46 protein-coding genes and 1 pseudogene (1 of these 47 running past the window's edge) are annotated in these 57,671 nt (G+C 42.0%); 31 read left to right on the forward strand and 16 right to left on the reverse strand.

The genetic code is table 11. The annotated features are described in order from the left end of the window. The 7 genes from CQA49_RS10265 to CQA49_RS03620 all read left to right on the forward strand — a co-directional run. A partial coding sequence (locus CQA49_RS10265) for a hypothetical protein (RefSeq protein WP_220271721.1) occupies positions 1–181 on the forward strand: 181 nt, incomplete at its 5' end. Then, positions 178–729, forward strand: coding sequence for a DUF507 family protein (locus CQA49_RS03595; RefSeq protein WP_115574604.1), 552 nt, complete (start codon positions 178–180; stop codon positions 727–729). The genes CQA49_RS10265 and CQA49_RS03595, both read left to right, overlap by 4 nt. Next, a complete protein-coding gene (carA, locus tag CQA49_RS03600) occupies positions 729–1,925 on the forward strand; it encodes a glutamine-hydrolyzing carbamoyl-phosphate synthase small subunit (RefSeq protein ID WP_115574605.1) in 1,197 nt (398 codons plus the stop codon). The genes CQA49_RS03595 and carA overlap by 1 nt, the downstream gene beginning before the upstream one ends. Before the next feature lie 148 nt (positions 1,926–2,073). Continuing rightward, positions 2,074–2,844, forward strand: coding sequence for a flagellar motor stator protein MotA (gene motA, locus CQA49_RS03605; RefSeq protein WP_115574606.1), 771 nt, complete (start codon positions 2,074–2,076; stop codon positions 2,842–2,844). Between the two features lie 9 nt (positions 2,845–2,853). Continuing rightward, positions 2,854–3,603 carry a flagellar motor protein MotB gene (motB, locus tag CQA49_RS03610; protein ID WP_115574607.1) on the forward strand — a complete coding sequence of 250 codons (750 nt, stop codon included), beginning with the start codon at positions 2,854–2,856 and terminating at the stop codon, positions 3,601–3,603. A 177-nt stretch (positions 3,604–3,780) separates the two neighbouring features. Continuing rightward, on the forward strand, positions 3,781–5,172 hold the full coding sequence (gene ccoG, locus CQA49_RS03615) for a cytochrome c oxidase accessory protein CcoG (protein ID WP_115574608.1): 1,392 nt from the start codon (positions 3,781–3,783) through the stop codon (positions 5,170–5,172). Then, the gene (locus CQA49_RS03620) at positions 5,156–6,199 is read left to right on the forward strand and encodes a glycosyltransferase family 10 domain-containing protein (RefSeq protein ID WP_115574609.1); all 1,044 of its coding nucleotides are present in this window, start codon (positions 5,156–5,158) and stop codon (positions 6,197–6,199) included. The genes ccoG and CQA49_RS03620 overlap by 17 nt, the downstream gene beginning before the upstream one ends. Before the next feature lie 54 nt (positions 6,200–6,253). On the opposite strand, the gene CQA49_RS03625 is transcribed toward CQA49_RS03620, so the two are convergent. Continuing rightward, positions 6,254–9,520 (reverse strand): DNA translocase FtsK 4TM domain-containing protein, encoded by a 3,267-nt coding sequence (locus tag CQA49_RS03625; protein WP_408938906.1) that lies wholly within the window; start codon positions 9,518–9,520, stop codon positions 6,254–6,256. 254 nt (positions 9,521–9,774) lie between these two features. Here CQA49_RS03625 and CQA49_RS03630 point away from each other — a divergent pair, with 254 nt between their 5' ends. From CQA49_RS03630 to CQA49_RS03670, 9 genes are all read left to right on the forward strand, one after another. After that, positions 9,775–11,250 carry a hypothetical protein gene (locus CQA49_RS03630; protein ID WP_115574610.1) on the forward strand — a complete coding sequence of 492 codons (1,476 nt, stop codon included), beginning with the start codon at positions 9,775–9,777 and terminating at the stop codon, positions 11,248–11,250. 44 nt (positions 11,251–11,294) lie between these two features. After that, positions 11,295–13,466: a ribosomal protection-like ABC-F family protein gene (gene abc-f / locus CQA49_RS03635; protein ID WP_115574611.1), complete on the forward strand. Its 2,172-nt coding sequence runs from the start codon at positions 11,295–11,297 to the stop codon at positions 13,464–13,466. Positions 13,467–13,484: 18 nt separating this feature from the next. After that, positions 13,485–13,739: a hypothetical protein gene (locus CQA49_RS03640; protein ID WP_115574612.1), complete on the forward strand. Its 255-nt coding sequence runs from the start codon at positions 13,485–13,487 to the stop codon at positions 13,737–13,739. A gap of 90 nt (positions 13,740–13,829) precedes the next feature. Next, on the forward strand, positions 13,830–16,046 hold the full coding sequence (locus tag CQA49_RS03645) for an NADP-dependent isocitrate dehydrogenase (protein ID WP_115574613.1): 2,217 nt from the start codon (positions 13,830–13,832) through the stop codon (positions 16,044–16,046). Between the two features lie 18 nt (positions 16,047–16,064). Beyond that, the gene (locus CQA49_RS03650) at positions 16,065–17,414 is read left to right on the forward strand and encodes a glycosyltransferase family 9 protein (RefSeq protein ID WP_115574614.1); all 1,350 of its coding nucleotides are present in this window, start codon (positions 16,065–16,067) and stop codon (positions 17,412–17,414) included. Positions 17,415–17,646: 232 nt separating this feature from the next. Next, entirely contained in the window at positions 17,647–17,970 is a 324-nt protein-coding gene (gene trxA / locus CQA49_RS03655) for a thioredoxin (RefSeq protein ID WP_115574615.1), read from the forward strand. 239 nt (positions 17,971–18,209) lie between these two features. Then, on the forward strand, positions 18,210–19,691 hold the full coding sequence (gene nhaA / locus CQA49_RS03660) for a Na+/H+ antiporter NhaA (protein WP_115574616.1): 1,482 nt from the start codon (positions 18,210–18,212) through the stop codon (positions 19,689–19,691). A gap of 130 nt (positions 19,692–19,821) precedes the next feature. Then, complete coding sequence (locus CQA49_RS03665) at positions 19,822–20,502, forward strand: response regulator transcription factor (protein ID WP_115574617.1); 681 nt, start codon at positions 19,822–19,824, stop codon at positions 20,500–20,502. Positions 20,503–20,504: 2 nt separating this feature from the next. Then, the gene (locus CQA49_RS03670; protein WP_115574618.1) at positions 20,505–20,987 is read left to right on the forward strand and encodes a hypothetical protein; all 483 of its coding nucleotides are present in this window, start codon (positions 20,505–20,507) and stop codon (positions 20,985–20,987) included. A gap of 249 nt (positions 20,988–21,236) precedes the next feature. On the opposite strand, the gene CQA49_RS03675 is transcribed toward CQA49_RS03670, so the two are convergent. Beyond that, a complete protein-coding gene (locus tag CQA49_RS03675) occupies positions 21,237–22,058 on the reverse strand; it encodes an NAD+ synthase (RefSeq protein ID WP_115574619.1) in 822 nt (273 codons plus the stop codon). A gap of 180 nt (positions 22,059–22,238) precedes the next feature. Here CQA49_RS03675 and CQA49_RS03680 point away from each other — a divergent pair, with 180 nt between their 5' ends. The 3 genes from CQA49_RS03680 to CQA49_RS03690 are packed head-to-tail and all read left to right on the forward strand — an operon-like array spanning position 22,239 to position 25,242. Continuing rightward, complete coding sequence (locus tag CQA49_RS03680; protein ID WP_115574620.1) at positions 22,239–22,742, forward strand: Rieske 2Fe-2S domain-containing protein; 504 nt, start codon at positions 22,239–22,241, stop codon at positions 22,740–22,742. A gap of 20 nt (positions 22,743–22,762) precedes the next feature. Further along, positions 22,763–24,004, forward strand: a complete 1,242-nt coding sequence (locus tag CQA49_RS03685) for a cytochrome bc complex cytochrome b subunit (protein WP_181882601.1) — start codon at positions 22,763–22,765, stop codon at positions 24,002–24,004. Further along, the gene (locus CQA49_RS03690; RefSeq protein ID WP_115574622.1) at positions 24,001–25,242 is read left to right on the forward strand and encodes a c-type cytochrome; all 1,242 of its coding nucleotides are present in this window, start codon (positions 24,001–24,003) and stop codon (positions 25,240–25,242) included. Before CQA49_RS03685 ends, CQA49_RS03690 begins: the two co-directional genes overlap by 4 nt. A gap of 53 nt (positions 25,243–25,295) precedes the next feature. Here the strand turns inward: CQA49_RS03690 and CQA49_RS03695 are convergent, their stop codons facing one another. Then, complete coding sequence (locus tag CQA49_RS03695) at positions 25,296–26,600, reverse strand: DUF563 domain-containing protein (RefSeq protein ID WP_115574623.1); 1,305 nt, start codon at positions 26,598–26,600, stop codon at positions 25,296–25,298. Between the two features lie 284 nt (positions 26,601–26,884). On the opposite strand from CQA49_RS03695, the gene metE reads away from it, so the two are divergent. From metE to CQA49_RS03715, 4 genes are all read left to right on the forward strand, one after another. After that, the gene (metE, locus tag CQA49_RS03700; protein ID WP_115574624.1) at positions 26,885–29,155 is read left to right on the forward strand and encodes a 5-methyltetrahydropteroyltriglutamate--homocysteine S-methyltransferase; all 2,271 of its coding nucleotides are present in this window, start codon (positions 26,885–26,887) and stop codon (positions 29,153–29,155) included. A 140-nt stretch (positions 29,156–29,295) separates the two neighbouring features. Next, a complete protein-coding gene (locus CQA49_RS03705; RefSeq protein WP_115574625.1) occupies positions 29,296–30,225 on the forward strand; it encodes a methylenetetrahydrofolate reductase in 930 nt (309 codons plus the stop codon). 11 nt (positions 30,226–30,236) lie between these two features. Next, positions 30,237–32,636 carry a bifunctional chorismate-binding protein/class IV aminotransferase gene (locus tag CQA49_RS03710; protein WP_115574626.1) on the forward strand — a complete coding sequence of 800 codons (2,400 nt, stop codon included), beginning with the start codon at positions 30,237–30,239 and terminating at the stop codon, positions 32,634–32,636. Continuing rightward, the gene (locus CQA49_RS03715; RefSeq protein ID WP_115574627.1) at positions 32,633–33,229 is read left to right on the forward strand and encodes an aminodeoxychorismate/anthranilate synthase component II; all 597 of its coding nucleotides are present in this window, start codon (positions 32,633–32,635) and stop codon (positions 33,227–33,229) included. Before CQA49_RS03710 ends, CQA49_RS03715 begins: the two co-directional genes overlap by 4 nt. On the opposite strand, the gene CQA49_RS03720 is transcribed toward CQA49_RS03715, so the two are convergent. The 11 genes and pseudogenes from CQA49_RS03720 to rrpB all read right to left on the reverse strand — a co-directional run bounded on the left by CQA49_RS03720 (position 33,218) and on the right by rrpB (position 45,921). Further along, entirely contained in the window at positions 33,218–35,428 is a 2,211-nt protein-coding gene (locus CQA49_RS03720; protein ID WP_115574628.1) for a flagellar hook-basal body complex protein, read from the reverse strand. The two genes, CQA49_RS03715 and CQA49_RS03720, sit on opposite strands and share 12 nt — an antisense overlap. 8 nt (positions 35,429–35,436) lie before the next feature. Beyond that, positions 35,437–36,246: pseudogene (gene flgD / locus CQA49_RS03725) on the reverse strand (flagellar hook assembly protein FlgD); the annotation flags it as partial. Between the two features lie 33 nt (positions 36,247–36,279). Further along, positions 36,280–37,809 (reverse strand): flagellar hook-length control protein FliK, encoded by a 1,530-nt coding sequence (locus tag CQA49_RS03730; RefSeq protein WP_115574630.1) that lies wholly within the window; start codon positions 37,807–37,809, stop codon positions 36,280–36,282. Beyond that, positions 37,778–38,539, reverse strand: coding sequence for a hypothetical protein (locus tag CQA49_RS03735; RefSeq protein ID WP_115574631.1), 762 nt, complete (start codon positions 38,537–38,539; stop codon positions 37,778–37,780). Before CQA49_RS03735 ends, CQA49_RS03730 begins: the two co-directional genes overlap by 32 nt. A 66-nt stretch (positions 38,540–38,605) precedes the next feature. Continuing rightward, positions 38,606–39,166 carry a hypothetical protein gene (locus CQA49_RS03740; protein ID WP_115574632.1) on the reverse strand — a complete coding sequence of 187 codons (561 nt, stop codon included), beginning with the start codon at positions 39,164–39,166 and terminating at the stop codon, positions 38,606–38,608. A gap of 16 nt (positions 39,167–39,182) precedes the next feature. Next, on the reverse strand, positions 39,183–41,165 hold the full coding sequence (locus tag CQA49_RS03745; protein ID WP_147288651.1) for a TonB-dependent receptor domain-containing protein: 1,983 nt from the start codon (positions 41,163–41,165) through the stop codon (positions 39,183–39,185). A gap of 920 nt (positions 41,166–42,085) precedes the next feature. Continuing rightward, entirely contained in the window at positions 42,086–42,454 is a 369-nt protein-coding gene (locus CQA49_RS10450; protein WP_258864176.1) for a hypothetical protein, read from the reverse strand. Positions 42,455–42,545: 91 nt separating this feature from the next. Next, positions 42,546–42,932 (reverse strand): hypothetical protein, encoded by a 387-nt coding sequence (locus CQA49_RS10455; RefSeq protein WP_258864177.1) that lies wholly within the window; start codon positions 42,930–42,932, stop codon positions 42,546–42,548. 28 nt (positions 42,933–42,960) lie between these two features. Next, entirely contained in the window at positions 42,961–44,598 is a 1,638-nt protein-coding gene (locus CQA49_RS03770) for a methyl-accepting chemotaxis protein (RefSeq protein ID WP_115574635.1), read from the reverse strand. Positions 44,599–44,610: 12 nt separating this feature from the next. Further along, entirely contained in the window at positions 44,611–45,528 is a 918-nt protein-coding gene (locus CQA49_RS03775; protein WP_115574636.1) for a DMT family transporter, read from the reverse strand. 51 nt (positions 45,529–45,579) lie between these two features. Beyond that, entirely contained in the window at positions 45,580–45,921 is a 342-nt protein-coding gene (gene rrpB / locus CQA49_RS03780) for a MarR family transcription factor RrpB (RefSeq protein ID WP_115574637.1), read from the reverse strand. Between the two features lie 244 nt (positions 45,922–46,165). On the opposite strand from rrpB, the gene CQA49_RS03785 reads away from it, so the two are divergent. From CQA49_RS03785 to CQA49_RS03820, 8 genes are all read left to right on the forward strand, one after another. Then, positions 46,166–46,930 (forward strand): SDR family oxidoreductase, encoded by a 765-nt coding sequence (locus tag CQA49_RS03785; protein WP_115574638.1) that lies wholly within the window; start codon positions 46,166–46,168, stop codon positions 46,928–46,930. A 632-nt stretch (positions 46,931–47,562) separates the two neighbouring features. Further along, positions 47,563–50,121 (forward strand): TonB-dependent receptor, encoded by a 2,559-nt coding sequence (locus CQA49_RS03790; protein ID WP_115574639.1) that lies wholly within the window; start codon positions 47,563–47,565, stop codon positions 50,119–50,121. A gap of 306 nt (positions 50,122–50,427) precedes the next feature. Then, complete coding sequence (locus CQA49_RS03795; protein WP_115574640.1) at positions 50,428–50,880, forward strand: type II secretion system protein; 453 nt, start codon at positions 50,428–50,430, stop codon at positions 50,878–50,880. A 9-nt stretch (positions 50,881–50,889) separates the two neighbouring features. Then, a complete protein-coding gene (locus tag CQA49_RS03800) occupies positions 50,890–51,330 on the forward strand; it encodes a hypothetical protein (RefSeq protein ID WP_115574641.1) in 441 nt (146 codons plus the stop codon). A gap of 116 nt (positions 51,331–51,446) precedes the next feature. Beyond that, positions 51,447–52,046, forward strand: a complete 600-nt coding sequence (locus tag CQA49_RS03805) for an isochorismatase family protein (protein ID WP_115574642.1) — start codon at positions 51,447–51,449, stop codon at positions 52,044–52,046. 93 nt (positions 52,047–52,139) lie between these two features. Further along, a complete protein-coding gene (locus CQA49_RS03810) occupies positions 52,140–53,402 on the forward strand; it encodes a hypothetical protein (RefSeq protein WP_115574643.1) in 1,263 nt (420 codons plus the stop codon). 7 nt (positions 53,403–53,409) lie between these two features. Then, complete coding sequence (locus tag CQA49_RS03815; protein ID WP_115574644.1) at positions 53,410–54,084, forward strand: hypothetical protein; 675 nt, start codon at positions 53,410–53,412, stop codon at positions 54,082–54,084. A 42-nt stretch (positions 54,085–54,126) separates the two neighbouring features. Continuing rightward, entirely contained in the window at positions 54,127–55,293 is a 1,167-nt protein-coding gene (locus tag CQA49_RS03820; protein ID WP_115574645.1) for a capsular biosynthesis protein, read from the forward strand. 92 nt (positions 55,294–55,385) lie between these two features. Here the strand turns inward: CQA49_RS03820 and dnaK are convergent, their stop codons facing one another. Both dnaK and grpE read right to left on the reverse strand, forming a co-directional pair. Continuing rightward, the gene (gene dnaK, locus CQA49_RS03825; RefSeq protein WP_115574646.1) at positions 55,386–57,263 is read right to left on the reverse strand and encodes a molecular chaperone DnaK; all 1,878 of its coding nucleotides are present in this window, start codon (positions 57,261–57,263) and stop codon (positions 55,386–55,388) included. A 28-nt stretch (positions 57,264–57,291) separates the two neighbouring features. After that, positions 57,292–57,671: the 3' portion of a nucleotide exchange factor GrpE gene (grpE, locus tag CQA49_RS03830; RefSeq protein ID WP_115574647.1), read on the reverse strand. The gene runs 199 nt beyond the window's last position; the window shows 380 of its 579 coding nt (coding positions 200–579); its start codon lies off the right edge, out of view; the stop codon is at positions 57,292–57,294.

Raw genomic sequence — 57,671 nt, forward strand, 5'->3', positions numbered from 1 at the left:
CCCCTGCACCCCCAAACCCCCGACAACGCAAAAATTTGCTTTGCAAATTTTTAGGGATTTTGCGGTGCAAAATCTAGGTAGTGATACATTTAAGGAATTAAAGCCTTTTTTACCTAAAGCACGCTACAATAACGCGCAAAAATTACCCACCTCTTTTATGACACAAGGAGTTTTCACATGAGACTAAAAGCACAGCACGCGCCCTACATTGCGAATAAAATCGGGCTAGACTTGGCAAATGCGAATTTTATCACGCTCAATTCTTCAATAGAATCTCTAAGTAAAATCGCGCTTGATTGTTTGATGGAAAATATCCAAAAAGAGCGTGCGATAGATGAAAAAGTGCGTGATTTGCTCGAAGAGTATGTCAATGAAATCGAGGACTACCGCATGGATGAGCGCTCAATATTCCGTATGTTTAAAAAGCAAATCGCTGATGAGGAAAATTTCACGCTTAATTGGGACGAGCGCTGCAGTGACTTGTCGCATAAGATTCTCACTCAAATGGTGCAAAAAAATATGCTTAGCTTTAAGGTTTCAGAAGTGATTGTCAAAAATGCCATTTACAAGGCTATCAATGACTATTCTAAAATCTACGAAAAGAGCGAAGAAGCTGTCAATGAGCGATTAAAAAAATACAAAAGAAAGCTTGTGTATGGAAGCGATGAATATGAGATTATTTTTAACAAGCTTTATGAAGAGGAACTTCGCAAGCGAGGGCTCGCATAATGACACAGCAAGTAGATTCCAAAAATACGCAACCAAAAAACGCGCAATCTACGCAAACGCTCAAAGATATTTTTCTTTATTTTGAAAATGGCGTGTTTTTGCAGGCGCTAAGCTTTGGGGCGGAGGGAAGCGCGATTGGCGAAGTGGTGTTTAATACCTCGCTTTGCGGATATGAGGAGATTATCACAGATCCGAGTTATGCTGGGCAGTTTATCACTTTTTGCATGCCAGAGATTGGCATTGTGGGCGTGAATGAGCAGGATAAAGAGAGCAAAGAGATTTTTTGCAAAGGCGTGATTGTCTCGCAATATAATGATTTTTACTCAAACTTCCGTGCACAAGGCGATTTAGGCACGCTTTTGAAAAAGCACAATATCATAGGCATTTGCAATCTTGATACGCGCGCACTTGTCAAAATGCTACGCACGCAAGGCTCTATGATGATGATAGCAAGCACAGAGATAAGCGAGAAGGAAACTTTAGAATCTTTGCTCAAATCCGCGCCTTCTATTAGCGAGCAAAATCTTATCCCCGAAGTCTCTACAAAAAAGCCCTATATCCACAAAGATGGTGTGTTTAGTTTTGAATCTATGGATTATGAGCGCACAAATTCCACAAAGCGCAAAAAGATTCTAGCCATTGATTTTGGCATAAAGCGCAATATTTTAAACGAGCTTACAAGCGTAGGGCTTGAAGTGGAGGTGATCCCGCATACCTTTAGCGCGGATTGCATATTGAAGCGCTTTGAAAGCAAGGAAATTGGCGGTGTGTTCCTCTCAAATGGTCCGGGCGATCCGCTCATGCTAGAAAATGAAATCACTCAAATCCGCGCGCTTATAGATTCTCAAATCCCGCTTTTTGGGATCTGTCTAGGACATCAGCTTTTGGCAATTGCGCATGGATTTGACACCTATAAGCTAAAGTTTGGGCATCATGGCGCAAATCACCCGGTGAAAAACACGCTCACAGGCGAAGTGGAAATCACTTCACAAAACCATAACTATTCCGTGCCAGATTCTATAGAATCTATCGCAGAGGTTACACATAGAAATCTTTTTGATGGGACGATTGAAGGTGTGCGCTATCGCAACAAGCCGATTTTTTCCCTCCAGCACCACCCAGAATCAAGCCCGGGACCAAAAGAAGCGCGCAGTGTGTTTGCAGAGTTTGCAAAAGCTGTGCATGAGACGCACTAGCGCGCTATAAAGAATCTTTATAGATTTTTGTAGATTCTGTGAAAGATTTAATAAGGGCGTAACAAGCGCGCGGTTTTTAGGTGATTTTTTGGATTGATTTTTGCTTTTTGCCTTAAAGGAATAAAACATTTTGCAATAAAGGTTTTGTATGGATTTAACGACCCTCTTAGGCATTCTTATGTCTATTACGAGTATTTCTGTCGGGGATATTTTGGAAGGTGGGAATCCACTGCATGTGATACATTTAAGCTCGGTTATGATTGTGATCCCAACCGCAATGTTTTCAGGTATCACAGCCACGCATGGTGCGTATGTCAAAGGCGCGTTTAAAGAATTTAAAATGGTTTTTATGGGCTCAAAGATTAATCTCAACGAAACCATTCGCCAGCTTGTCGAGCTCTCCACTCTTGCGCGTAAAGATGGCGTGCTTTCGCTTGAAGGGCGCGCGGCACAGATTGAAGATGACTTTTTACGTAAGGCAATTAGTATGATTGTCGATGGTAGGGAAGCTGAAGCGGTGCGCGAGGATATGGAAATACAAATTGAGGTGTTAGAGGAATATTACCATGGAAGCGGGCATTATTGGGTGCTAGTTGGGGAGTCTTGCCCGACATTTGGGCTTGTTGGCGCGGTTATGGGGCTTATGCTCGCACTTCAGCTTCTTGATGATCCAAAGGCTATGGCGGCGGGTATTTCTGGCGCATTTACAGCGACGGTTACGGGGATTTTTGGTGCGTATGCGTTCTTTGGTCCATGCGGGCATAAATTATTAGCAAAAAGCAAGGATATTATCCAAGAAAAAGTCCTTATCGTTGAAGGTGTCGTAAGCATCGCAAATGGCGACAACCCGCGCAACCTTGAAGAAAAGCTCCTAGGCTTTATCAAGCCCGGCGAACCTAGAATCTCACAATTTGAATAAGGCGCGCAAATGGCAAAAAAGAAAAAATGCCCCGAATGTGCTGCAGGCGAAAAATGGGCGGTGCCTTATGCGGACTTCCTTTCACTTTTGCTTGCGCTTTTTATCGCGCTTTGGGCGATTTCATCCACTGATAGCGAAAAGGTGCGCGCGCTCAAAGAAGAGCTTATCAAAATCTTTGATTATCCCGTGGCGATGCCTCTGCCTTCACCTGTGGATCAAGATGCTGGGAATTATGAAGGCAATGAGGCTGAAGACTCCTCCTCTGCGGCAAGTGCGAGCACAGAAAGCGCTATCCCTTCAGATATTATCAATGATATAGGTGGCGTGCTAGAGCAAATAGATTCTGGAAGCGTGTTGCGCCTGCCTGATAGGATTCTCTTTAGAGCTGGTGAGTTTGAAATCACAAATAGCGATACTTTTACCTACCTTGATAGGCTTGTGACAATCATCAAAAAATACCCAAATTATGTGCATCTTGATATACGAGGCTATACTGATAATTCCACCCCGCCACCGCGTTTTAGGGATAATTATGAGTTTGCAAGCGCGCGTGCGGTGAGTGTGGCGCGTGAACTTATACAAAAAGGCGTAGAAGCGCATAGAATCTCTGTCTCTGGCTATGGCTCTTTTGATAATGTCGCGCCAAATGACACGCCAGAACAGCGCGCGCAAAATAACCGCGTGGAAATTTATTTCTTTGTAAGCAAGGTTAATAGCCCTAAAATCAAATCCATGCTCGAGCGTCAAAGCGAAAATTAGCGCAAATATTGAAGCGATTTTAGAATCTGCTTAAAATTTTCAATTGAGAGAGAAAAATTCGCGCTAAATTTATGGACTTAAAATACAAAAAGTTATACAATCGCCCCCTTTATAAACAACACTCAAACAACAAGCCACGCAAAGCTGTGGCGCACAATCCACGCTTAAGGAAGAAAAATGAAACAAGTTTATTACCGCAAAAAACGCTATTTGGTGTATGCGATTGCTACGATTGTTTTTCTTACAATGCCTTTTGTAACGATTAATGACAATCACATCTTTTTGCTCTCATTTGCTAAGGGTGAATTCCACCTGCTAGGCACGCGCTTTAATATGCAGGAGTTGTATTTATTGCCTTTTCTCTCAATCCTGCTTTTTGTGGGAATCTTTTTCCTCACAACCTTAGGTGGGCGCATTTGGTGTGGCTGGGCATGTCCGCAAACGATTTTCCGCGTGATTTATAGGGATTTCTTGCAGACAAAGGTTTTTAAATTGCGTCAAAAAATCTCAAACAAGCAAAAGCCCCTTGTGCTTGATACTTTTGGTAAAAAGATAAAGGCAAGTTTGGCGTTTGTGATTGTTGTGTTTTTGTGCCTTGTGGCATCAGCGAGCCTTATGTTTTTCTTTACTGCGCCTGAGGATTTCTTTGTCGCTATCCAAAATCCCAGCGAACATAAGGTGCTTATGGTGTTTTGGCTGGGTTTTGGGCTATTTTTTGCCATTGATATTGCTTTCATACAGGAAAATTTCTGCATTTACATTTGCCCTTATTCTCGCGTGCAAAGCGTGCTGTATGACAATGATACAATTATGGCGATTTATAATCAAAATCGTGGTGGCGTGATTTATAATGAAAGTGGCAAAATCACCCAAAAGCTAAAATTTGTCAATCCAAATGCTGAATGCGTGCAGTGCGAACACTGCGTCAAAGTCTGCCCAACGCATATTGATATTAGAAAAGGTATGCAGCTTGAGTGTATCAATTGCCTTGAATGCGTCGATGCCTGCACAAGCGTGATGGCAAAATATAACAAACCAAGCCTTGTTGGCTGGAGCTCGCCTGCTGCGGTTGAGACAAACTCAAAAGTGCGTTATGTGCGCTTAAAAACCATCTGCTATGTGGGAGTTTTGCTTGCGACTTGTATCGCGCTACTTATTATGGGTAGCAAAAAGCAGGGTATGCTTTTAAATGTCAATAGCACTTCTGAAACTTACAAAATCAAAACACAAGGCATAGAAAACACCTACAGCGTAGTTTTTGACAATACTGACAGCAAGGATCATGAATACTCTTTAAAGATTGAGAATCCAAACGCGGATTCTCAAATCGCTTCAAACCTTGAAATCATCACACCTAAAAAGCCTGTGCGCGTAAGTGCTGGGAAAAAAGTCAGACAAATCGTCACAATCCGCGCAAAAGGCTTAGAAGCAAGCGAGAAAGGCGATGTGAATTATCCATTTATGCTGAAATCCTACGCGCTTGATGATGAAAATATCTTTGCAGAGCGCAAAGCAAACTTCATCTATCCGAGCAAAGGGGTGATACAAGAGTATGAAAATAGAAAATAAAGAGCGCGTGAGAATCCATTTTACCGATGGTTGTGCGCAACATTGGTTTGAAGCATATTTGCCAAAAGGCTATGTGCTAGATTCTAAGAATCCAGATTTTATTTTTTATAGTGTTTTTGGAAATGAGCATATTAAGTATGATGGCGTGCGGATTTTCTACACTGCTGAAAATCTCCGCGCGGATTTTAACTTTTGCGATTACGCGATAAGCTTTGATTATCTCAATTTTGAGGATAGACATTTGCGCTATCCCTACTATCTTTTTACACAAAGTTTTAGAGAAGTTGCAAAGAGTGAACAAAATGGCATCTATAGCTATGGTAAAGAAGCTTGTGAGCGTAAGTTTTGCTCCTTTGTAGTGAGTAATGGTAAGGCAGATTCTATCCGTGAGGATTTTTTTGAACTTTTAAGCGCATATAAACGCGTGGATTCTGGTGGAAAATATAAAAACAACATTGGCGCGCGTGTAGGCGATAAGCAGGCATTTTTAAGTCAATATAAATTTAACATAGCTTTTGAAAATTCTCAAACAAATGGTTATTTGACCGAAAAAATCTTTGATGCTAAAGCCGCTGGCACACTCCCCATTTACTGGGGCGACATATCCGCAAGCCACGAGCATCTAGGGGGGGGGGCTATTCTTAATGCTAAAGCATTTGTAAATATTTCAGACTTTGCAAATCTCAAAGAAGCGGTGGAATTTATAAAATATCTAGATTCTAATGATGAAGTATATTTGACAATGCTAAATGCGCCTTTGTTGATAAATCCTACCCACGCGCAAGAGCTTGATTCCAAGCTTACGCAGTTTTTAGGCACAATCTTTTCTCAAGGGCGTGAGCGCGCTTATCGCAGGGGCTTTGGGCAGTGGCGTTGTAATATAGAAATGCGTTATAAAAAATTCCAACGCGCAAGAACCACAATAATCAATCTTACAAAAGCCCTGCGCTTTATCCTCAAAGTGCCAGTGCTGCTTCTCAAATCCCCGATTTTGGCATTTAAGGCGTTGCGAGAATCTAAAAAATAAAATTACTTATTTGTATTTAGGCTTGCATTAACGTGTAATTTTCAAATAAGTAGCCTAACGCCCGATGATTTCGCGCACGCCTTTTGTATTGCGCTTTGAAAGGAAACCTTCTTTTTCAAGCGTTTCGACATAATTTGTCGCGCGGTTAAAGCCGATTGAAAAGCGCCTCTGCACGCTACTTGAAGAGGTATTGCCACTTTCAAGCATAAAGCGCTTAATCTGCTCTAGCATATCATCATCTTCTGGTTCATTTTCGCTTCTGCTGGCTAAAATATTTTCCTTTTCATCAAGCAAGAAATTCGCGTCATACTGCACTTCGCGCTGTGATTTGATAAACTCAACCACGCGCTCAATCTCTTCCTCCGTGCTAAAAGGCGCGTGCAGGCGTATCATCGTATCAGAAATTTTGAAAAGCATATCGCCTTTTCCAAGCAAGGATTCCGCACCTGTGGAATCTAAAATCACCTTAGAATCCACCTTGCTACCGACTTTATAGCTAATGCGTGAGGGCAGATTGCCTTTCAATGTGCCTGTTACGACATCGACACTCGGGCGCTGTGTAGCGATGATGAGATGTATCCCGCACGCACGCCCCATCTGCGCGATCCTGCTTAGTGGTGCTTCTGCCTCGCGCCCAGAAGTCTGCATCAAATCCGCCAGCTCATCGATGATAATCACAAAATATTTTAACTGCTCCTCGCCCTCTTCAAGCGCCTTTTTATTGTAGCTTTCAATCTCTTTGACGCGCATATCTTTCATTTTTTCATAGCGCCTATCCATCTCCTGCATCGCGCTTACAAGCCCAGCTATCGCCTTTTTAGGATCAGTGATGATTGGCGTGATGAGGTGGGGAATGTCATTATAAAGCGAGAATTCCACGCGCTTTGGATCAATCATCATAAGCTTAAGGTTATCCGGCGAGTTTTTATAAAGAAGTGAGAGAATCATCGCATTAATCCCCACACTTTTCCCACTCCCAGTCGTGCCTGCGATGAGCAAATGCGGGAGCTTGCGCAAATCCTGCACGAACGGATTCCCTACGATATCTTTACCAAAAGCAAGCGTTAGGCTTGATTGTGTGGATTTGAAAAGATCAGATTCTAGCACCTCGCGCAAGTAAATCGTCTCGGTTTTGTTATTTGGGATTTCAATTCCCACAACATCTTTGCCCGGCACAGGCGCTTGGATTCTGATAGATTTCGCACTTAATGCAAGGGCTAAGTCATCTTCAAGGTTGAGAATCCTTGAAACCTTGACATTTGGCGCAGGGCGGAATTCAAAAGTCGTAACAATCGGTCCGCTGTAGGTGCGCACAACATCGCCTTCAATTTTGAAAGTCTTTAGCTTTGCAAGCAGAATCTCGCTTTTTGTGTCAATCTCCACTTCATCAATTTCATTGCGGAATCCATCGGGTTGATTAAGCAAGCTTGTGAGCGGAAGTTTGAAATTAAGCGGGGTGGAGGATTTGCCAAAATCTAGGCTTTTTAAAAGCGCGGTATTTTCGCTTAGCTCGCGCACGATGACATGGGTTTTGGACGCGCTAGATTCTGGTTGAGGTTGTGCTTCAGATTCTGCTTTAAATTCCACTTCGGGCGTGGTTGGTGCATTTGGTGTAGTTGGTGCAGTTGGCACATTTGGGACATTTGATATATTTGGCGTGCTAGATTCTGTGATATGCTGGGAATTTTCATTTGGTAGATTTGGTGGCGTGGGTGTAGTTTGCGTGCTTTGTGTTGGTTGAGGTTGCACTGGCTGCATAGTTTGTGCTGGGTTTTGCGGGCTTTGTGTAGGTGTGAGATTTTGCAAATTTTGAGAATCCACAAACGCACTTTGCGCATTAGGTTGTGGTGTTTGCGCAGAAAGTGGCACATTTGAAGTAGGCGCGCTTGGCGCAGGCGTTGTAATCTTTGGCGTTGGAATATCTGGAATCTCTTTGATAATGCTTTGTATATCAAGTGGCGTGTTTTTGCGCTCTTGCAAATGCGGGGGCTTATAAGGGCTTGAAGGAATGCTAAATTGCGCGGAAAGTTGCGTGGCATTAAGCGGTGGCGTGGGCGCGCTGGGCGTTTGGGTATTTTGCGTAAATGCGCTAGTTTGGGCGGAAAAGGTATTTTGCGCGCTAGTTTGCGCCTCTTTTTGCCCATCAGATTGAGGAAGGATAATCTCTTCGATTATAGGCGCATTTGGTGCTTGGTTTGGCGAAAGCGGAGGTTGCGCATTTGCTTGCGGGTGCATTGCTTGAAAATTCCGAATCTGCTCTTGCAAAAATGCCTGCGGGTCGGGGACTGGATTAGGCACGACTTCTATAAATGGAGCTGTGCTTTGAAATGACGCTGGATTTTGAAATGGCGCTATGCTTTGAGGTGAAGTTGCGCCTTGAGGCAGGATTATATTTTGAGGAATTGTGCTTGTGCTTTGCGCTACATTTTGCCCCGCATTTTGAGGCATATCTTGGGTTGCACTTTGAGATTCTATGCTTTGAGTTTGCAAAGGCGCTTGAGTTGCAAAAATTTCTTCTTGATTTGTCACTTGCGCTGTTTGCGCTACTTGTTGAGGTTGTGAAATATTTTGAGAATCTGCATTTTGTAAATTCACATTTTGCAAATTTAAATTTTGAAAATCATTTGGCATAGGCGCAGAATGCGTAGTTGGCGTGGATTGCGTTTTTGCAAAGACATTTTCAAAGTTATCAAGATGGAGATTTTGCACTTCTTGGAGATGAGCTAGCCTTTCTTGCTCTTTTTTTAGCATTTCTTCTTGCGCGGCTTTGAGGATTTCTTGTCGTTTATGATATGAGCTTAGAATCCGCGCTTTTATCGCTATATAGGCGTTTTTTAGCGATTGCAAGCAAACGCGCGCAAAGGCAAAGATCCTTGCACCAAACGCGCGCATAAGCGCATAAAATTTCTTGCTAAAAGCTAAAATTTGCTTTTTGCAAAACGCCACGACAAGCTCGACTTTCATATCCGTAGCCACAAAAATTGACAAAAGCAAACAACCAACGCCCAAGATCCACACGCCAAAATCGCCGATAAAGCCACTCAAAAAGAAAACCACGCTATTGCCAAAAAGCCCGCACGAAAAAAGAAGTGATTGAAACAGCAAAAGGCTTACAAAGCAAAGCAGTGCGGCGACAAAAAGTTCGATTTTATGAAAATTTAAGCGCGGATCTTTATACAAACAATACGCAGGATAGAGCAAGAAAAGCAAATACACATACGCCACATAGCCAAAAAGTGCGATATTAAAGTTTGCAAATCTCTGCCCCAAAATCCCCACAGCGCCACTCTCGCCAACAATCGTAGCAAGCCACAAAAACACCACCACCACATTAAAAATAATATAGGCGTAGATTCTCTTTGTGGGGATTTTGACTTTTTTTTCCGACTTTTTGATGAGAATCCTCCTGCGTGTGAATATAATTTTTTAAAAAATTAAACCCTATAAATCGTCAAATAGGCGAAACTTTGAGTTGTTGGCTTGCTTTTGGGTAGTTTGTGCAATTTTAAGTTTAAATAGTATATTATATCAGAATCCACTTTTACCTTAGGCTAAATTATTTCAAGGATTTGCACTTGCACGGAAAAATATTGCGCTATTCCACGCAGACAAAAAATGGCGTGGTGACGAATGCTTCAAAGAAAATTTTTGAATTGCGAGGGAACAGCTGGCATGACCCAAAAATGTTGCCTTCTGTTGGAATGCTTGTAGAGTTTCGCTGTGATGACAATGGCTATACAATCGTAGATTGCAAAGCGTCAAGTTATCAAAAATTCCCAGAAGGTGGGCTTATACGCGAGATTGACTTTTGGCGCACAAATACTGATGATGAGCTTAAAGCAAAAGAGGCTGACGCAAAAGCCGCGATTGCAAAGAAAATTTTTTCCCAAACAAATTATCTCAAGCTCGCTTCTATCGAGCTAAGCGTAAGTGCGCAAAATTGTATTAAGGATTTTTTCCGCGATGAATTTAACGCCATTGCCTTCCTTGATGCACAAAAAGAAAATGCGCAATCTTCAGATTCCCAACCACCGCTAAACTACCTCATCATAAAGCCCTTTTTGCAAAAAGCAATCGATTACCTCGTGTATAATGACAAGCACATTACGATGGATAATTTTGCCAATGAAATGCAGATTCTCAAACAATTAGAATACTCCTACAACCACTTCAAAACAAATGTCAATATCAACGCCTCAAAAATCTATAAAGAATGCTTCCTTGATGCGCAATACAACTACCGCGGGGTTTTGCGCGCGATTGAAGTGTTTAATGAAAAAAAGCTTCAAATCGAAAATAAAATCCGCGTGTGCAATATGGAGCTCCGCAGTATCCAATCAAAAGTCGATGCCAAAAAAGGCGATCCAAAACTGCTCGCTACCAAAAAACAAGAAGTGCTCGGAATCATCGCAAAGGCAAAAAATGACTCCAGAACGATAGATTCTGTCATTGCGCGCTTAAAAGAGATGAGCGAAAATTTTGTAAAAGATAATTTCAAAGTCTTTGAAGTGGTGTTTAATAAAATGTATCAATTGCTTATTAACAAAACAAAAGAAGCGCTTGATATTTGTGGCACGCGCTTAGATGATAAGGTTTTCACGTTAGGAATGGATTCTCAAGCGATTAAAAACACCTTTTTCCGCCAAAATATTAATACGCCATTTTGCGCAATGACTTTTATCGAGCATCACATAAGACGGCTTAATAAGGCAAAGATGAGTAATAATGAATCTGTCGTATTTAACTACTATCAGCGCTATGCGAAAAATTATACTAATTATGTGATTTTTAGCGAAAATGACGCTTTTGTGCTGGATTTGAAATGTAAGATTCTCGCAAAGGCAAAGCTTAGCTGTGTGCATATTTTTTCAAAAGATATTGAATATTTTACCGCGATGAATCGCATAAAGTTTGAGATTTGCTTTGTGGATTCTGATTTGAAGCTTACCAACCCAAAAAATGTGCTAAAAACCGGGATTTCATCAAAGATGAATAAAGAGACAAAATTTGTGCTTCTCAAAGCAAATGAGATAAAAAGCCTTGAGTTTTAGGCATTTTGAAAATCTAGCAATTTGCAAATTTTAAAGCGCGTGCAATGACACTTCTTAGCCTCTTAAACGCAAGCAAACAATTTGAGCATAAAATAATCTTAGATTCTATCTCGCTAAGCGTGCAAAAGGGTGAGAGAATCGCTGTGATTGGCAAAAATGGCAGTGGGAAAAGCACACTTTTGGGATTGCTTGATGGAAGTGTAGGCGTAGATTCTGGTGAGCGGGTGGTGAGCAAAGTAGGCGGGCAAGATATCAGAATCTTGAGTTTGGAGCAACGCCCAAATTTCAATCCCACCTTTAGCGTGGCTGAAGTCATCGCGCAAGGGCTAGATAACTTGCGACAAGCGCATAATCGCTTGCTTGAGTTGCAAAAAATGCTTGAAACACATGAGGGGCGGGATTTGCAAAATTTGCAAGGCGCGCAAACCATACAAACCACGCAAGATTCCCAAAATCCACGCGCTCAATCCGAGCAAAAAGCGCTTTTAGAGGAATACGCGCAAATTAGTAGTTTTTTGGACGAACATAATGGCTGGGATTTGGATTCTCGCGTGCAGGAGGTTTTGGAGCGTTTCGAGCTTACATCTTTCCAAGATCGTTTAGCTATCAGCCTAAGTGGCGGGGAGCAAAAGCGCGTGGCGCTTTGTAGGCTATTTTTGACGGACGCGGATTTGCTAATCTTAGATGAGCCGACAAACCACCTTGATGTGGAGATGGTGAGCTTTTTAGAGCGCTTTATCCAAGAGAGCAAATTTAGCCTTATTTTTGTCAGCCACGACAGGTATTTTATAGAAAATATCGCCACGCGCGTGATAGAGGTGGAAAATGCCAAAATTAGCAGCTTTGAGGGTGGCTATAGTAGCTATCTTGCGCACAAAGAGGCGCAACTTCACGCGCTTGATAAGGCGCATCAGAATCTTTTAAAAGCCCTAAAGCGCGAGGAAGAGTGGCTACGCGCAGGCGTGAAAGCGCGCCTAAAGCGTAATGTCGGAAGAGTGGCACGCTTAGAATCCATGCGAAAAGCTGCCAAAACTAACCCAAGCGCGATTGCCAAAATGCGCCTAGAGCTTGAAAGAGAGAAAAAGCATTTCAATCGCAGTGAAAGTAAAAACGCCAAAAAATGCCTTTTTGAGTTGCAGAATCTCAACAAAACGCTGTATCAAAAAGTCCTTATCAAGGATTTGAATCTGCGAATCTTGCAAAATGAAAAAATCGCCGTGGTTGGGAAAAATGGCAGTGGGAAAAGCACTTTTTTAAAATTACTGCTTGGCGAGATTGCGCCTGATAGCGGGGTGATTAAGCGCGGGAATATACGCATTGGGTATTTTGATCAGCATTTAGCGAGTTTAGATGATTCCAAAGATTTGCTTGAGACTTTTTGCCCAAATGGCGGGAATATCATCTCTGTGCGCGGGAAAAATATGCATGTATTTGGGTATTTGAAAAATTTTTTATTCCCCAAAGAGTTTTTGGATAAAAAAATCGGCTTTCTTAGTGGCGGGGAGAAAAAGCGCGTCGCACTTGCATTGCTTTTTGCCAAAGAAGTTGATGTATTGCTTCTTGATGAGCCTACAAATGACTTAGATATTAGCACTATAGGCATTGTGGAGGAATATTTGCTCAATTTTAGCGGGGCGGTGATTTTTGTGAGCCATGATAGGTATTTTGTCGATAAGCTCGCGCATAAATTGCTGATTTTTGAAGGTGAAGGCGCGGTGGTGGAGAGCTACGCACCTTATAGTGAGTATTTGGAGATTATGCAAAATTTACGCGAAATTGCCGCATTTGAGCGCGCGCAAGTTTCCCAAACTTCCCAAAGTCAAGAATCTTTAGATTCCAACCAACGCCAAAAATCTCGCAATCTTATCAGCCAAAAAAGCTTGAGTATGTGCGCGAAGCGGAGGCGAAGCGGGATTCACTCCCGCGCAGACGATACAATGGATGGAATGGAATCTTTAGAATCCAAAGCCACAAAAAAGCAAAATAAGCTAAGTTACAAAGAGCGCTTAGAGCTAGATTCTCTGCCAGAAACCATTGAAGGGCTTGAAGCGCAGGTGGCAAAGTTGAAAGAGGATTTGAGCAATCCGCAAATTTATGAAAAAAAGGGTATTGTAACCCTTGCAAATGAGCTTGAAGAGGTGCAAAATAAGCTAGATTCTGCGCTGGAGCGCTACTTTGCCTTAGAGCAAAAAGAGCAAGAATTAAAAGAAAAATAGTATTTTAAGGATAAAAACATGCAAGCAAAATATATAAGCAAAAATGGCGAGGTTGTCGATAAAGACACGCTTATTAGCGAGATTGAAAGCTTGCTGAATAATAAAAGCGCGCTTGCAGATTCTCATCTTAATCAAACTTTGCTAAGTCGCGAGATTATGAGCGTGCTTGAAATCGAGGAGTTAGAAAATATCCGCGATGGCTTGCTTCACAAACAAGGCAAAGAGATAGAATCTAACAAAGAATGGCTCTTTGGCTTAAGCCAAGGCGAATGAAAGGCGCAAACTAAGAGTGCGCAAAGCGTTAGCTATTTGTGCTATACTCTTTGGACTTTCTTTCCTAAAACCTAAACTTAAGGAGTTTTTATGAAAATCACCTACACACTCACTGATGAATCCCCAGCGCTTGCTACTTACTCGCTCTTGCCAATTATCAAGGCATTTTTAAAGCAGGCAAATATTGAGATTGAAACTTCTGATATTTCGCTTTCCAGCCGTGTTTTGGCGCAGTTTAATGATATTTTACCCACAAAGACACAAGATGCGTTGGAGTTTTTGGGCGCGCTTGTGAATACGCCAGAAGCAAACATCATTAAAACGCCTAATATTTCCGCGTCAATCCCACAACTCAAAGCCACGATTAAAGAGCTTCAAGATAAGGGCTTCAAAATCCCAGACTACCCGGATAATCCGCAAGATAGTGCGCAAGAGGATATAAAAGCAAGGTATCAAAAAGTGCTAGGCTCGGCTGTAAATCCCGTGTTGCGTCAAGGGAACTCTGATAGGCGTTGCACTAAGGCTGTGAAGGAATATGCGAAAAAAAATCCTTACAAAATCACGCCTTTTGCAAAAGATTCTAAATCGCGTATTTCTTATATGAAAGAGGGCGATTTTTTTGACAATGAAAAAGCCTCGCTCATCACCGCGCCAACCACCGCGCGCATTGAGTTTATCGATAGCAATGGCAAAGTAAGTGTGCTAAAAAATGCGCTCAAATTAGAGCAAAATGAAATCCTTGATGCGAGCTTTTTAGATTGCGCGCGTTTGAGGAAGTTTTATGAAGAGCAAATCGCGCAGTGCAAGAGCGAGGACATTTTACTTTCACTGCATTTGAAAGCGACGATGATGAAAGTGAGCGATCCTATAATTTTTGGGCATGCGGTGAGTGTGTATTTTAAGGAACTTTTCACGCGCTTTGAAAAAGAGTTTAAAAGCCTTGATATCAACCCAAATAACGGCATTTCTGAACTTTTGACAAAAATAGAATCTAATCCTAAAAAAGAGGAGATTTTAGCAGAATATGAGCGCATTTTGGAATCTAGCGCGCCACTTAGCATGGTGGATTCTGCCAAAGGGCGCACGAATTTGCATGTGCCAAGCGATGTGATTGTCGATGCGAGCATGCCCGCAATGCTAAAAAATGGCGCGAAGCTTTGGGATAAGCAAGGTGCGCTCAAAGATACAAACGCGCTTATCCCGGATAAAACTTATGCGACTATTTATGAGGCGGTGCTGGAGGACTTGCGTGCGTTTGGCGCGTATGATCCCTCAACCCTTGGAAGCGTGTCAAATGTGGGATTGATGGCGAAAAAAGCGCAGGAATATGGCTCACATGACAAGACTTTTATCGCGCCAGATTCTGGGACTTTCCGCGTGGTAGATGAGTCTAATAACAGCGCGATACTCGAGCATAAAGTAAATAAAGGTGATATTTATAGAATCAACCTTGCAAAATATGATGCGCTGCTAAATTGGATCGATCTAGGCGTGCAACGCGCGAAACTCACAGGAAATAAGGCGATTTTTTGGCTTGATGCAAAGCGCGCGAGCAACGCAATTCTTATTAACCTTGTCAATGCGCGCTTAGAGGAGTTGGAAAGGAAAGGTGCGCTTGAGGGCGTGGATATTGAGATTCTCGCGCCAAAAGAGGCATGCTTGAAAACGCTTGGGCTTATCCGCAAGGGCGAAGATGTGATTTCAATCACAGGCAATGTTTTGCGCGATTATTTGACAGATTTATTCCCCATTTTGGAGCTTGGCACAAGTGCGAAAATGCTTTCCATCGTGCCGATGCTCGCTGGTGGAGCGATGTTTGAGACAGGAGCTGGGGGAAGTGCGCCAAAGCAAGTCGAACAGCTTGTGGAGGAAAATCACTTGCGCTGGGATAGTTTGGGAGAATTTTTAGCCCTGCAAGCAAGCCTAGAATTTTACGCGCAAAAAAGTGGCAACAAAAAAGCACAGATTCTCGCAAACTGCCTTGATAGCGCGATTGCACAATGGCTAAATAACAATAAAGCGCCTTTGCGTAAAGTCAAAGAAGCTGATAATCGCACAAGCCATTTTTATCTAGCCCTCTACTTCGCACAAGCCCTAAGCGCGCAAGATTCTGATTTGGAGCTTCAAGCAAAGTTTGCAAAAGTCGCCACTGCACTGCAAGAAAATGAGCGCGTGATTTATGAGGAATTTATCAATGCGCAAGGTGTGAAGGTTGATTTGGGCGGGTATTACAAGTTTGATGATGCAAAGGCGGAAAGTATCATGCGCCCGAGCAAAACATTTAATAAGATTATAGAATCTCTGTAGGTTTTAAGGGCTTTTAAAATGGCAAGGGAACGCATTATCGCCTTTCATCGCGCAAATAGGGTTGGCGATAATGTCGTGGCGATTAAGGCGATGTATGCGCTTAAGATGCTCTACCCTGATTTTAAGCTTATGGTGCTGACAAATGATTTGGGAGAGGCGCTGTATAGGCATTTGGGCTTTATTGATTATCTTTTTGACATAGACAAAAGCGCGGAGATAGCAAAGGTGCGTGAAATGGAGATTGAGATTCTCATCATCACGCACAAATGCCCGCCAAATATCACCCTTGCAAAATCCCTCAATGCGCGCAAAATTATCATGTATGCGCACGCGTATAACCTCTTTGCACCGCGCTTTCAAGTCATTTTCCCCCGCGGTATAAAATCTCATCATGAAAGTGAGAATCTCCTTTGCTTTGTGCGCGCTATTAATAAGGCGCATTTTGATAAAAATTTCCCGCTTATTGACTTTTCACAAGCGCGCCTTGTCGCAGGAGCTGAAAATAAAGCATTTGTGGAAACATTTTTTACGGAGCAAAAGTTAGGGAAAGATTTTCAAGCTACTAAGTCGGCTTGTAATGACACAACTTCTCATTGCGAGGAAGTAAAGCCGACGAAGCAATCCACAAAAAACCTCGAACAGCCAAACAGCGTTGCAGAATCTCATAATCTTATCAACCAAAAAATACCGAGTGTGTGCGCGCAAGCGAAGTGCAACGAAGCTGGAGCGGAGCCGAGCGGAATTCACTTCCGCAAAGGCGATACAATTGATGGAATAAAGGAAATAGATTCTCAAACTACAAAGCAAGGTGGTAGAATCCAAGATTCTAATCAATTAGAAATGGCAAAGTATGAACGCGGAGCGGAGCTGAAGCGGGATTTATTCCCGCGAGGCGATACATCTAAAGGAATAGTTGCCATCAACATTTTTGCCAGCTGTCAAAGACCTTGCAATTTTTCATTGACGGAGTGGGTGGAGATTATCAACACCCTTTGTGCGCGCTTTACAAAGATTAATTTTATCCTTACAAGCTTTGTTGGTGCGCCGTATGATTTGCGCGCGTGCAAGGAGCTGAGCGCGCCAAATTGCAAGATTTTTGTCAATAATGCAGATATTTTAAATCTTATCGCTCTTTTTGAGCGCGTCGATGCGCTTATAAGCGTGGATACTGGAAATATCCATATAGCTGATAATATGCGCCTGCCGACTTTTGGGCTTTATAGTAAAGCTATGCTAAAGCGCTGGGGCGGAGGTAGCTATGGAGGCGTGTTTGAGGCATTTTGCGTTGAGAATGCGCCCAAAGTTGGCGATAAAGAGCTTTTTACTCAAAAAGTAATCGCATTTTTAGAGCGCGTATGCGTTTCTTAAGATTTTGTTCCTTTTAATGTATCACCTTGCGGGAATAAATCTGCTTCGCGTTCATATTCTGCCATTTTTAGTTGTTGAGGTTGCAAGATTCTCTAATGTTTGAGAATCCTTACGGATTGCTTCGGATTGCAATTTTTGCAGATTCTTTTTTGCGCCCTTGTGGTTGAAAGATAACTTTTTGCTTGTATAATCAAATCCACTTTATTTTTTAACTTACAAAAAGGAGAATAAAATGGGAAAATACATTGAACTTACAGAATCTAACTTTGATTCTACGATTGCAGAGGGCGTTGCGTTGGTTGATTTTTGGGCGCCATGGTGTGGTCCTTGCAAAATGCTAGCCCCTGTGATTGACAAGCTTGCGGAAAGCTATGAAGGCAAAGCAAAAATTTGCAAAGTCAATACCGATGAGCAAGCAAATCTTTCAGCAAAATATGGAATCCGCAGTATTCCGACAATTTTCTTTATGAAAAATGGCGAGGTTGTCGATCAAATCATCGGCGCAGTGGGCGAAGCGGCTTTAACACAAAAGCTTGATGGTTTGCTAAATTCCTAAAATCCCCTTATTTTTAAGGTAAAGCGGGATTTATTCCCGCGAGATAATGCATTTTTCAGAATCTTTCTAAGCTTTAAACCTGCTTAAATCCACTACATTTTAAAAATTCCTGCTACAAATTTAAAAGATTCTTTTTTACTTTTCACTTTTGACTGCTATAATGCGCAAATAAATTCTACTAAAACCTTTAAAATCAACTTGCCACATTTGGAGGCACATCTAGGCATATTGGAGGAATGATGACTCAAGAAACGCTAGCACACCCTAATCGTCGCTATTCTTACCTTAAAGATAAGTTGCAACATGGCTTGCAGCGCTTTATCGCGCATGAATCTTTTGGTGGGATTTTGCTTGGGGTGTGTTTGGTGCTTGCGATGGTGGTGGCAAACTCGCCTTATAGCCAGTGGTATTTTTGGTTGCAAAAGTTTGAATTTGGGATTTTTCTAGGCGAGCTTGAGCTAAAGGTTGAGCTTTTGCATTTTATCAATGATGTGTTGATGAGTTTTTTCTTTTTGCTTGTGGGCTTGGAGATGAAAAGGGAGATTCTCTATGGTGAGCTAGCGGGCTTTAAAAAAGTGAGTTTTTCGGTGTTGGCGGCACTTGGTGGCATTGCTGTGCCGATTGTTATGTATCTTTGCTTCACACATGGCACGCCTTATGAGAAAGGCTTTGGAATAGCGATGAGCACGGATACTGCCTTTGCGCTTGGGGTGATTTTATTGCTTGGTGATAGAGTGCCAAAGATTGTGAAAATCTTCCTTGTGACACTTGCTGTGGCTGATGACTTAGGCGCGATAAGCGTGATTGCGCTGTTTTATTCAGATTCTATTGAGCCTTTTTGGGTGTGCCTTTCACTCGTTGTCATCGCGCTTTTGAGTTATTGTAATTTCCGCGATACAAAGCATTTGTCGCTTTATTTTTTGCTTGGCATAATGCTGTGGATTTGTGTGTATTTAAGTGGCATACATGTTACCATCGCGGCGGTTTTGCTCGCGCTCATTATCCCCGGGAGGACGCGCGTAAATCGCAAATATTTTGCAAATATGTTCCATGAGTTTGAGCGCATTAAGCGCATTACAAATAATGGCGCGGATATCTTGCATGTGCAGGAGCAAAAACAAGGCTTTTGGAAATCAACCTTTAAAAATATCAAAAATTTTATGACTTCATCATCTACGCATAATGTCAATATGGCAAAGGCGAGCGAGCTTGTGTATATGCTTGATACCATTGGCACTTACTCTCGCTATGCACAGAATCCGCTTTTGCGCCTTGAGCATGCGCTTCAGCCACTTTGCGCGTATTTTATCGTGCCCATTTTTGCTTTTATGAATGCAGGCGTGGCACTTGGTATGGATTCTGTGGAAAGCATTTTGACAAATCATGTTGTGCTTGGCACGACTTTTGGGCTTGTGCTAGGTAAGCCTATTGGTATTTTTCTTTTTGCCTATTTGGGCGAAAAGCTCAATTTATCCGTGCGCCCAGAGGGCTTGAGTAATTTTCATGTTATCGCTGTTGGGGCAATTTCAGGTGTGGGCTTTACGATGTCAATTTTCGTGGCAAACCTCGCGTATAAAGATGACTTGAGCGCAATTGATCTCTCCAAAATCTCTATTTTGATAGCTTCTGCCATTGCAGTGGTGCTAGGTATCACACTGATGGCGCTTGCGACAAGAAAGAAAAATGTAGAGCCAGAAGATTTCTTAAAGGTTGTAAGCTAGAAAGCTACAATAAAAAGCGTTTCTTAACTTTTTGGGTAATTTGGTGGATTCTGCATTGCTATTTTAACTTTGCATAAAAAAGTTTCCACTATAATACGCGCAGTTTTTAAAAAATTTTAAGGAGTCGCTTATGCTAGAAGTATTGATGATTGAAGATGATGTGGAGTTGGCAGAGATTTTGAGCGATTATCTCAAAAAATATGATATGAATGTAACAAGCTATGATGAGCCCTACACCGGCATGAGTGCGGTGAATGCGAAGCATTTTGATATTTTATTGCTGGATTTGACATTGCCTAATTTGGACGGGCTGGAGGTCTGTAAGCGCGTGGCAAAGCAAAAAAATATCCCCATCATTATTTCAAGCGCGAGAAGCGATGTCGATGATAAGGTCAAAGCCCTTGAATACGGCGCTGATGACTATTTGCCAAAGCCTTATGATCCAAAAGAATTAGTCGCAAGAATCCACTCTCTCTTACGTCGCTACAGCAAGAAAAATCCAAAAGAGCAGAGCAAAGAAAAAGATTCTGTCTTTAAAATCGACAAGCACAGCCGACAGATTTTTTTCAAAGACAAGAGGCTTGAGCTTACACGCGCGGAGTATGAGATTTTGACGCTACTTATTAGCAAAAAAGGGCATGTGTTTTCACGCGAAGCCATCGCTATAGAATCTGAATCTATCAACCCTGAAAGCTCAAATAAAAGTATCGATGTTATCATCGGGCGCCTGCGCTCAAAAATCGAGGAGAATCCAAAAAGCCCAAAATACATTATTTCCGTGCGTGGCGTGGGCTATAAGCTAGAAGCATAAAGGTGGGCGGATTAGCTTTTTGTAGGCAGATTCTTAGAATCTGTGGAATTTTTTGCATTTTAAGTTGTGGCGTTTTTGGCAACCCGCTAGATTCTTTGCAATATGAAGAATCGCTTGATGGCGCGGTGGTGGAGGCTGTCATTTCTTATAAATTTGTATTAAAAGATTCTCTTCCTACAAATGAGCGCTACCGCGTCTCACACGCCTTGCAACCAACAAAAAACGCCCAAATTGCCTATGAGTGCGAGATTGATGTTAGCGATTATGATATAAGCGATGATTTTAGCTTTTTTGTCATCGCGCTTTTACGCGAGGAAAAGGAGCAGGTTTTGCAATGCCTACAAAAAGGCGCGATTGGCGTGAAGGAATATGGACTTTCAAGAGAATCTACCGCCACACAACATACGCTTTTAGAGATTAAACCAACAAGGGTGCTCGCCTCACTACATAATCGCGCACTTCTTTTAAAAGTGCTAAAAAGATAGAATCTCGCAACCAAATCAGCCAAAAACATCGATTATGCGCGCGAAGCGGAGCCGAAGCAGGATTTATTTCCGCGAGGTGATGCAATGAAAAGGAATAGATTCCCAAACTGCCAAATCGAGTTAAAGAATCTATAAAATCTAAACAATTAAAAAAGGTTATGTATGCGCGCGTAGGCGAAGTGTAACGAAGCTGGAGCGGAGGCGCAGTGCGATTTATTCGCACAAGACGATACAAATCTAAGGAATAACCTATTCCCTAAAAATACTCGGCAGTGTCGTTTTGAAGCTATTTTTTGCAATGCGATTAAGCAGAGAATCTACAATATTTTGCTCAAAACCTTGCGCCCTAAGCTCTTGATGAAGCAGTGAAAGTGTGGCAGTGTTTTGTGGTGTGAGCGTGTGAAGTGCGATATTATGCGCTTTTAGCAAGGATTCAAACGCGCGCAAAAATGTATCAATCCTTTCATAGCTAAAGCCCAAATCCGCCTCATCGCTTTGATTCTCAAACAAATCTGCACTCGGAGCTTTGCTGATGATTTCTTGCGGGATATTGAGCGCGCCTGCAAGCGTGTAAATTTGGGTTTTGTAAAAATTGCCAATGGGATTTATCGCGCAAGCCAAATCCCCAAATATCGTGCCATAGCCAAGAAGCAACTCGCTTTTATTGCTCGTGCCAATAACTAGGGCATTTTGCGCGCTTGCATAATCATAAAGCAAATTCATTCGCATACGCGCGCAGAAATTCCCAACGCGTAGGCGCTCTAAAGGATTAAGAGAATCTCCTAAATTGCTAAACGCCCTAAACTCGCGCTCATAAGGCGTGATTGGGATAATGTGATGCGTGATTTTATTAGCTAGCGCAAAAAGCTTTGCGTCTTTGAGATTGCGCTCATTTGAAGTAGAAGCGGGCAGCAAAAGCGCGCAAAGATTCTCTTTAAACACTTCCACGCAAAGTTTTGCCACCACAGCAGAATCTATCCCGCCACTAAGCCCCAAAACGACTTTTTGAAAGCCCCTTTTTTGCACTTCATCTTTTAAAAATGTTTGTATTTTGCTGATTGTATTTTCCATTTTTACCTCATTTTAGGAATCTTAAAAAAAATCGCTAGAAAAAATTTTAAGAAAAACTTTGCGAAATATTAGCCACAAAAGGTTAAAAAGTGCTAAAAACTTTAGGGCAGGTAATAAATATTTAAGTATTTTTTCCCTAACATACGAAGTTTGATTTAAAACAACGCAAAGGAGAATGTGATGTCAGAGAATGTCAAAAGGCGTGATTTTCTTGGTATGACGCTAGGAGGTGTCGCGGCAGCTGGTGCTGTAGCTTCCTTGTATGCGATGAAGCGCTCTTGGGATCCGTTGCCAAGTGTGGTTTCTGCGGGATTTACGATTGTAGATTTAAGTCAAGTCCAAGAAGGTGTGCTAAGCACGGTAGAGTGGAGAGGTAAGCCTGTTTATATCCTTAAAAAACAAAGTGGTGCTCCAAAGGTTGAGGGGCGCGATTTTGAAGTAAATGGGGCTTTATACACGGTTGGGATTCAGATTTGCACGCATTTGGGTTGTATCCCCGGCTTTGATGAAAAGAAACAAAGCTTTTTATGTGCGTGCCATGGTGGGCAGTTTGATGCTTCTGGTGTGAATAAAAAAGGCACACCGCCACCAAAACCTATGGAAATCCCACCTTTCAAACTTGATGGGCTTAAAATGGTGCTAGGCGAGGAAGGTCCTGAATACAAAGCGCTTAAAAATGCGTAGTCTAAGGTTTTAAGGAGCAAATAATGGAAGTAAGAAAAGCAGATGGTTTTGTAGATTGGCTTGATCAACGCATCGCGGTAAGGAAGCTTATCGAAGTGTTGATGACGAAGTATTGGATTCCAAAGAAAATCAACTTTCTTTGGGCGATGGGCGTTATTTTATTGGTGCTTTTTAGCGTATTGGTGGTGAGCGGGCTATTTTTGCTTATGTATTACAAGCCTGATACCAAACTTGCCTTTGACAGCGTAAATGATACGATTATGCGCGAGGTGGCGTTTGGCTGGCTGTGGAGACATATCCATGCAGTGGCTGCAAGTATGATATTTTTGATTATTTATATCCATATGCTTGTGGCGATTTATTATGGCTCTTATAAGCGCGGTAGAGAGATGGTGTGGATTGGCGGAATGCTACTTTTCGTGCTTTTCTCTGCTGAAGCGTTTAGTGGCTATATGCTTCCTTGGGGGCAAATGAGCTTTTGGGCGGCGGCTGTGATTACAAACTTGCCAAGTGCGATTCCGGGTGTGGGTCCTGATTTGGTTGAGTGGGTGAGAGGGAATTTTGTCGTGGCAGATTCTACGCTGACAAGATTCTTTATGTTGCATGTGTGCTTGTTGCCTATTATTATTTTGATGGTTATTGCGTTGCACTTCTACACTCTAAGAGTGCCGCATGTCAATAACGAAGAGGGTGAAGAGATTGACTTTGAAGCAGAAGCAAAGAAATACGAAGAAGGCAAAAAAGCAGAATCTAAGGTGATTGCGTTTTGGCCAGACTTCCTTTGCAAGGATATTTTCATCGTTAGCGTCTTTATGATGCTCTTTTTCTACCTTGTGTGCTACCACTTTGATTTTGCGATGGATCCTATCAACTTTGATCCTGCAAACAACCTCAAAACGCCAGCGCATATTTACCCAGAGTGGTATTTCTTGTGGAGCTATGAGGTGCTAAGAGGATTTTTCTTTAGCGCAGATTTGGGACTTGTGGCATTTGGTATCGCGCAAGTGGCGTTCCTTTTCCTTCCATGGCTAGATAGAAGTCCAGCTGTTGCGCCAGCGCACAAAAGAAGCGGGTATTTTGTATGGTTTTGGGTGCTTATTGTTGATTTAATCGTGCTTACAATCTTCGGTAAATTACCACCAGAAGGCATTAACAACCAAATTGGTTTGGTGGCTGCTGTAGGATTCTTAGTATGGGTGTTTGTCGCGCTACCTATTGTAACGATTATGGAAAGAAACAAGAATAAGGGGGCAAGGCAATGAAAGAGCTTAAAATATTAGTTATTGTAGGTGTCGTTGTAGGCATTTTGTATTGGGGTGTGGAGCCACTCGCGCATTCAGTATTCCACCCAAAAACTGCGCCTGTTGATTTTGCGTTCAATGATTTGCAAAGCATTGATTTAAGCAAGGGCGATAAAGACAGGGGCGAAGCGATTGCGACAGGAACTTGCATCGCATGCCACAATATCAAGGCGGCGGGCATTGATAATGGTCCATTGCAATTTGATGGCGGGAAAGATGGCAAAATCACTACGCCAGATTTATCCACAGCAGGCGCGATTTATGATGAGAAGTTCTTAGCAGCACTCATCATCGATCCCGTGCATGCGCTCAAGTTGGGGCATAAGTTTAACGATGAGAATCCATTCCCAATGCTTCCTTACGCGCCAGAAGGCGATGATATGGAGCAAGAAGTCGCAGACATCGTAGCGTATCTAAAGTCCATCGGTAACGCGTCTTTGAGAAATGAGGTGATTTATTCAGAAGAATACACCGCGCAAAAAGAAGCGCTTGCAAAAAGTGAGCTTTCAGATTCTAAGAAAGAAGCAATTTTGAAAGACTTAGAAGAGCGCTTGACAAATAAAGCAGTGTTCCATGATGCTTGCTCAAGATGTCATAATATCCGCTATGATGAGCCAAAGAGCGCGGAGCATTTAGCACAAGTGCTTATCAAACGCAATGAAATCAAAAACTATCTAGGTGCGGAGGCGCCAGATCTTTCGATGATTATCCGCGCTAAGGGTGAGCATTATTTGGAAGCCTTTATCAATAACCCGCAAAGGGTGGCGTATAGCGCGATTAAGCAGGCGATACTTGATTCTTTGGTTAATCAAAGGAAGGCTGAAGAAATAGAGAAAATCAATGTGGATTCTTCGCTAAGTGATAAGCAAAAGTTACAAAAAATCGCAGCAGAAGAAGAGAAAGACGCCAAAGCCTATGGAATCTCACTTCCTGAAAACACTGCAAAAAGCCCATGGCAAGAAGATGACGATTACACAAATCTTGCAAAAGAAATGGGTGTGATGCCTGTGGGGCTTTCAATGCCACGCGTTGGACTTACTGAGGAGTCTCAAGAGCGTGTGATTGCGTATTTGGAATCTGTTGGCGATTCTAAAAAGCAAGAGCGCGAAGCGCTTGGCGTGTATTTGATAATCTTCTTTGGTGTGATGAGCGTGCTTGCGTATCTTTGGAAGCGCAAAATTTGGAAGCAATTACACTGATTCCCTTTCTTTAATAAAAGCCCTGCATTTCCTACGAGGGGGGGGGCTTTATTCTAAAATTCTACATATTTTTTAATATTCTCTAAAGCTTTTCTTAATGTATTTGGCTCGATATAGGTATTTTCTTGCTGTGGGTGCATAGAAGTATCCGGGGTTTTTCCAATCATATAAAAATATTTACAACCTTTAGCAAGTGCAATATAGTGCGGGCAATTATCATGGTAGTATTCAGAAAAAAGTTCAAATAAAGTAGCATGTTTATTTAAAAAGATAGAATTTATAAGGCTTGATCCATGCATACCTGCTAATATCTTACATTCTTGCATAAGCTCAATTTGTTTTTGTATGCTTAAAGAATCTGGCAAGATAATCTCAAAGCCAAATTCTTTAAGTATTGCTTCTACTTCGTCATTATTTATAATATTGCGATTAGAATCTTTTGGGCGTGTGAAAAATATTTTGCGGGTTGGCAATATCGATGATTGTGATAAAATCTCAGCATATAAGTGTTTAATAAGACTAGGCTGGTAGAATATACGAAAATGCGTATATTTCCGATATTCAACAATTTCATATTCATTTAAAAGTGTTGGAATAATGAGTTCTTGCGCGAATATGAGATGACTTTTGGTTGCTGGGATAACTTGAGATTCATTAATTCCCAAAATTTTTGGTAATTCTTTTTGAAAAGAATAGTTTTGTGGCAAGATATAGAAATCCACTTTTTTCTTACTAAGGCGTATTTGGTAAAGTCCCATCATCACTTCATTAATAAAGTGTCCATAGTTATCCCCTACATCTCGTGTTAAAAGAGCTACGCTCCCACTTAGCTTTATAATTTTACGCGCATAAAAGGGGATATAAAACAATTTAAGCCAGTTTTTTGATAAGCGCAAGATACTTACAAGAGCCTGCTGTATGTTTGGATTTTTTGGGGTATCAAGTAGATGCGTCCTTAAATTAGTGTAAGAAAGCAATACTTTTTTACTTTTTGTGAAAACTAAATCTATATTTGTCCTTGCATAGGCTTTTGGCAAGGTGCGAACGATAAGTTTTTTTGTTTTATAAGTGTAGGGACGAAAAAATTGATGGTAGTTTCCAAAAACATCGGTAAGATGAAAGTTGGAATAATGAGGTTTGGAATCTATGGGATTTTTTTCAGAATCTACCCCCCCCCTTAAAGCTTTATTTAAAACTTCTGGCAAGGAATTTTCATTTTGATAATAAAAAAGTCCATTTCCACAAACCAACACATTTTCCTCATTCCATACGCAAACTTCTTCACTTATCTCATTATTTTCTTTTGCTTTGGTAAAGGTCGTGGTTTTAGATTGAAAAAATTTATTTAAAATTGGCATAAAGCCTCCTTTTTGATTTTGTGGCAAATATTACAGCATTTAAGCGGTTTTATTTTTCTAGTTTTCTGTCTTGAAAACCCAAAAAATTTAAAACACGATATGTGTTTGTTACTTTTTGTGGCATGGTTGGTTTGGTGTGAGATTCTCGCAAAGTGGGGATTTACATCAGAATCCACCAAAAAAATCAAAAAATTTGCAGTAAAAATCACCAAACACATATTGTATTTTTAAAAATTTGTGCCACAATTGCACTTACAAAATTATTTCATCACAAAGGACAAGATATGAGCAATATCATCGGATTCCCAAGAATGGGGCAGAATCGAGAACTTAAAAAAGCGCTAGAGGCGTTTTGGAGTGGCAAGTGTAGTCAAAGCGAGCTTGAAAGTGTGGCAAAAGAATTGCGCGCAAAGCACTGGGCGAAGCAAAAAAACCTCGAATATGTATGCGTGAATGACTTTAGCTATTATGATAATGTGCTAGATTTAGCCTATGCGCTTAATGCAAAGCCTGCGCGCTTCAAAAATGTGAGCGGGCTAGAGGGCTATTTTGCGCTAGCGCGTGGGGCAAAAGACGCCGTGGCATGCGAGATGACAAAGTGGTTTAACACAAACTATCACTATGTCGTGCCAGAGCTTAGCATTGATGATGAGTATAAAGCTGATGCGAGCAACATTATCGCGCAGTATAATGAAGCCAAAAATCTAGGCTATAACCCAAAAATTAGCCTCATTGGGCTTTTCACATTTTTTGGGCTTAGTAAGATTGTTAAGGGCGAGCCAAAAGAGGTGTTCCGCAAGGTTAAAAGCGCGTATTTGGATTTGATCGATGAGCTGGTGGCAAAGATTCCGGGCGTTGTAATTGAATTTAGCGAGCCGATTTTTGTGCGTGGTTGGGATAAAGAGCTTTTTGAGTTGCAATGCGTGTATGACAGGGGCGCGATTGAGTGTATTTATGATGTTATTGCCAAAAAGGGCGTGAAAGCCATTGTTAGCACATTTTTTGAACATAGCAAGGAATTTACCGAGATTTTGCTAAAAACGCCAATTTATGGTATCGGGCTTGACTTCGTGCATGGTGAGAAAAACCTTGAAAGCCTGCAAGCTATCGCAAATAGCGATAAGGTGCTTTTTGCGGGCGTGATTGATGGGCGCAATATTTGGGTGGCAAATTTGGAATCCAAACTTGCACTTTTAGAAAAAATCGCGCAAATTGTGCCAAAAAATAGAATCGTCGTAAGCGCGTCGTGTTCGCTTTTACATGTGCCTTTTGGCAAAGATGATGAAAACAAAATGGATAAAGAGATTCTCTCATGGCTAAGTTTTGCGCAAGAAAAGCTCATCGAGTTAGAGGTTTTGGAAGATCTCTTCAAAAATAGCGCGCCAAAGGCAGAATCTAAGGAATTTTTAGCGCAAAATAAAGCGATTAACTCTGCGCGCGCGAACTCTTCACGCACCAATAACAAAGCTGTGCGCGAGCGCGTGAGTGCAAATACTCTCAAAGCGCGTAAAGAAGATTTTGCGACGCGCATTAAGATTCAGCGCGAGAATCTAGGCTATGGCGATTTAGCCACGACAACTATTGGTTCATTCCCACAAACGCCGGAGCTAAGAGCATTGCGCCAAAACTACAAAAAAGGCGCGATTGATAAAAATGCCTATGATGAGGGCATCAAAGAATATATCAAAGATTGCGTGAAATTCCAAGAGGAAATCGGGCTTGATGTGCTCGTGCATGGCGAGCCAGAGCGCAATGATATGGTGGAATATTTTGGCGAGCAAATGGAGGGCTTTGTATTTAGCGCAAATGGTTGGGTGCAAAGCTATGGCAGCCGCTGCGTAAAGCCTCCTATTATTTTTGGTGATGTGAGCCGTCCAAAAGCGATGACGCTAGAGTGGAGCAAATACGCCCAAAGCCTCACGCAAAAGATTATGAAAGGAATGCTCACAGGTCCGGTAACTATCCTAAACTGGAGCTTTGTGCGTGATGATCTCTCGCGCGCGCAAGTGTGCGAACAAATCGCGCTAGGAATCGCTGATGAGATTGATGATTTGCAAAAAGGCGGGATTAAGATTATCCAAGTTGATGAAGCGGCGTTTAAAGAGGGCTATCCTTTGCGCGCGGAAAATATCAAAACCTATGAAGAATGGGCGCTTAAATGCTTCAAAATCTCCACTGCCGTGGCAGAATCTAGCACGCAGATTCACACGCATATGTGCTATAGCGAGTTTAATGATATCATCAAAACTATCGAAGCACTTGATGCAGATGTGATAAGTATCGAAACTGCGCGCAGTGGCAATAGCTTGCTAAAAATCTTTAAGCAAGTGGGCTACACACACGAGGTAGGTCCGGGCGTATATGATATCCATAGCCCGAGAATCCCAAGCGTAGAGGAAATAGAAGCGCAAATTAGGGCGCTTTTGGAAGTGCTGCCAAAAGAGCAACTTTGGATAAATCCAGACTGCGGGCTTAAGACGCGTAAATGGGAAGAGGTAAAACCAAGCCTTAAAAATATGGTCGAAGCGACAAAAGCGGTGCGCGCGAAGCTGTAAGGCGTAAAATTTAGAATCTAGTGTGAGGATTTAGTAGATTTTCGCGCGGGTGTAGGTTGTGAGCGAGGGCAAATTATCGGCACTGGGTGTTGGCAGATTAAAACGGGCGAACTAAAATTAAGAAAGCAAAAAGGCAGAAAATGGAAGCAAAAAATTTGAGTGTGGATTTAGAATCTCTCATTGCCAAACTCCACACCAACGCGCCATTTTTAAGCCTTGAAATCACTCCGCCTTTAAGCGGGAAAATCGAAGTAGATTCTATAAAAGAGCTCAAAAATTTAGATTATATTAATGCCTTTGTCTGCACGGATTCCCCGCTAGCGCGCTTTAAGCCCTCTTCCATTCTTAGCTCACTAAAACTGCAAAATTTCTTACAAAAGCCCCTTATTTGTACGCTTAGCATGAGAGATCGCAATTCTATCGCGCTTTGTGGCGATATTTTAGCGGTAAATGAACTTGGCGTGCGCGCGTTTTTGAGCCTCACAGGGGATTCTATCAAGCTTGGGGATTGCATAGAATCTAAAGGCGTGTTTGAGGATAATTCCTTGAAACTCGCGCGCATTATTGACACGCTAAATAGCGGCTATGGCATAAATCATAAGCCCCTAAGCGCGCCCGTGCAAAAAATCTATAATTTTCATGTCATTAATTCTTATGCAAACAATATGGAAAGCCTCAAGACAAAACTCGCCAAAAAGCTAAGCAATAGCGATGTTGAGGGCTTTTTCACCCAGCCTGTGTATGATGAAAAAAGCGGAGAGTTTTTGCTAAAAAGCCTAGAGCGGCTCAATAGCGAATATGGGCGCAAAAGCGTGCTTATTTTTGGTTTTTATCCTATTTTGAGCTACAAAACTGCACTTTTTTTGCGTGATAAATTGCCCGGCGTGTTTGTGCCAGAAAGCCTTATTGAAAGTCTAGAATCCGCTTCAAAAATTAGCAAGCAAGAAGAAGAAAAAGTGGGCTTTGAGCAAAGTGTGATTTTGCTCCAAAAACTCCAAAAGCTAAATAACAAAATCCACTTTATGAATCCACAAAAAATCGCGCTTTTTGCGCCGTATTTCAGGGTATAAGCGCTTTTCTCATGTGGATTTTTGGTGAATATGCGTATTTCAAGCAAAAAGCCATTGTGCGCGCATATAAATTTAGCGAGTTGCAAGAGGCATTTTGCAAAATCGAGCGCTATGCCAAAAAGCACTACGCGCTAGGCTATGTGGCGTATGAGGCGTGGCATGAAAGTTTTGGTTTAGAGCGCGCGTTGAACGTACAAGAAGTGCTAGATTCTCAAAAATTACCTTTGCTAGAATTTTATATTTTTTCTAAACGCAAAAAGTTAAAGCACATAGAATCTAAGCGCAAGAATTCCCCTCAACCCTTTGTCTTTGAGATTTTGCAAAATTTAGACTTTGCGCGTTACAAAAGCGACTTTGCGCGCATTAAAAATGAGCTAAAGGCGGGCAATACTTATCAAGTTAATTACACGCAAGAAATGCGACTTTTCACTCGAGCAAAGCCACTTGAACTTTTTTTCTCGTTAAAAAAGCGCCAAAACACGCGATATAAGGCGTTTTTAAACACCAAATACGCGCAGATTCTCTCCTTTTCGCCTGAACTTTTTTTTAAATTTAAAAATGGCTCAATCACGCTAGAGCCGATGAAAGGCACGATTACGCGTGCAAAAGACAAGGCGCAGGATAAGCAAAATAAAGAATTTTTACGCAAAGATAGTAAAAATATTTCTGAAAATATGATGATTGTGGATTTATTGCGTAATGACATTAGCCAAATTGCGCGCGTTGGGAGTTTGAAGGTGAAAAAACTTCTTAAAATCCGCCCTCTAAAAACGCTTTATCAAATGGTCTCAATCCTTAAGGCGCAAGTAGATTTTAGGCGGGATTCATTCCCGCGAGACGATACAATCAATGGAATAGGGCTATTTCCCATCTTTAACGCGCTTTTCCCCTGTGGCTCGATTACCGGCGCGCCTAAAAAATCCACAATGCAAAGAATCCAAATGCTAGAATCCCGCACAAGGGGCGTGTATTGTGGCGCGATTGGCTTAGTGCATAAGAAAAAGGCATGCTTTAGCGTGCCAATCCGCACTTTGGTGCGCTACAAACACGAGGATTTTTATCGCTATGGCGTGGGAAGTGGGGTTGTGTGGGATTCTGTGATGGAGGAGGAATTTAAAGAATTGCGCGCAAAATCGCACTTTTTATTTTCCACCACGCCTAAAAATACAGAAACTAACCAACCAAAAAACACCGAGTGTGAGCGTGCAACGCGGTGGAGCGGAGGCAAAGCGGAATTCACTATACAATCTAAAGGAATAGATTCTCAACAACTAAAAAACATTACAAAATCTACAAATCTTATCAACCAAAAAATACCGAGTATGGGCGCGCAAGCGAAGTATAAAGAAGCCTTAGCGGAACCGAGCAGGATTCACTCCCGCGAAGGCGATACAATTGATGGGATAAAGGGAATAGATTCTCAAGCCACAAAACAAGGTGACAGAATCTCAGATTCCCAACAACCAAAAAGCATAGAGTATGTGCGCGAAGCGGAGGCGAAGCGGGATTTATTCCCGCGAGACGATACAACAAATGGAATAGCCCTTTTTGAAACCTTTCTTGTTAAATGCGAAAATAACGCTTTTAGCGTATTTTTAGGCGCGTATCATTGGCAAAGATTACTGCAAAGCGCGCGCAAGCTGTTTAGCGATTTTGATAACTTCACACAAAACCCTACGCAAGCTTTTTTAAACGAAATAAAAGGCATCGCAAAGCCCCATGTAAGCGTACAAAACGCGCAGGCAATGCGTATAGAATTTCTCAAATCCTGCCTTATGGAAAATAAAAATATTTCACCCTTGCAAATCCCTTTTGCGTGGGATTTTGCGCCACAAAGTTTGGAAAATATGCTTAAAAAATATTTCACGCACACGCCACCGCCTGTGTTTATCGCAAAGCCCACACTTACGCAAAATGGTGCATTGTTGTTGCAGGTGCGCGATTTTCTTCCAACTGCTTCGCAAAATACCGCTTATCTTTCCCGCACGCGCCAAGATTCCCGCAATGACTTTTTGTATCACAAAACCACGCAGAGGGCGCATTTTGCAAAACAAGAGCATTTTAAAAATGTGGATTCTTTTGATGTGCTTTATTGCAATGAGAAAGGCGCGCTCACAGAAGGTGCGCGCAGTAATATTATTCTTTTGCAAGGAAAAAAGCTTGTGACGCCTTCAGTTGAAAGTGGCTTGCTTCCGGGCTGTATGCGCGCATTTTTGCTTGATTGTGGGATTTCAAAAGAGGCAAATTTAACAAAAGAAAATCTCAAACGCGCTCAAAGTATTTTTCTTTGCAACTCTGTGCGTGGCATTGTGCGCGTAGATCTCAAAAAATCCCCGCGCCTAGATTCTCAATATAAAGTAACACAGGGCAAAGCAACACAAGACAAGGCAAAAAGAGGCAAAGTGCGATGAAAAAACTCCTGCTTATTGATAATTATGACTCTTTTAGTTTCAATCTTTTTTATTATTTCTGCGAGCTTGGCGTGCGCCCTGTGGTGGTGAAAAACGACTTCGCGCCAAAGCTCACAAAAGAGGTGAAAGATTTTGTTGCGGATTTTGAATACATCGTAATTTCGCCCGGTTTTGGCACTCCAAAGGATTCTCTAATCTGCCTAGAAATTTTGAAAGAATTTAGCGCGCGCAAAAAGATTTTAGGCGTGTGTTTGGGTATGCAGTGTATCGCTTCTGTTTTTGGTGGCAAGGTTTCAGAGATGCCTTCCCCAATGCACGCAAAGAGCGCGCTTTGTGAGTTTAGGGAAAATGCGCTCACACGCGGGATTCCAAATCCTTTTAAAATCGGGCTATATCATTCGCTTTTTGTAGAGGAATGCGGGGAATGCGAGATTTTGGGCTTTGCAAAAATAGCCTTTGATACGCACAAAACAAAAGACATTCCTATGATTCTAAAACACAAGAAATATTGCGTCTATGGCGTGCAATTCCACCCAGAATCGCTTCTTTCAACCTATGGCAAAGAGCTTTTGCAAAATTTTTTAGCGCTTTAGATTGATGGCTTCTTTGACTAAGTCATCGCCTGTGGTGAAAGCCTTTGCATTCATCGAGTAGCCCCGCTGCATCACCACCAAATCAGTGAGCGCATTTCCGACATCGACATTGCTTGTCTCAAGGTATTTATACAGCACCGAGCCAAAGCGCAAATGCTGTCCATTCCAGCCAAGTAGCGGGCGTCCGCTGCTAATGTAGGTGTCGCCATCATTGCTAATCTCGCTCATTTCAAACATATTCCCACCGACTTTTTTCAAGCCTTGATCATTGACAAATGCCGAAATCCCCACGCGCCCAAAAGATTCAGTCGCGCCATTAGTGAAAGAGAGAAAAATAATACCATCTTTATCAATGCGCAAATCCTGCAAATGCCCTTCACTGCGTCCATCTTGTGTTGTGGCTAGGATTTGAGAATCTTGATAGAGCCTATTTGAGCTATGTTTTTCTGGCGTGCCAGCGAGATTGTAGCGCACTTGACGATTATCAAATTCAAGCACGATTGGCTCACTTATGGCGTTATTATTCGCATCAAAGCTTATCTCATGGCGCACTTCCTGCCCCACAGGGATAGCGCCATCTTTATCAAAAATCTGCGTGCGCACTTCCCAGCGCTCATTTTGCGGGGGTTGCGTGGTGGTGTTTGCGGAATTTATCAAATAATAATGGCTTTGAAGCAAAAACTTCGCCCCGCCCTCATCAAAAATTTCAATATTGCTCTGATAGCTCGGCACTTCCAAATACGCGCTTTCAAAGCTGTCATTATTAAGCGCTTTCCAGCCTACTAAGTCTTCGCGCGGATTTGAGTTCCCCTCCACTTGTCGCTCATACAAGCCCCCTTGAAACTTCACAATCGCTTTTGGCGCATAGCTTTGCGTGGCGTCATATTCTTGAGGCAAGGTGCGCGCAGATTCTGCGACTTCCCGCCAGCCACCTTCAGTTGGGCGTTGTGAGCCATTAGATTCTATTTTTTCATAGATTCTGCCTTCAAAGTTTGTCAGCTCGCCCACTTTATAGCTCGCATTTTCTTTCCATTCACCAAGCGCGCTAGAATCCACCACTTCCCAATTTGCCCTATCTTCAAGCGGATTGCTATTCCCGCCTGTCCCAAGATAGCGCAAAACTATCCCGCGTGTGTTGATAATATCGCCATTTGTGTATTGCTTGCTTTCGCTATAAAGGGAATCTACCCCACTTTTAAAGCTTTCATTGCTTCCAGAGATTCCGAGTTTTTCCGCGAGATTCCCACTTATGGTAACTTCGCGCGTGCTAAGAGAGGCATTGAAAAGCTTAAGCGCGATTTTTTGACTAATGCTTCCATCAGGCAAGCGTGAAAAATCTAGCCCAATGCCTGTGCGCTCTAAAAGCACATTTCCTAGCTCTTCAAAAGTGCGGAAGTCGCGCCCGTAGGTAAATTCATAATCTTCCTTGCGCCCATTATTTGTAATACTAACCTTAATCTTATCAAAAGTCGTGGCATCAAGCACAGAATCATTCGCGCCAAAGCCATTGATATCCGCACCCAAAAAGCGCGCCTCATCAAAGCGCCCATCATTGTCGCTATACACAAGCGCGGCATTGACGCTATTTTGCGTTTTATTTAGGTTGATGCTCGCACTCACTTCAGTCGTCGCCACAGGACGATAGTACAAATCTTGTGGAATCTGCAAAGGTTTGAGATTCCCAGTTGCGAGGTTGGCGAAGTCCTCGTCGCTATTGTTTGTGGAGGTGAAAATATTATTTTCAATCTTGCCTAAATCCACGCCATACATATAATACCCGCGGGAATTGACAATATAGCCTTCCCCATCGCGTGTAAAAGCGCCATCGCGTGTGAAGTAGGTTTTTTGGTGCGATTCGTAGCCATCATCATTGATGACAAAGGAGCCACCTTTATTTTCGCCTACGACAAACCAGCCTTTGCCTTCATACGCTACATTAAATTCGCCATCACTTGCTTTGTAGCTTCCGCTTTTGGTAGAAATGGCATTGCTTGCTTTTGTCGCGCCGTAGTTGAAGTCATTATTTATCGGGGAATTTGCATTTAGAGAATCCATCGTGCTAGCAAAAAGGCTTTCAAATTGCGGTTGATTTTCTCTATAGCCGATGGTATTGACATTTGCGATATTATTAGCAAGAGAATCTAGCCCAAACTGATGTGTTTTAATCCCGCTGTAGGAGTTTATCATCGTCCCATTCATAGCCCATGATCCTTGTTGTAAAACTCAATCGCGCTTTGCATTGGCAAAATCATATCGCCCATTCTTAGCATTGGCGCGCCTTTGTCAAAAATAATGCTTTGCACCTCGCCCCTGCCAACGCGCGCGAGGTGGTATTGGCTTGTTTTTGGATCAAGATTGTATTCTGCGCGCACATTGTAGCTTCCAGATTCTAGCTGTTTGCCATTTTCATCAATGCCATTCCATTCAAACTCGACATAGCCCTTTTTGCCTTCAAAGTTTTTGAGCGAAATTGTCTTAACCAGCTCATTTTGTTGGTTAAAAATTGAAACCTTAGAATCCCCTCTGCTTGTATCAATCGCTTCATCAAAATAGATTTGAAACTTCACAGATTCCCCAGCGCTTAGGTTAATGCCAAAAACATCAGTTTCTGCGATTTTGCCTATCATTGAGACAGAGTTAAGCGCATTTAGCCCAGCCATTGCGGCGTTTGAGCTTGCGGTGGTTTTCATACCTTCATTGAGAGATTCCAAAGATTCTTTCATTTTGGCTTGAAATTCTTTTAATTCTTTGTTGGTTTCTTGCGTAGATTTCATCGCTTCAGCGACTTCTACCATTGTTTTTTTATTTTGTTCTTGCATCTCTACTTGCGTGAGTTGGGCGGTTTGGGTGATGATTTTATCTGTTTCCATCGGCGCGGTTGGATCTTGATTTTTGAGCTGTTCTAAAAATAGGCGCATAAATGCGTCATTATCAAGCTCGTTGATATTTTTTGGATTTTGTTTTTGCTTTTCAATCTTGGCAGTTGCGCCTGTCACTTCAGCTAAATCAATCGCCATCTAATCGCCCCTTTTTTATCAAAATATCAAAATTTACGCATAGCGCGGGATACGCAAATGCATCGTATTTGGCATATTTGCGCTTGTATCATCATTTTCTAAGCCATTTTCATTCCGCGCAAGATTTGAGTCTTGATTGCGCTCGTTTTGCCCTTGTCTGGCGTTTTCCCCGCCACTTTGAGAAAAGCTCAAATCCACATTTTCAAAGCCAATTTGCGCAAGATTCGTGCGCAAATCCGTTTGATTTTGCATAAAAAGCGCGATTGCTTGCTGGTTTGAATGCACTTGCACATGCAAATCTTTGCCTTTTTTAGAAATGCTCACTTCAAGCGTGCCGAGATTTTGCGGATTGAGCTCTAGGGTGATTTTGGTAAGCGGGGGCTTATAGTTTTGGATCTCTTGGTAAAGATTTGAGGCAAAATTCCGCACAGATTCCCTAGCAAGCGCGGTGCGATAGGCAAAAGGCGTGATTGTGTGCGCCCTTGTTGGTTGCATATTTTGCGCATTTTGCGTAGTTTGCGCGCTAGATTCTTTTGTGGCTGTTTTTTCCTTTATGCTTGGTTTTGTGCTTTTGCCTTCTTCAGCGCTTTGGAGCTCTAGGAGAGATTCTAAAAACTCTTTATTGCTAGAATCTTGCACTTGCTCAAACTCATTTTGCACACTTTGCGTAGTTTGTGCGTTTTGTTGTTGGCTTCCTTGCTTTGGATTGCCACCTTGTTTGGAATCTTGTGTTTTTGGCTCGCTTGTTTTGTGAGATTCTTTGCTTTCATCATTTTGTGCCTTTTTTGGCTTTGGCGTTTGTTCTTTTGACTTAGCAAGCTCTTTGTTTGCGAGTGGAGCTTTGTTTTCGCTAGATTCTAGCATATTTGCAAGGAGCGCTTCTTTTTGGCTTATTTGAGAATCCATTTGTATTTGTTCGGTTTCTTCATTTGTAGCCTGCGCGCTATTTATGCTAGAATCTGTGCTTTTTTGTGATGATGCCTGCGCGATATTTGCATTTTCCTGCGCTTTTTTTGGCTTTTCATTTGGTTTTTCATTTTGGGCAGTTTGTGTTTTTGTGTTTTTAGAATCCTGCGTAGATTCTTTTGTCGCGCTAGTTTGCGTGCTTTTTTGCTTTTGTGCGCTTTTTATTTCTTGCAAAGGATTTTTAGAATCTTGCGCTAGGCTTGTTTCCTTATCCTGTGGCAAATCAGCATTTTTTTGCATTGCAGGAGTTTTCGCCTCTTTTGTAAGCGCGCTAGATTCTGTTGCTAGGGCTTGTGTGGCTTGTGATTTTTCTTGTTTTGGCGTTTGCTTTGTTTCTTGTTTAGGCTCTTGCTTAGATTCTGGCACTCTTTTAGGTTTGGGCGCGCTAGATTCTTCTAAGGTTTGAGAATCTTTTTGCAACGCAGAATCTTTTTGCACCTTTTGAGCGCGCTTTTCTTGCTTTTTTGTCTTTTGCGCTAAATCCGCTGGTTGCGCGACTTCTTGCGCATCTAGGGACTTTTGCTCTGCTATTAGCTCTTTTTTATTGAGCGTTTTAATGTTCTTATTAGCTTTGTCTGGGTAAGTCCTTTTGTCCAAGTAGCGCGCTTAAGGAGGGTGTGCCCTCATCTTTTTTGGCTTCCTCATAGATATTTGAAATCTTGCTTGTGATATTTTTTGGCTTTCTTACGCCACGATTGATAACCGCCACACGCTCTTCCTTGCTTTCAAACTCATATTCAATCTTTTGTGTGGCTGAAAGTGGCTTAGGTTTTGGCTTTGGCGCAACTTGTGTTTGCAGACTTTCAGATTCTGTCTCTGCGCTTATTTTTGCTGGATTGAGATTTTGCTCTTTTGCGAGGTTTAGCACATCTTCAAGCGTTTTTGGATTTTTAGAATCTAGCTCTTTTTGCTCAAGCTTATTTTGTGGCTCTGGGAGCTTTGCTAGCTTGATACGCGCATTTTGTGTTGTATTTTGGTTTGGCGTCTCTTTTTGCGCCTTAGATTCTGGCGCGGTGCTTAGGGCTTGCGCTAGGGGATTGAGCGTTTTTGTGCTTTGGGTTGGATTTTGTGTTTGCGTGAGCGCAGTTGTGGGCTTTGCTTTAGAATCTAGCGCATTGCTTAGGCTAGGCTTTTGAGATTCTAAAACTTCTTGCGCGCCTTGAGTAGCGCCCTTTTGAGCGTTTGGGGCTACTTCGCTTTTTTGCGCTTGTGCCTCATCTTGCGCTTGTTTTAAAAACTTTTTAAAATCCTCTTTTGGCACGCTATTTTTTGTACTTTGTGGCGCTTGTTGCGCACTTGCTTGAGAACGCAAAACATCTTCTATCATTTTTTGCCTCCATTAAAATGGTTATTTTTAAAAGAGACAAAGCAAAAGATATTCCCTAAAGCTTTTTTAAAGACTTGGCAATGCGCTTAAAATTATCACAATAATTCCGCTTAAAAACACCCATACAGCGCTTTTTCGCTTACCTTTGCAAAATTTTGTCGCCACTAAGCCAGAGAGATAAAAAATAAGAAGTGAAATGCTAAAGCACACCGCCACAATGTCAAAAAACGGCGTGTTTGAGCTCACATGAAGCCCTAGCATAATGCCAAACAAATTGCGCTTTAGCACCATAAGGCGGTAGTATGGCTCTTTTGTCTGCTTGTCAAACGAGCCATACGCCACTATATGATAGCCCAAAGTCCCCATTCTCACCGCACCAGATTCATAGACTTCAAACTCTGTGCTGCTTGGCATTGGTAAATTGTGGGAATCTAAAACGCTTTTGATAAACGCTACTTCTTCGCCGGGCTTTGGCAGGCGCTCAATCTCCAAAAACTGCGCCTTACCCTCCCATGTATGCTCCAAACCACAAATCGCCACAACGCCCGTGATGATATACAGCACAATCGCGGGCAGAAAAAAGATGCTCAAATAGGTGTGGATCCACATCCAGCTTTTTTTATTCATAACGCGCCTTTGGGGGTTAGAAGTCAAAGCTTACATTGACATAATAGCGTCTGCCATCTTGCACGCTTGGACCATATAAATTGACATATCGATCTGTAAGCACTCCGTTATTGTTTATATATTGAAAATTATTAGTTTTGTAAAAATCCACATTTAGCAAGTTATAGATTCCCGCATCAACGCGTAATTTATTCTTTCTCCCTAAGTCAAAGACATAGCTTGCGCCGAGATTGAGTAAAGTGTAAGGTTTGTAATATTGCCCGCCGAAAAATTCTCTAATCGCAGGAATATTACGATAGGTGCTTGTGAGCGAATAATGCGAACTATATAGCCCTTGCAAATAGACATTAAACTTTTCATAAGTGTAAGAAAGCTTTGCAGAAAATTTATGTATCGGCATAAGGTAGAAGTCATTGCCATCAATTTGCGTGTTGCGCGTAAGGGTGTAATTCATATCAAAGCCCACGCCAAAAATAGGTTTAATCCCAAAGCTACTTTCTAAGCCATAACTACGCGCATCAATAATGTTTGAAAGCATATAGCAAGTGCCTGCAGGATTTGGGCAAACAGGGCTAATATTTGCGCCTGTGCCACTAATAGAGCCTACCGCATTTTTAAAATCTGTATAAAATCCTGTCAGTGAAAAATCGATATACTCATTATCAAACATAGTGCCAAGCTCATAGCTTATAGAGCTTTCTGGTTTTAGTTTGGAATTCCCAATCGCAGCGCCCCAAGAAGCCACACCACGCACAGCATCGCTAGATTCGCTAATTGAAGCGGCGCGATAGCCTGTCGCAACACCCCCTTTAATATTCCAAGAATCTGTAATATTATAGACTAAATACGCGCGAGGTGCGAGGAATGAACCAAATTGATCGCTAAAATTATAACGCGCACCGGCTGTGAAAATAAGTGGCTCAAAAATCTGCCATTCATCTTCTGCATAGAGCGCTAAGGAATTGCGGTATTGATTAAGCTTATTAAGTATGGAATCTTTGTAATGCTCCAAGCGGTATTCCGCGCCAAGATTTAAAATATTAGAATCCCACATGGTGAGATTTAACCTCGAGCTAGCAATAAAGTCATTTGCCTCTACGGTGCGATTTGCGCCATTTTCTAGCAATACACCTGTATTTGCCCAGCGCAAATATTGCAAAGAATTTTTCCAATTTCCAAAGCTATAGTCCCCACTATGCACGACATTTGCATTAATATTTTGGATTCCAATAGAATCTTTTGCTTGAACCCCTCTAATGCCTGTAGAGGTTATCGGATTAGCATAATCCAAAAAGGCATAGTCAATATCCGCATAAATGAGATTTTGAGAATCCGGAGTGTAGCTTAGGCGTGCGCCATAGTTTTGTAAAAAGTATTTAAAAGCTGGCGTGTAAGCTCCGCGCGAAGGTGTGATAACTTGCCCTAAATTATCCCTCACCTCGCCCGGCGCGCCGTGGTGGATAGTTTGTGCGCGCAATGCCAAGCCTACTTTGTCAGACAAAGGACCGGCGAGATAGATTTGTGGTTGCAAAGTAGAGCCTTGCGCGCTAGATTCTGTAATAATGCTACGCAAGGTTACATTCCCGCCCCATTCCTTTGGCACGGGCTTTGTGATGACATTGACCACGCCACCAAGCGCATCAGAGCCATACAGCGTGCTCATAGGACCACGGATAACCTCTATACGCTCAATCGCGCTTGTCGGAGGCATAAAGCCATTATACACATTAACCGAAATGAGCTGCGCGTTCATCGAAGTTTGACGCATACCATCAATCAGCACAAGCGTGTAAGCCGAGCTAAGCCCGCGCATAGAGATTGAGGGTGAAGCAGAGCTGTTGTAAGAGACATTAACGCCGGGCAAAAACTCTAGCGCCTCGCCAAGCGAGCGATAAGGGCGCCTTTGCAAATCCTCTTTATCCACCACGCTAACACTTGCGGGCGCGTCCATGATGTCTTTTGCCTGTCCGGCGGTGGCGGTGACTACGGATTTTTCCAAACGCACATTTTGGATATTTTGGGATTCTGGAGATTTTTGCGAATCTGAAGAATTTTCAGCTGAAATTTCTTGCGAATGAAGGAAGCTAAAAGTGAGAGATATTGCTATTAAAGCGATAAATTTACTATTGCCCCCCCCCCATTTAGGCTTTTTCTTATAACACTTATCATAGTGAGAACTCCTTTTAAAATAATTTGCGCGCGCATTATAATGCTTTTTTGAAAAAAATCAAGTATGGAATAAAAAATTTGCTTGCAAATTTTTACTTAGAATCCAAATGCAGTGTGCGGCACGCACCCTCAAAAAAGCGTTGTCGGGGGTGGGGGATTGATAAGGGGGAGGGGAGCGAGCTTGCTAATTCAAGCCCCCTCCCCCTTATCGAACAAATACATTTTAAGAATCTAAGTAAGATTGAGCGAAGCTAGGGGGATTCTGAAAATATAGAATCTTAAAATCTAGCCATTGCAAAGATTCTAAAAATGGATTGCTTCGCTAACGCTCGTAATGACAAATATTCCGCACGTCATTGCGAGGATTTGAAAAATCCGAAGCAATCTATTTTTAAAAAAACACTTTTAAAAATCTAAAGTTTTAAATCCTGTTTAGATTCCAAAAATCTCAACTTATTTCTAATTTCTTAAATTCTCTTTGTCTTATTTTTCAGAATCCCTTGCTCTCACTTCCTAAAATTTTTTAGATTCTCTAAAATTGTTTTTTCACGCAAAAGGTCGCTCCCCTCTCCTCACTCCCCCCGCGCCAGAAAAGCTCCGCGCTTTTCTTCTCTCGGGGGGAGAGCCTCGCTATCTCCCTTGCTAGAAAAAAATCGGGCATTGGCACTTCTGCCAATGCTAAATCACCGCTTTTTTTCACCACGCAAGGGGCGAGAATAAGGGTTACGCTTGCACGTAACTTGAATTCCTTTATTCCATTTTATTTGCATTTTGCAAGGTTATATAATCTTTTGCTTTTTGTATATTTGGCTTTCTGCATGAAAGGTGCGTGTATAGCGATAATTCATTGCTTATGCCAAAGAGAGATTTTTTTATATCGTCAAAGAAAAATTGGCATACCTCAATAATTTCCTGCTGTGTATTCACATGTTCGTAATTCATAATAACATCATAATTTAGCCCATATTTGTGGTGAAATTCAAGTCCTGTAGTTGCCTTGTAACCGAGTGTCCAAAGGAATCTTCCTTGTGAAGGGATAGAGGCTGAAAACACGCCATCATCTGCTAAAAGTAAGCAAGAGTATGCCACAACTAGCGGTAAATCTAAAATATGTTCCAAAACTGCTGATGAAATGATTCTATCATAAAGTGCAGAGTCTGCTGTTTGTGAGGAGTGAGGATTTGTAGGTGTGGGGTTTGGTTGATTAGCATTAAAGAAGTATTGCCCCCCCCCTTATTTGCGTTTTTAGTACGCCATATTCACTAGCTACTTCTGCGATATCATTATAGACTTTATGCACTTTTGAGAGATTGGGAGAATCTGCATAAAGAGATGAAAATGGCTCAATGACATCATAATGCGAAAAATCACTTTCAAATTTTAGCTGATTGAGCGTTCCAGCACCTATTTCTAGCGTTTTATGTCCTCGCAAACCTTTTGTATCTTTTGCGATTTTTTTGTGTAGCCACTGCTCCATTTTTTGTGCCAATCCACTTGCTGTGGTTTCTCCATTGCGATTACTTTTATAAAACTGCTCATAGATTTCTTGGTATTCTTTAGGTAGCGGATTGCGCGTTTTTGGGAATTTTTCAAACATTCTAGTTCCTTTGGGTTTTTTATTTTCTTTAAATCTTAAACTTCTCCAAGTGCATTTTGAGCGTTGTGGAAATCTGCTCTAGCGCCATGCTGGCTTGTGCGTTTTGCTCCATAAGGTCGCTTGTAGTTTTGGAATTTTGCGTCATATTGCTAATATCCGCGCTAATCTTACTCATCGTAGTGACTTGACTTTGGCTTGCCTGCGCGACATCTTTTGCCTTTGAGAGAGAATCTGTGGCTTGTGTGTAAATCTCCTCAAGTATTTGCGTCGCTTCATTTGCAAGCTGCAAGCCCTTTTCCACCTTTGGCATCGCGGCTTCCATCGACTCCACGCCTGTTTGCGTTTCGCTTTGGATAATCTGAATCATCGCCGCGATTTCTGAAGTGGCTTTTTGCGTCTTTTCAGCTAGCTTTCTTACTTCATCTGCCACGACTGCAAAGCCCCTACCATGCTCGCCTGCGCGCGCTGCTTCAATCGCGGCATTAAGCGCTAGCAAATTCGTTTGATCGGCAATATCTTTGATAAGCTGGGTTGATGAGCTAATATCTTGCGCGTGTTGGTCAAGCGATTTGATATGCTCGCCCGTCTCGCTCACAGCTTCTGTGATTTTTTCAATCTCGCTTGCTGTAGCCTGCACAGATTCTCGTCCTTTTTGCGCTAGATCTGTCGTGCGCGAGGAGTTTTCTTCGGTTTGTGTGGCGATATCTGCGACATTATTTGTGGTGTTTGAGAGATTTTGTATTACTTGAATAAATTTATGCGCAAACTCCACTTGCTCATTTGACACCTTGCTTGCAGATTCTGAAGATTGCGCTACTTGCTCGGCGCGCAAATTGAGCTCTTTTGCATTATTGATAAGCTCATGCATAAGCGTTTTAAGCTGGCTTTGCATTTTATCAGCTGCATCAAGGAGGCTATCTGCGGCTTTTGAAGGGATAGTTTGGCACAAATTCCCCTGCGCGATGCCTCGCATAATCGTTGCCGCGATTTTAGGCTCACCACCAAGGAGCGACATAAGATTCCTAATGATGAAAAACGACACGCTAACAGCAAGGATAATCGCCAAAAGCACCAGCCAAAACATCACCACCAAATAAGTAGAAACCTCGCTTTGCGCGAGTTTGTTTGCTTCAAGATTCTTTTCCTCTTGATAGTCGATAAACTCATTTATCACCGCAAGCCACTGCACAAAAAGCCCGCGCACTTGAGAATCTAGCAATCTGTTTGCGCTCTCAATATCGCCTTTGAAAGAAAGTTCGATGAGATTTTTAATAAGTGGCATTGCTTGAGATTCTGTTTGTTTAATGCGCGCGAGAATCTCTTTATCTTTAGAATCTACCATATTTTCTTGCTTGAAAATCTCGTCCATTTTTTGCGCACTTTGCGCGTAGTCGTCTTCTAACTTTTGGATAAGGCTAAGCGTTTGTTGCATCGCTTTTGTGTCGCTTTGCAAGAGCAAATCCCTTACCCCGATACTTCTATCATGCACGCTTCCGCGGAAGTCGATTGCGTAGCGTTGCTTGACGGAATTGACTTGATTGATTTCCTCGAGTATGTGAGAGATACCATTGACTTTGACATAACTCATAACGGCGATAATAAGCATCAATACGCCAAGTATGCTAAACCCACAAATGAGCTGCATACGCACCGACAAACTTTTCATACAAAAACTCCTTTATGTTGTTTTGAGTGTTTTTAAATCCTTGAGTAAGACAGGCAAGCCGATGGCAATACCTGAAAAAATGATTAAAATAATACCAAAAAATGTTGTGATATTTGGTAATAAATCGCCAAGCAAGATTCCTAAAATCAAGCTAAACACTACGCGTGTATAGTCGATAGGCGCGACAATCCCAGCAGGTGCAAGGATATAGGCTTGCGTCAAAAAATACTGCCCAAAAGTCCCAACAAGTCCCATAATGAGAATCCACAGCCACTCTTTCATATTTGGCATAATCCACAACGCTTGAGATTCTGGAAATATAAAAGGTTGCAAAAATACTAAAATAAGACTTACCACGCTCATCACCACGCCAAAAGAAAGCACGATAATATTTCCATCAAAATACCCTCTCAAACCCCTAAGGCTAATAAACGCAAGCGCTGTGCCAAGCCCGCTAAAAAGCCCTAGCAAAACATTTAGCAAAGGAATAGAATTAAAATTCGGATCGCAAATAAGCACAATCCCGCCAAAGCCAATCATACTCATAAAAAGCACGCTGATTTTGACATTTTCTTTCAAAAAAAGTAGAGAGATAAGCACAATAAAAAGCGGGCTTGTCTGCATAAAAGTGCTTGCTACGCCAAGTGGGATATGCGCGATATTGTAAAAAAACGCAAGCATACTTAGCCCGCCAAAAAGCGAACGCAGCGCCAAAATCCCCCAGCCACCTTTTTTGTGTGTCCTTTTTGGTGGTTTGTAAGCAAAAAAAGCCAAAAGCAAAAGCACCATCACAAACGAGCGAAAAAAGATAATCTCAACCGCGCTAAGATTGAGCGAGAGAATCTTCACGCACGCATTCATAAGCGCGAAGAAAAATGATGATGCCAGCATGCAAAAAATGCCAATGCTTATTGAGGAATATTGCTTCATAGCCTGCCTTCAGGGATTTACGCCATAGATTGATTTATGCGATGGGGTGATTTACGCGATACTTTGCTGATAGCCTTTGCCCCAAGATTCTAGACTTTTTAGCACCAACACAAGGCTTTCACCTAGCTCTGTAAGGCTATATTCCACCTTTGGGGGGACTTGCGCATAAATTTTACGCTTGATAATGTTCGCATCTTCTAGCTCGCGTAGATTTTGAGTGAGCACTTTTTGTGAGATATTTTGATTTTTTGTTGCACAGATACTGCGTTGCAATTCGCCAAAGCGCTTTTTTGTGCCGATTAAATCGCGGATTATAAGAAACTTCCATTTATTGCCTATGAGATTTAGCGTCGTTTCGACCGGACATGGTGAAAAATAGGGATTTGTTTGCATTTTTGCTCCTTTTAAAATCCAAAATTACAAAAAAATAACGGCAAAATTCTACTACAAGATTCTAATTTTTCAAAAATTTTAGGCTAAATTTTTCCCTAAAAATCGCAATAGTATCAAAAAAGTTCTTATGTTATAAATTTATGCCTACTTGTTTTTTGTAATTAACTGCTATAAAATTTCGCCATTCATTTCTTAGGCGCAAAGCCCAAAAATGAAAAATACAAAATTTACAAAAGGAGTTCTTATGAACAAGTTACATAGAAGAGGTTTTTTGAAAGTGAGTTCGCTTTATGCAGGCGTGCTATTTGGTATCAATCTATTTGGCACACAGGCTTTGGCGGGGGATTCTCAAGGATTAGGTAAAGCACAGCTAAAAGTTGCAGTGCTTTCAGCAAGTGGGCGCGCAGGCAAGCTCATCACACAAGAAGCGTTGGCAAAAGGGCTAAGCGTTACAGCATTTGTGCGCGATAGCAAAAAACTAGCTGACATTAGCAACGCAAATCTAAAAGTCGTGCAAAAAGATACTTTTTCACTAACTGCAAGCGATTTGAGCGGATTTGATATCATCATCGATGCTTTTGGTGAGTGGCAAAACTTAGAACTTCACAAAAAGCACCTTGAGCATTTGGCTAGCGTGTTAAAAGGCAATAACGCAAAATTCCTAATCGTTGGCGGTGCGGGCAGTCTCTATATGGATAAAAGCCACACTACACAGCTAATCGATACACCAAGCTTCCCAGATGAGTTTAAACCGCTTGCAAGCGCGCAGGCTGAAGGGCTAGAGTTTTTACGCACAGGCGCTATCACAAATTGGGTGCATGTTTCCCCGCCAGCAGACTTTGTATTTGACGCACCAAAAAGTGGCAAATATAAAATCATCGGCGAAGAGTTTGAAGTAAATGCTAAAGGCGAGTCAAAAGGTAGCTATGCAGATTATGCTGCTGCGATGATAGAAATCGCGCTTGATCCAAAATACAACAAAGAGCGCGTAGGCGTCATCGGGCTGTAAGCTACAAAGCAAACTTAGGAAATATAAAGGCTAGAAAGCGGTTGCAAAGCTAAAGGGCGCAATGCCCTTTACATTGAGCTTTACCACTGCTTTTTGTGCGGATTTAATTTTTGAGAATCCGCACACTTTCCGCACACTTGAGAGTATTAAAAATGCCTCTTAAAAACGCTTCTAAAAAACGCTTCCCAAAAATATCTTTATTAAAAAATGAAAATCCCAGAATCCTAAGCATATATTTTCATTACCTTTGGCTAATTTTTCAGAATCTTCTAGCGAGATTCCAAAAATATAATAATAGTTATTAAAAATTAAGCTAATTTTTACCCTTCGTATTTTATAAATCCACTTTTAAATTTCAGATTTTTAGGAGCATACAATGTGTAAGCGCAGAGGTTTTTTACAAAAAATAGCGTATTCTTTTTTGTGCGTTGGTATGATTGAAGGGGTTTTCGCAGAGGCTTTGCAAGAAAACAATCTAATAGAAAGTAATCTACTGCCCCCCCCCCACAATACAATCTCAAAGCCAAACAAACTCTTCTAACTTAGCAGATTCTCAATCTCCACAAGAGACAATCCGACTAAACAAATCCACCGCCACCGCCACCGCGCAAAGTGGCGATATAGATTCTGACATGAGCAAAAATATCATCGTCATCACCAAAGAGCAGATTCAAAACAAAGGCTATCAGAATCTAGAGCAAGCCCTAGAGCATCAACCTTTTATCAACTTCGTAGATACAGGCTTTGGACGTAATATCGACTTAAGAGGGCAGGGCAAAGATGCCAATCGCGCGGTAAAAGTCCTCGTCAATGGCGTGCCTATCAATAGCCTTGATACCATTAGCGGAGTATCCGCGTTTAATAACATAAACCTAGAAGATGTAGAATCTATCGAAGTTTTACCCGGTGGCTCAAGCGTGGTGTATGGCAGCGGTAGTCGCGGAGGCGTGATAAATATCAGCACCAAAAAGCCAGATAAAGACTACCTAGAAGTGATAGCCAAAGGCTCAAGCGCAGAAGCGCTAGGCTTGCAAGGCGGGGGCTTAAGCATACTAGGGGGTAAAAAGATAGGGGACAAACTCTTTGTCTATGGGAGCGTGGGGGCTAGCTATGTGCCCGGACCTAGAAATACAAATATTCGCCCACCGGTGCAAATTAGCTCTTACTCTAACCAACCAAGCCAATCGTATTATGATAGTTCAGCCACTCGATGCCCTGATTATGTCCCCGGTGCAGATGGCAGTATAACAAATAATGGTGTTATAATCGCACCCTCATGCTTGAGACTCGGGGAGCAAAAAAATGCTAAATATCTAAACTACCATGACAACGCGATAAATATCACCGCGCAAATCGGCATAAACTACGATATAAACGAGAATCAACGATTAGAATTCTCCACCAACTACGCGCATAATAGACTAAAAAGGATTCCAACATATTTGCGTGCTGCAAACTACTACTGCGTGGCAAATCCAAACTATGACCCAAATGCTAGTTTTAGTCTCACAAGGAATAATCCATATATTTGTAATAGCCAAAGCGCAGGAATCGCCGCTGGTTTGAATGGAATATATGATGTGAGTTCTGATACTTTAAAAGACTTCCGCTATTCTAATAGCTATGAATATGTGGGTATGAGTGTGGATACGCTCACTTCCTCACTTCGCTATATAAATGCGATTAGCGATTCTCTAAACTTTGATACGCTTGCCTATTATCAAATGAATATCATTAGCTACAATGACTACTGGCAAGATGGCTTACTGCCTACAATGTATAGCACGCTAAATGGCTCAAGCTTTGCTAATCATGGAGCGGGGCTAAACTTCAAGCTAAAGCATGAGACTTCGGCAAATAAGCTTATCATAGGGCTTGATAACTCTCTAGGCTATGCTAGGCGTAATATGGTGATGGATTCTATTTTGGCAGATTTTAACGCGGCACTTTCTAGTTATGTTACCACTACTAGAGCAGGACAAGTAGGCATAGCCACCACCGCGCTAAATACCGCGCTAAAGACAAGCATTAGCCCTTATGTGTATGATTCTTATGAGTTTGCTGATTGGTTTGAGCTAGGCGGTGGAGCTAGGTTTGAGTATAGTCATTATCGTGTATCAAACGCGCAAACAATGAGGCTAAATAACACTGCAAATATGAATCTAACTACAAATGACTTAACGCAAAATCTTGCAGGACTCAATGATACACAATTGCAAAGCTTTATGCAAATGATGGCGCAACCATGGACAGGCTTAAGCCTTAACCCAGAGGAGACGGACTTTAATATAGGGACAAATCGCTACAGCTATGCTTTAGAAGTCGTGCCAAACTTCAAATACTCAAACACAGGAAATGCCTATATCAAAGGTGAGCTAGGATTTATCAGTCCTTCGCCATTCCAAATGATAGATGCCGACCCAGAATCTGAAATAAATCAAGGTGGCTCAAACGGGACGGCAACCGGTGTAAATCTCCTAAAAAATACCTTTAACAACCTAAAGCCAGAGCGCTACCTTACTGCCGAGCTTTCATGGAAAGATACTTTTGCGAAGTCATTCTTTTTCTCCACGACTGCGTTTTATACGCATACATTTGATGAGATTTTCCTAAATCAGACAAGCGGAACGATGAGCTTTGTGTATCGTAATTTGGGACAGACGCAAAGGGCTGGATTTGAGTTTTTAGCAAGGCAGGGATTTTTTGAGAATAGATTAAGAATCTTAGAATCCCTTAGCTATGTTTGGACAAATATTTTAAAAGCAGATTCTAATCTAATGAGTAATTATAACAGCGTGTATGCAAACTTCGCGCTGGAAGGCTCGCGCGTGCCTTATGTGCCGGATTGGAAAGCGACACTTGCGCTTGAAGGGGACATACTAAAAAGCGCATCGCAAGTGCTAAGCGCGAATGTCAATGCGACCTATACCGGCGAGGCGTATAGTCTCTATGTAAGCAAAATCGATGGAAACTACGACAGGACAGAGCAAGAGAGTATCTATAGCGTGATGAATAAGGGCGGGTATTTCTTGCTTGACTTTGGGCTGACATACAAGAATGCTAATGGGCTGGGTGCGAGTATCGGCGTGCGCAATGTGCTTGATACATTTTACAAAACCTACCAACAACGCTACTACTACTATCCCGGAATGGGCAGAAGCTACTATGCGGAAATAAGATGGAAGTTTTAAAAGGGCGGTTTCGTCATTGCGAGGATTCTATAAAAATCCGCGCCTAGCGCAAACCCAACCGACAATCCTAAATCACCGCTTTTTTTTATCACACAAGAGGAGTAAGATTGTGTTACGCTGGCACTAACTTATATTCCATTTATTTGGATTTGCGTTTGAGTGTAAATTACATAGCTTCTTAAAAGTATTGCAGAATCTGCAAACCTTGCAAAATAAAAATGGTAAAATGTGGGCGCAAAGCAAATTTTCAATGGTTCTCTCTTAAGCTCTCTTGTAGGTGATACATCTTAAGGAATGGAGGCTGTGATGCGTGATGCGTTTAGTATGCTAGAGCTTGTGTTTGTGCTGATTATTTTGGGCGTGCTTGCAGCCATTGCGATACCTAGATTTTCCGTAACGCGCATAGACGCGCAGATTGTGGCTATTGAAAATGATATAAACAACGCTATTAGCGGGATTCAGCGTGAAGTTTTCTCTCAGAATCTCGATCCAAAAGCCCTTGATACGACGCAGATTTTCACCCTTGCAAATCTAAGTCCTGCGCGCTGGATAGTGCAGGGGAACGCCATTACGCTCGGTAAAAATGGTGTGGTAGATTCTCAAAATGCGTGCGTGTTTGTGCGCTATGACAGCGCGCAGAGTTTGCTAAGCTATGAAATCACGCAAAAAGCGGATTCTACGCTTTGCACACGCCTTTTTGCGCGCCACCCAAATGGAGGTAAAAAGATCCCGCTCAATACTTCCAACGCGCTTTTTTAAAGGCTCATTTTGCACGCGCTAGACAAAAGCCCAAAAGCTTTTAGCGCGCTAGAGTTTGTGCTTGTGGTGGTGATTTTAAGCATTCTAGGTTTTAGCGCGATAAGTGTGTATTCAAGCTATCGGCAAAAAACTTGCCTGCAACTTTTGCGCACAAGACTTCTTCTCACACAAGAGCAGCTAAGTATGCTTTACTTGCGCGATTTTTATTATGCTAATCCAAATCTGCAGGCTCAAGCCTACACGCTTTTAAGCACCTTGCAAACACAAGAAAAATGCTCTTTTAGCCTTAGACAAACTCCTAATTTCGCACCTCATCTAATCGCCAACATAGGAAGCGAGCGTTTAGATTTTTTTATCCAACCGCAGAATCTGCTTTCAAATCCAAAGATTTTTTGCAATTTTTCCGAGCCACTTTGCAAAGCTTTTTGGGAGCGTGTGAATGACAAATAAGCAGAATCTGTGGGGATTTTGCTACATTTAAAGTTAAAAATTTTATTCTTTGCAATTTGTAGCCTTTAGATTCCTAAAGAATCCTAGAATCTTCAAAATAGCCTAAAGGAGAAAATATGCAAACTTTACTTAACGCGCAAAACAGCCTGCTTGTGGGGATTGATATACAAGAGAAGCTCATTAATGTAATGAGCCATAAGCAAAAGGTGCTAAAAAATGCAAATATTCTCTTGCAAGGTGCGAGAATCTTAGGCGTGAAAACGATTTTAAGCGAGCAGTATCCAAAGGGATTAGGGAAAACTGATGGTAGTTTAAAATTTAGCGTGATTGATGATTTTAGCACCCCATTTGATGAAAATAATGAAAATAATGAAATCCCGCAAGTTAGGCTTTTTGAAAAGATTTCTTTTAGTATTTTTAATGACAGCGCACTAAAAAATTTTATACAAGATTCTCAATGCAAAAGCCTTATCTTTTTTGGGATTGAAACGCATGTCTGCATCTTGCAAAGTGCGATAATGGCGCTAGAGATGGGCTTTGAGGTGTGGCTTATTGAAGATTGTTTAAGTTCGAGAAATGAAGCAAACCACAACAATGCGCTTGCATTTATGCGCTCGCAAGGAGCGAAAATCATCAATACCGAGAGTTTTCTATTTGGGTTTTTGAGCGAGGCAAAAGGCGCACAATTTAAGGCTATAAGTGGGCTTATTAAATAAAAGTTTTTGGAATAAATAGCTATAATGCCTGCGCACGAGCCCAAAAGCTAACCAAAAACTAACAAAGAAGCCAAACCACAGCTAAGGCGTAATATGCAACAGCTTTATTCTCAAAAGAAATTTTTCTTTCTTTTTGTTTTGACGCTACTTTTTCACATTGCCTGCCTTTTGTTTAATATTAATGAAATTAGTATCCACCACAAAGAGGCGTTTGGATTTTTTTATTCTGATGAGTTTGTTTATGAGCTTGCACGCCTAAGCTATGAGAATCTAGGGCAGAACGATTTTGCCCTGCGCGCGCCGTTTTTGGCGGTGCATATTTGTAATGTTATTTTGCTTTATCTCATTAGTTTGCGCTATTTTAAACGCACGCTAGATTCTTATCTTTGTGTGCTGATTTTTATGTTTTTGCCCGGCATTGTGCTAAGCTCCATTCTTATTTCTAAGACAAATTTTATTATTTTTATCGCGCTTGCATGTGTGTATTGGCAGCTTAGATTCTCGCGCAATGCGTATTTTATGCCAGCACTTAGCGTATTTTTGGATTCTAGTTTTAGCATTTTGTATTTGGGTATGTTTTTTTATGCGCTAAGGACAAAAAACACGCCATATCTCTTTTTTGCACTGCTTTGCTTTGGCGTGAATATGTCGCTTTTTGGCATTGATATTAGCGGACATCCGCAGAGTTATTTTATCGACACGCTCGGCGGGCTTGTGCTTTTGTTTTCGCCATTGTTGCTGATTTATTATATTTACGCGCTTATTGTCTCAAGCAGGCGACAAAATGAATTTATGAGCTATGTGTCTTTGAGCGCGTTTGTGTTTGTGTTAATCCTTTCTTTGCGTCAAAAGGTGGATTTAGAGACGCTTTTACCTTTGAGCGTTATTGGCTTACCAGCGCTTGTGCGGCAGTTTTTGGGAGATATTAGAATCCGCCTGCCACAATTTAGGCGTGCTTATATTTTGCGTTTTGTGGTGATTTTTTTGCTCATGCTTTTGCAAAGTGGTGCGCTGTGTCTTAATAAATTGCTCTATCTCGCGCAGGTAAAGACGCATTTTGCGCACTCGTATTATTATGGTAAAGAGATTGCAAGCGAGCTTAGGAAAATTGATATTGAATCTATCCAAGCAGAGGACAAGCGCCTTGAGTTGCAGCTACGCTTTTATGGCATTGATAATACCTCGCCTAGAATCTTGCGCAGGGCAAAAGATGGCGAAAATGACGACATAAAGCTTATGTATCTAGGTAAAATTATCGCGCGCTACAAAATCACCTATGCGCCAAATGCGCCCACACAAAAGGCGAGTAAAGATTCTAAAAACTCTAAAATTACCACCAAAAAGCGCACAAAATGAGTAACTTATGAATCTCCTTGAGCTTGTCTTTGCTATCGCGCTATATGGGGTGTTTTATGCTGTGAGCTTGCCTTTTTCAAACCAATCTTTAGCAATGGCAAAAAACGCGCTTTCTTTTCACCTTAAAAGCGCGCAAATTCTCGCATTAAGCGATGATAGAGAGTTTTTACATTTGCAAGATACGCTCGCTACAAAAGCTGAGTTTCCCTCCATCGACACGACTTCGCTTCTCACGCAGACGCAAAACGCGCTGTGGCAGGTGCAATTCCACATAGGCAAAATTTATAGCACCTTTAGTTACTCTCTTTTTGTGGATACACCGCGCTTTGCAAAGACGACGGATTTTGACTCGCGTCCGATGGCTGGGGATATCATCGCGCTAGATTCCCTAAGGCGTTGTATTAGCGGGTATAATAACACAAACACTTCGATTGAATGCAAGAACAACATGCTTTTTGAAACGCGCTTAAGTGAGCGTTTGGGGATTGAGAATCTAGAAATTTTTGCACCAGCCAAATGCAGTGAGCGCGATACCGCAAGGGTGCATTTTGATAGATTTGCACGCCCGATGTGTGCGAAAATCCCAACGCGATTCCAAAGCAATTTCCAAATACATTTAAGCAAAAAATCCCAAACCACCGCGCTTTGTATCTTGCCACAAGGCAAAATCACAGGGTGCTAGATTCTGCTAGATCTTGCTTTGCGCGCGAATTTTTAAGGAAAAATGGTGAAAAAAATAACGCTTCTTTGTGATTATGATGTGCTAAAGCGCCCGCGCCCTTATCGGCTTTTGCAAATGCTACAAGAGATTGGCGGGTTTCATCTTAGCGTGATTGCAAAGGAATGCTCGCCACTGCAAGGCATTAAAACTTTTAGCTTCCCGCCTTTGCCAACTGCCAAAGAGCGCACAAGGGAGCAAAATGACGTATTAAAGCAATGGTGTCAAAAAGGCGCGTTTGAAAAGCTTATTTTCACGCCAAACCGCCTAAAAATCCGAGAATTTTTGTGCGAGCTTCCCTTTCAAGATTTGCTCATAATCGAGGATATCACGCTTTTACCTTTTGCGCTGGAATCTAAAAAGCGCGCAAGGTGTGGAAAGGTGCTTATTGACTTGCGCGAGTATTATCCGTTGGAGTATGAAAACGACAAGGAATGGTTGGAGGGTTTTGGGTTATTTTTTAGGCATTTATGCGAGGTGTATTTGCCAGAGGTTGATTACGCACTATGCGTAAGTGATGGGCTTTTGAGACGATATAAGACAGAATTTGGGATACAAGGCGAGGTATTTTTGTCCTTGCCTGAGTTTGTGCCAGCGCGTAATCTAGCTTTGAGCAAGCACGCGCAAGATAAAGAGATTTCCTTGCTTTATCATGGCTTTGTAAGCGCAGATAGAAGCAGTGAAAATCTTTTAGAGCTTGCCAAAAAGCTTCCAGCGCGCTACAAACTTTGTCTTATGGTGCTAAGTAATCAGCCTCAATTTTTGCATTCCTTGCAAGAGCGCGCAAAGGGCATTGAAAATCTCGTGTTTTTGCCACCTGTGCCTATGGGTGAGATTGTGAATTTTAGCGCGCGTTTTTGCATTGGGCTTATACCATTTTTCCCAACGACTTTTAACCTCATGCATTGTATGCCAAACAAGCTTTTTGAATACCTTCAAGCGCGCCTTTGTATCCTCACTACGCCACTTGAAAGCGTGGGCGCATTTGTGAAAGAAAATCAATGCGGGATTGTGGCGGAGGATTTCAGCGTGGATTCTCTAATAAATGCCCTTCAGCTTTTAAGCCCTACAGACATCGCTAGCATACAAGCCCACAATGAATCCTTAGCGCAAAAATACAGCACGCAAGCAAATATCCCAAAATTAAAAACGATTTTACAAAGGATTTTGTAGCTTTAAAATGCGGTGTTTAGGGAAGTGTGAAGCGTCGCATGGCGAGCATGCAACATTAAGATTTGATTAGATTCTGTAATCGCAAGGGCGGATTACTCCACCTCTGCATCGATCACATCATCATCTTTGCCTTTCTTAGCACTTTGTGCGCCTCCAGCATTTTGCGCGTTTGCTTGCATTGCTTGAGCGAGGGCTTGGCTTTTCTCGCCTAGAGTTTTCATTTTTGCTTCCAGCTCTTCTTTTGAAACATTTTCATTTTTTAGGCTGGATTCTAAGTCATTGAGCGCAGTTTCAATCTCGCTCACAACGCCAGAATCTAGCTTGTCCTTATTCTCATCTAGGCTCTTTCTTGTCTGATATGCTAGGCTATCTGCTTGATTTCTAAGCTCGATAAGCTCTTTTTTCTTCGCGTCCTCTTCTTTATGAAGTTCCGCGTCTTTCACCATTTTTTCAATTTCAGAATCTGAAAGCCCGCTTGAACCACTGATTTGGATTTCTTGGCTTTTGCCTGTGGTTTTGTCTTTCGCGCTCACGGTTAGGATTCCGTTGGCATCGATATCAAATGTCACCTCAATTTGTGGCACGCCACGAGGCGCAGCAGGGATTCCGGTAAGATCAAATCTACCTAGCGATTTATTATCCCTTGCTAGCTCGCGCTCACCTTGCAAGACATTGATACTCACCGCTGGCTGGTTGTCCTCGTAGGTAGAGAAAACCTGCGCTTTTTTGGTAGGTATCGTCACGCCACGCTCAACGATTTTGGTGCAAATGCCCCCCGCAGTCTCAATCCCTAAGCTTAGAGGCGTGACATCAAGCAAAAGCACATCTTTGACATCGCCTTTCAATACGCCACCTTGTATCGCCGCGCCCACAGCCACGACTTCATCAGGATTCACAGATTTATTTAAATCTTTGCCGATAAATTCTTTCACGCGCTCTTGCACTTTTGGAATCCTCGTCGAGCCGCCCACCATCACAACTTCGCTAATATCGCTTTTGCCAAGTCCAGCGTCTTTTATCACAAAGTCTATCTTTTTGATAGTCTCTTCGATTAAATCATCGATAAGGCTTTCAAACTTCGCACGAGTGAGCTTTTTCACCAAGTGTTTTGGACCGCTCGCATCAGCTGTGATAAATGGCAGGTTGATTTCAGTCTCTTGCGCAGATGAAAGCTCTTTTTTGGCGTTTTCTGCCGCATCTTTTAAGCGCTGCAACGCCATCACATCGCCTTTTATATCAATGCCACTTTCATCTTTGAACTCTTTTGCCGCCCAATCAATAATGCGATTATCAAAGTCATCGCCTCCAAGGAACGCATCTCCGCCGGTAGCTAGCACTTCCACGACATTATCGCCAGTTTCAAGCACGGTGACATCAAATGTCCCCCCGCCTAGGTCATACACCATAATTTTTTCAGATTCTTTCTTATCAAGCCCATAAGCAAGCGCTGCGGAAGTTGGCTCGTTGATAATTCTTAGCACATTAAGCCCCGCGATTGTGCCAGCTTCTTTTGTTGCCTTGCGTTGGGAGTCGTTGAAATACGCCGGAACGGTGATTACCGCCTCTGTCACGCTTTCTCCTAAATAGCTTTCTGCATCTTCTTTGAGCTTCATTAGAATCTTCGCAGAAATTTCTTGCGGTGTGTAGATTTTGTCATCTATTTCTACCGCGCACGCGCCATTTCTGTCGATGATTTTGTAAGGAAGGCGCTTTTCAGCCTCTTTTGCCTTATCTTCGTTAAACATAAGCCCCATAATGCGCTTAATAGAATAAATCGTTTTCTTTGGATTAGTGACAGCCTGTCTTTTTGCAGGCTCGCCCACTAGCACCTCGCCTTTGTCAGTAAATGCCACGATTGAAGGCGTGGTGTTTTTACCCTCTTTGTTTGCGATTACCTTTGCTTCGTTGCCCTCATACACGCTCATTGCAGAGTTTGTAGTTCCTAAGTCTATACCTATTACTTTTGCCATGTTGTATCCTTTCGTTTTTAAGATTAATTTAGTCGTTTTTTACAATGCTTACCATCGCAGGGCGCAAAAGCCGCTGCTTGTAGGTGTAGCCGTTTTGCAAAACCTGCGCGATTGCGCCATTTTGCTTTGCCTCGTCTTTGACTTGCATAAGGCATTCATGCAAATTCGGGTCAAACTCACCATCAGTTGCAATAAGCTCAATCCCATGCTTTGCCAAAGCCTTATAAAAAGTCTCAAGCGTGAGCTCTAAGCCCTCTGCGATTGCATTTTGCGTAGAATCTGCTTGTGCGTTTCTAGCAGATTCCAAAGCCTTTTGCAAAGTATCAAGCACAGGGAGCAAATCCAGCCCAAAGCGCTCATTTGCATATTCCAAGCTTTGATACTTTTCGCGTTCCATGCGTTTTTTGG

It is taken from the genome of Helicobacter sp. MIT 00-7814 (assembly GCF_003364115.1).
GTDB lineage: Bacteria > Campylobacterota > Campylobacteria > Campylobacterales > Helicobacteraceae > Helicobacter_F.

Excerpts from the sequence above, each read along its gene's own strand:
- abc-f (WP_115574611.1), top strand. The coding sequence starts at position 11,295 with ATGACACTTCTTAGCCTCTTAAACGCAAGCAAACAATTTGAGCATAAA.
- CQA49_RS03640 (WP_115574612.1), top strand. The coding sequence starts at position 13,485 with ATGCAAGCAAAATATATAAGCAAAAATGGCGAGGTTGTCGATAAAGAC.
- CQA49_RS03740 (WP_115574632.1), bottom strand. The coding sequence starts at position 39,166 with ATGAATAAAAAAAGCTGGATGTGGATCCACACCTATTTGAGCATCTTT.
- CQA49_RS03770 (WP_115574635.1), bottom strand. The coding sequence starts at position 44,598 with ATGAAAAGTTTGTCGGTGCGTATGCAGCTCATTTGTGGGTTTAGCATA.
- CQA49_RS03645 (WP_115574613.1), top strand. The coding sequence starts at position 13,830 with ATGAAAATCACCTACACACTCACTGATGAATCCCCAGCGCTTGCTACT.
- CQA49_RS03795 (WP_115574640.1), top strand. The coding sequence starts at position 50,428 with ATGCGTGATGCGTTTAGTATGCTAGAGCTTGTGTTTGTGCTGATTATT.
- CQA49_RS03785 (WP_115574638.1), top strand. The coding sequence starts at position 46,166 with ATGAACAAGTTACATAGAAGAGGTTTTTTGAAAGTGAGTTCGCTTTAT.
- CQA49_RS03810 (WP_115574643.1), top strand. The coding sequence starts at position 52,140 with ATGCAACAGCTTTATTCTCAAAAGAAATTTTTCTTTCTTTTTGTTTTG.
- CQA49_RS03775 (WP_115574636.1), bottom strand. The coding sequence starts at position 45,528 with ATGAAGCAATATTCCTCAATAAGCATTGGCATTTTTTGCATGCTGGCA.
- CQA49_RS03620 (WP_115574609.1), top strand. The coding sequence starts at position 5,156 with ATGAAAATAGAAAATAAAGAGCGCGTGAGAATCCATTTTACCGATGGT.
- CQA49_RS03805 (WP_115574642.1), top strand. The coding sequence starts at position 51,447 with ATGCAAACTTTACTTAACGCGCAAAACAGCCTGCTTGTGGGGATTGAT.
- ccoG (WP_115574608.1), top strand. The coding sequence starts at position 3,781 with ATGAAACAAGTTTATTACCGCAAAAAACGCTATTTGGTGTATGCGATT.
- CQA49_RS03815 (WP_115574644.1), top strand. The coding sequence starts at position 53,410 with ATGAATCTCCTTGAGCTTGTCTTTGCTATCGCGCTATATGGGGTGTTT.
- CQA49_RS03595 (WP_115574604.1), top strand. The coding sequence starts at position 178 with ATGAGACTAAAAGCACAGCACGCGCCCTACATTGCGAATAAAATCGGG.
- CQA49_RS03710 (WP_115574626.1), top strand. The coding sequence starts at position 30,237 with ATGTGGATTTTTGGTGAATATGCGTATTTCAAGCAAAAAGCCATTGTG.
- metE (WP_115574624.1), top strand. The coding sequence starts at position 26,885 with ATGAGCAATATCATCGGATTCCCAAGAATGGGGCAGAATCGAGAACTT.
- trxA (WP_115574615.1), top strand. The coding sequence starts at position 17,647 with ATGGGAAAATACATTGAACTTACAGAATCTAACTTTGATTCTACGATT.
- CQA49_RS03680 (WP_115574620.1), top strand. The coding sequence starts at position 22,239 with ATGTCAGAGAATGTCAAAAGGCGTGATTTTCTTGGTATGACGCTAGGA.
- motB (WP_115574607.1), top strand. The coding sequence starts at position 2,854 with ATGGCAAAAAAGAAAAAATGCCCCGAATGTGCTGCAGGCGAAAAATGG.
- CQA49_RS03705 (WP_115574625.1), top strand. The coding sequence starts at position 29,296 with ATGGAAGCAAAAAATTTGAGTGTGGATTTAGAATCTCTCATTGCCAAA.
- CQA49_RS03790 (WP_115574639.1), top strand. The coding sequence starts at position 47,563 with ATGAGCAAAAATATCATCGTCATCACCAAAGAGCAGATTCAAAACAAA.
- motA (WP_115574606.1), top strand. The coding sequence starts at position 2,074 with ATGGATTTAACGACCCTCTTAGGCATTCTTATGTCTATTACGAGTATT.
- CQA49_RS03665 (WP_115574617.1), top strand. The coding sequence starts at position 19,822 with ATGCTAGAAGTATTGATGATTGAAGATGATGTGGAGTTGGCAGAGATT.
- carA (WP_115574605.1), top strand. The coding sequence starts at position 729 with ATGACACAGCAAGTAGATTCCAAAAATACGCAACCAAAAAACGCGCAA.
- CQA49_RS03675 (WP_115574619.1), bottom strand. The coding sequence starts at position 22,058 with ATGGAAAATACAATCAGCAAAATACAAACATTTTTAAAAGATGAAGTG.
- CQA49_RS03650 (WP_115574614.1), top strand. The coding sequence starts at position 16,065 with ATGGCAAGGGAACGCATTATCGCCTTTCATCGCGCAAATAGGGTTGGC.
- CQA49_RS03695 (WP_115574623.1), bottom strand. The coding sequence starts at position 26,600 with ATGCCAATTTTAAATAAATTTTTTCAATCTAAAACCACGACCTTTACC.
- CQA49_RS03820 (WP_115574645.1), top strand. The coding sequence starts at position 54,127 with ATGGTGAAAAAAATAACGCTTCTTTGTGATTATGATGTGCTAAAGCGC.
- CQA49_RS10455 (WP_258864177.1), bottom strand. The coding sequence starts at position 42,932 with ATGTTTGAAAAATTCCCAAAAACGCGCAATCCGCTACCTAAAGAATAC.
- CQA49_RS03690 (WP_115574622.1), top strand. The coding sequence starts at position 24,001 with ATGAAAGAGCTTAAAATATTAGTTATTGTAGGTGTCGTTGTAGGCATT.
- CQA49_RS03720 (WP_115574628.1), bottom strand. The coding sequence starts at position 35,428 with ATGAATGGGACGATGATAAACTCCTACAGCGGGATTAAAACACATCAG.
- CQA49_RS03735 (WP_115574631.1), bottom strand. The coding sequence starts at position 38,539 with ATGATAGAAGATGTTTTGCGTTCTCAAGCAAGTGCGCAACAAGCGCCA.
- rrpB (WP_115574637.1), bottom strand. The coding sequence starts at position 45,921 with ATGCAAACAAATCCCTATTTTTCACCATGTCCGGTCGAAACGACGCTA.
- dnaK (WP_115574646.1), bottom strand. The coding sequence starts at position 57,263 with ATGGCAAAAGTAATAGGTATAGACTTAGGAACTACAAACTCTGCAATG.
- CQA49_RS03715 (WP_115574627.1), top strand. The coding sequence starts at position 32,633 with ATGAAAAAACTCCTGCTTATTGATAATTATGACTCTTTTAGTTTCAAT.
- nhaA (WP_115574616.1), top strand. The coding sequence starts at position 18,210 with ATGACTCAAGAAACGCTAGCACACCCTAATCGTCGCTATTCTTACCTT.